This window comes from Sedimentibacter sp., from assembly GCF_032080165.1.
Classification (GTDB): domain Bacteria; phylum Bacillota; class Clostridia; order Tissierellales; family Sedimentibacteraceae; genus Sedimentibacter.
Window position 1 is genome coordinate 1 of the sequence record NZ_DAMASY010000003.1, and the last position, 57,671, is coordinate 57,671.

50 protein-coding genes and 1 other annotated feature (1 of these 51 running past the window's edge) are annotated in these 57,671 nt (G+C 34.3%); of the genes, 46 read left to right on the forward strand and 4 right to left on the reverse strand.

Annotated features, from left to right (window positions below):
• Positions 1-329: 329 nt before the first annotated feature.
• Positions 330-4,646 (reverse strand): acyl-CoA dehydratase activase-related protein, encoded by a 4,317-nt coding sequence (locus RT412_RS04695; protein WP_313345724.1) that lies wholly within the window; start codon positions 4,644-4,646, stop codon positions 330-332.
• 340 nt (positions 4,647-4,986) lie between these two features.
• Between RT412_RS04695 and RT412_RS04700 the strand changes: the two genes are divergently transcribed.
• The 31 genes from RT412_RS04700 (at position 4,987) to glyA (ending at position 35,702) form a co-directional block, all read left to right on the forward strand.
• Entirely contained in the window at positions 4,987-6,153 is a 1,167-nt protein-coding gene (locus tag RT412_RS04700) for an ABC transporter substrate-binding protein (RefSeq protein WP_313345726.1), read from the forward strand.
• 141 nt (positions 6,154-6,294) lie between these two features.
• A complete protein-coding gene (locus RT412_RS04705; RefSeq protein ID WP_313345729.1) occupies positions 6,295-7,179 on the forward strand; it encodes a branched-chain amino acid ABC transporter permease in 885 nt (294 codons plus the stop codon).
• 9 nt (positions 7,180-7,188) lie between these two features.
• The gene (locus tag RT412_RS04710; RefSeq protein WP_313345732.1) at positions 7,189-8,076 is read left to right on the forward strand and encodes a branched-chain amino acid ABC transporter permease; all 888 of its coding nucleotides are present in this window, start codon (positions 7,189-7,191) and stop codon (positions 8,074-8,076) included.
• Complete coding sequence (locus RT412_RS04715; RefSeq protein WP_313345735.1) at positions 8,073-8,855, forward strand: ABC transporter ATP-binding protein; 783 nt, start codon at positions 8,073-8,075, stop codon at positions 8,853-8,855. The genes RT412_RS04710 and RT412_RS04715 overlap by 4 nt, the downstream gene beginning before the upstream one ends.
• The gene (locus tag RT412_RS04720) at positions 8,842-9,555 is read left to right on the forward strand and encodes an ABC transporter ATP-binding protein (protein WP_313345738.1); all 714 of its coding nucleotides are present in this window, start codon (positions 8,842-8,844) and stop codon (positions 9,553-9,555) included. Before RT412_RS04715 ends, RT412_RS04720 begins: the two co-directional genes overlap by 14 nt.
• 202 nt (positions 9,556-9,757) lie before the next feature.
• Positions 9,758-10,435, forward strand: a complete 678-nt coding sequence (locus RT412_RS04725) for a metal-dependent hydrolase (RefSeq protein ID WP_313345740.1) — start codon at positions 9,758-9,760, stop codon at positions 10,433-10,435.
• Positions 10,436-10,624: 189 nt separating this feature from the next.
• Entirely contained in the window at positions 10,625-10,975 is a 351-nt protein-coding gene (locus RT412_RS04730) for a hypothetical protein (RefSeq protein ID WP_313345743.1), read from the forward strand.
• A gap of 247 nt (positions 10,976-11,222) precedes the next feature.
• Positions 11,223-11,456 carry a FeoA family protein gene (locus tag RT412_RS04735; RefSeq protein ID WP_313345946.1) on the forward strand — a complete coding sequence of 78 codons (234 nt, stop codon included), beginning with the start codon at positions 11,223-11,225 and terminating at the stop codon, positions 11,454-11,456.
• Positions 11,453-13,471, forward strand: coding sequence for a ferrous iron transport protein B (feoB, locus tag RT412_RS04740; protein WP_313345745.1), 2,019 nt, complete (start codon positions 11,453-11,455; stop codon positions 13,469-13,471). The genes RT412_RS04735 and feoB overlap by 4 nt, the downstream gene beginning before the upstream one ends.
• A 10-nt stretch (positions 13,472-13,481) precedes the next feature.
• Positions 13,482-13,637, forward strand: a complete 156-nt coding sequence (locus RT412_RS04745) for a FeoB-associated Cys-rich membrane protein (protein ID WP_313345748.1) — start codon at positions 13,482-13,484, stop codon at positions 13,635-13,637.
• A gap of 113 nt (positions 13,638-13,750) precedes the next feature.
• Positions 13,751-14,491 carry a 3-oxoacyl-ACP reductase FabG gene (gene fabG, locus RT412_RS04750; RefSeq protein ID WP_313345751.1) on the forward strand — a complete coding sequence of 247 codons (741 nt, stop codon included), beginning with the start codon at positions 13,751-13,753 and terminating at the stop codon, positions 14,489-14,491.
• Between the two features lie 115 nt (positions 14,492-14,606).
• The gene (locus RT412_RS04755; RefSeq protein ID WP_313345754.1) at positions 14,607-16,031 is read left to right on the forward strand and encodes a sigma 54-interacting transcriptional regulator; all 1,425 of its coding nucleotides are present in this window, start codon (positions 14,607-14,609) and stop codon (positions 16,029-16,031) included.
• Positions 16,032-16,233: 202 nt separating this feature from the next.
• Positions 16,234-16,899: a hypothetical protein gene (locus RT412_RS04760; protein WP_313345756.1), complete on the forward strand. Its 666-nt coding sequence runs from the start codon at positions 16,234-16,236 to the stop codon at positions 16,897-16,899.
• Positions 16,871-17,764 carry an alpha/beta hydrolase gene (locus RT412_RS04765; RefSeq protein WP_313345759.1) on the forward strand — a complete coding sequence of 298 codons (894 nt, stop codon included), beginning with the start codon at positions 16,871-16,873 and terminating at the stop codon, positions 17,762-17,764. The genes RT412_RS04760 and RT412_RS04765 overlap by 29 nt, the downstream gene beginning before the upstream one ends.
• A gap of 44 nt (positions 17,765-17,808) precedes the next feature.
• Positions 17,809-19,074, forward strand: a complete 1,266-nt coding sequence (locus tag RT412_RS04770; protein ID WP_313345761.1) for a substrate-binding domain-containing protein — start codon at positions 17,809-17,811, stop codon at positions 19,072-19,074.
• A 38-nt stretch (positions 19,075-19,112) separates the two neighbouring features.
• Positions 19,113-19,883: an ABC transporter ATP-binding protein gene (locus tag RT412_RS04775; RefSeq protein WP_313345764.1), complete on the forward strand. Its 771-nt coding sequence runs from the start codon at positions 19,113-19,115 to the stop codon at positions 19,881-19,883.
• Positions 19,867-20,571 carry an ABC transporter ATP-binding protein gene (locus RT412_RS04780; RefSeq protein WP_313345766.1) on the forward strand — a complete coding sequence of 235 codons (705 nt, stop codon included), beginning with the start codon at positions 19,867-19,869 and terminating at the stop codon, positions 20,569-20,571. Before RT412_RS04775 ends, RT412_RS04780 begins: the two co-directional genes overlap by 17 nt.
• Positions 20,572-20,582: 11 nt before the next feature.
• Positions 20,583-21,473 carry a branched-chain amino acid ABC transporter permease gene (locus RT412_RS04785; RefSeq protein ID WP_313345768.1) on the forward strand — a complete coding sequence of 297 codons (891 nt, stop codon included), beginning with the start codon at positions 20,583-20,585 and terminating at the stop codon, positions 21,471-21,473.
• Complete coding sequence (locus RT412_RS04790) at positions 21,470-22,504, forward strand: branched-chain amino acid ABC transporter permease (protein ID WP_313345771.1); 1,035 nt, start codon at positions 21,470-21,472, stop codon at positions 22,502-22,504. The genes RT412_RS04785 and RT412_RS04790 overlap by 4 nt, the downstream gene beginning before the upstream one ends.
• A 41-nt stretch (positions 22,505-22,545) precedes the next feature.
• Complete coding sequence (locus RT412_RS04795; RefSeq protein ID WP_313345774.1) at positions 22,546-23,577, forward strand: 3-oxoacyl-ACP synthase; 1,032 nt, start codon at positions 22,546-22,548, stop codon at positions 23,575-23,577.
• Positions 23,578-23,592: 15 nt separating this feature from the next.
• Positions 23,593-24,897, forward strand: a complete 1,305-nt coding sequence (locus RT412_RS04800) for an acetyl-CoA hydrolase/transferase C-terminal domain-containing protein (protein WP_313345777.1) — start codon at positions 23,593-23,595, stop codon at positions 24,895-24,897.
• A 10-nt stretch (positions 24,898-24,907) separates the two neighbouring features.
• Positions 24,908-25,726, forward strand: a complete 819-nt coding sequence (locus RT412_RS04805; protein ID WP_313345780.1) for an alpha/beta hydrolase — start codon at positions 24,908-24,910, stop codon at positions 25,724-25,726.
• A gap of 285 nt (positions 25,727-26,011) precedes the next feature.
• The gene (locus RT412_RS04810; RefSeq protein WP_313345783.1) at positions 26,012-26,689 is read left to right on the forward strand and encodes a GntR family transcriptional regulator; all 678 of its coding nucleotides are present in this window, start codon (positions 26,012-26,014) and stop codon (positions 26,687-26,689) included.
• 80 nt (positions 26,690-26,769) lie between these two features.
• Complete coding sequence (locus RT412_RS04815; protein ID WP_313345785.1) at positions 26,770-27,945, forward strand: M24 family metallopeptidase; 1,176 nt, start codon at positions 26,770-26,772, stop codon at positions 27,943-27,945.
• Between the two features lie 67 nt (positions 27,946-28,012).
• Positions 28,013-28,591 (forward strand): TRAP transporter small permease, encoded by a 579-nt coding sequence (locus tag RT412_RS04820; protein ID WP_313345787.1) that lies wholly within the window; start codon positions 28,013-28,015, stop codon positions 28,589-28,591.
• A gap of 1 nt (position 28,592) precedes the next feature.
• Complete coding sequence (locus tag RT412_RS04825) at positions 28,593-29,858, forward strand: TRAP transporter large permease (RefSeq protein ID WP_313345790.1); 1,266 nt, start codon at positions 28,593-28,595, stop codon at positions 29,856-29,858.
• Positions 29,859-29,872: 14 nt separating this feature from the next.
• Complete coding sequence (locus RT412_RS04830) at positions 29,873-31,051, forward strand: amidohydrolase (RefSeq protein WP_313345792.1); 1,179 nt, start codon at positions 29,873-29,875, stop codon at positions 31,049-31,051.
• Positions 31,052-31,070: 19 nt separating this feature from the next.
• Complete coding sequence (locus RT412_RS04835; RefSeq protein WP_313345794.1) at positions 31,071-32,117, forward strand: DctP family TRAP transporter solute-binding subunit; 1,047 nt, start codon at positions 31,071-31,073, stop codon at positions 32,115-32,117.
• Positions 32,118-32,345: 228 nt separating this feature from the next.
• The gene (locus RT412_RS04840) at positions 32,346-34,241 is read left to right on the forward strand and encodes an aldehyde ferredoxin oxidoreductase family protein (protein WP_313345796.1); all 1,896 of its coding nucleotides are present in this window, start codon (positions 32,346-32,348) and stop codon (positions 34,239-34,241) included.
• 14 nt (positions 34,242-34,255) lie between these two features.
• Positions 34,256-34,453: a sulfur carrier protein ThiS gene (thiS, locus tag RT412_RS04845; protein ID WP_313345798.1), complete on the forward strand. Its 198-nt coding sequence runs from the start codon at positions 34,256-34,258 to the stop codon at positions 34,451-34,453.
• 25 nt (positions 34,454-34,478) lie between these two features.
• A complete protein-coding gene (glyA, locus tag RT412_RS04850) occupies positions 34,479-35,702 on the forward strand; it encodes an aminotransferase class I/II-fold pyridoxal phosphate-dependent enzyme (RefSeq protein ID WP_313345800.1) in 1,224 nt (407 codons plus the stop codon).
• 104 nt (positions 35,703-35,806) lie between these two features.
• Here the strand turns inward: glyA and RT412_RS04855 are convergent, their stop codons facing one another.
• Positions 35,807-38,311, reverse strand: coding sequence for an FAD-dependent oxidoreductase (locus RT412_RS04855; protein ID WP_313345803.1), 2,505 nt, complete (start codon positions 38,309-38,311; stop codon positions 35,807-35,809).
• Positions 38,312-38,590: 279 nt separating this feature from the next.
• On the opposite strand from RT412_RS04855, the gene nhaC reads away from it, so the two are divergent.
• The 5 genes from nhaC to RT412_RS04880 all read left to right on the forward strand — a co-directional run bounded on the left by nhaC (position 38,591) and on the right by RT412_RS04880 (position 44,785).
• Complete coding sequence (gene nhaC / locus RT412_RS04860) at positions 38,591-40,018, forward strand: Na+/H+ antiporter NhaC (protein WP_313345805.1); 1,428 nt, start codon at positions 38,591-38,593, stop codon at positions 40,016-40,018.
• Between the two features lie 27 nt (positions 40,019-40,045).
• The gene (locus tag RT412_RS04865) at positions 40,046-41,236 is read left to right on the forward strand and encodes a M20/M25/M40 family metallo-hydrolase (RefSeq protein ID WP_313345808.1); all 1,191 of its coding nucleotides are present in this window, start codon (positions 40,046-40,048) and stop codon (positions 41,234-41,236) included.
• Between the two features lie 147 nt (positions 41,237-41,383).
• Positions 41,384-42,916, forward strand: a complete 1,533-nt coding sequence (locus RT412_RS04870) for an amidohydrolase (protein ID WP_313345810.1) — start codon at positions 41,384-41,386, stop codon at positions 42,914-42,916.
• A gap of 15 nt (positions 42,917-42,931) precedes the next feature.
• On the forward strand, positions 42,932-44,125 hold the full coding sequence (locus RT412_RS04875) for a BTAD domain-containing putative transcriptional regulator (RefSeq protein ID WP_313370514.1): 1,194 nt from the start codon (positions 42,932-42,934) through the stop codon (positions 44,123-44,125).
• Between the two features lie 90 nt (positions 44,126-44,215).
• Positions 44,216-44,785 (forward strand): xanthine phosphoribosyltransferase, encoded by a 570-nt coding sequence (locus RT412_RS04880; protein WP_313345816.1) that lies wholly within the window; start codon positions 44,216-44,218, stop codon positions 44,783-44,785.
• On the opposite strand, the gene RT412_RS04885 is transcribed toward RT412_RS04880, so the two are convergent.
• Positions 44,786-45,754 (reverse strand): GIY-YIG nuclease family protein, encoded by a 969-nt coding sequence (locus RT412_RS04885; protein WP_313345819.1) that lies wholly within the window; start codon positions 45,752-45,754, stop codon positions 44,786-44,788.
• Between the two features lie 135 nt (positions 45,755-45,889).
• Between RT412_RS04885 and RT412_RS04890 the strand changes: the two genes are divergently transcribed.
• The 4 genes from RT412_RS04890 to RT412_RS04905 all read left to right on the forward strand — a co-directional run bounded on the left by RT412_RS04890 (position 45,890) and on the right by RT412_RS04905 (position 49,148).
• Positions 45,890-46,450, forward strand: coding sequence for a uracil-DNA glycosylase (locus RT412_RS04890; RefSeq protein ID WP_313413109.1), 561 nt, complete (start codon positions 45,890-45,892; stop codon positions 46,448-46,450).
• A 28-nt stretch (positions 46,451-46,478) separates the two neighbouring features.
• A complete protein-coding gene (locus RT412_RS04895) occupies positions 46,479-47,828 on the forward strand; it encodes a copper amine oxidase N-terminal domain-containing protein (protein ID WP_313345825.1) in 1,350 nt (449 codons plus the stop codon).
• Between the two features lie 195 nt (positions 47,829-48,023).
• Positions 48,024-48,500 (forward strand): peptide-methionine (S)-S-oxide reductase MsrA, encoded by a 477-nt coding sequence (gene msrA, locus RT412_RS04900; protein ID WP_313345827.1) that lies wholly within the window; start codon positions 48,024-48,026, stop codon positions 48,498-48,500.
• A 15-nt stretch (positions 48,501-48,515) separates the two neighbouring features.
• Positions 48,516-49,148 carry a GyrI-like domain-containing protein gene (locus tag RT412_RS04905; RefSeq protein ID WP_313345830.1) on the forward strand — a complete coding sequence of 211 codons (633 nt, stop codon included), beginning with the start codon at positions 48,516-48,518 and terminating at the stop codon, positions 49,146-49,148.
• A 103-nt stretch (positions 49,149-49,251) separates the two neighbouring features.
• Here the strand turns inward: RT412_RS04905 and RT412_RS04910 are convergent, their stop codons facing one another.
• Positions 49,252-50,358, reverse strand: coding sequence for a M20/M25/M40 family metallo-hydrolase (locus RT412_RS04910; protein ID WP_313345833.1), 1,107 nt, complete (start codon positions 50,356-50,358; stop codon positions 49,252-49,254).
• A 136-nt stretch (positions 50,359-50,494) separates the two neighbouring features.
• Positions 50,495-50,691: a binding site (T-box leader), on the forward strand.
• 220 nt (positions 50,692-50,911) lie between these two features.
• Here RT412_RS04910 and RT412_RS04915 point away from each other — a divergent pair.
• The 6 genes from RT412_RS04915 to RT412_RS04940 all read left to right on the forward strand — a co-directional run.
• Positions 50,912-51,985 carry an alanine--glyoxylate aminotransferase family protein gene (locus RT412_RS04915; RefSeq protein ID WP_313345836.1) on the forward strand — a complete coding sequence of 358 codons (1,074 nt, stop codon included), beginning with the start codon at positions 50,912-50,914 and terminating at the stop codon, positions 51,983-51,985.
• A 27-nt stretch (positions 51,986-52,012) separates the two neighbouring features.
• The gene (locus RT412_RS04920; protein ID WP_313345839.1) at positions 52,013-52,936 is read left to right on the forward strand and encodes a D-2-hydroxyacid dehydrogenase; all 924 of its coding nucleotides are present in this window, start codon (positions 52,013-52,015) and stop codon (positions 52,934-52,936) included.
• A complete protein-coding gene (locus tag RT412_RS04925) occupies positions 52,933-54,180 on the forward strand; it encodes a DUF1015 family protein (RefSeq protein ID WP_313345842.1) in 1,248 nt (415 codons plus the stop codon). The genes RT412_RS04920 and RT412_RS04925 overlap by 4 nt, the downstream gene beginning before the upstream one ends.
• An 87-nt stretch (positions 54,181-54,267) precedes the next feature.
• Positions 54,268-54,981 (forward strand): uracil-DNA glycosylase, encoded by a 714-nt coding sequence (locus RT412_RS04930; RefSeq protein ID WP_313345845.1) that lies wholly within the window; start codon positions 54,268-54,270, stop codon positions 54,979-54,981.
• Positions 54,982-55,263: 282 nt separating this feature from the next.
• Positions 55,264-56,610 (forward strand): 2-isopropylmalate synthase, encoded by a 1,347-nt coding sequence (locus RT412_RS04935; RefSeq protein WP_313345848.1) that lies wholly within the window; start codon positions 55,264-55,266, stop codon positions 56,608-56,610.
• Between the two features lie 8 nt (positions 56,611-56,618).
• Positions 56,619-57,671 carry the 5' portion of an aconitate hydratase gene (locus RT412_RS04940; RefSeq protein WP_313345851.1) on the forward strand. It continues 882 nt past the right edge of the window, so 1,053 of the gene's 1,935 nt are visible here — the first part of the coding sequence; the start codon lies at positions 56,619-56,621; its stop codon lies off the right edge, out of view.

Here is a 57,671-nt window from a genome sequence, read left to right on the forward strand (position 1 = left end):
CTGAAAGAAAAGCTGTAATAACTTCATTGTATAAATCAATGGATGCTTTAAACGGCTTAACCGGTACGGTAATTCAAGAACTTTAATATTATAAATGATATCTGACAAAAAATAAAACATTCAATTTAGAATGTTCAGATTGATGACAAAGTCATCAAGATGATAGGATGTTGAAAAAGTTCATCCTGCAAGGCGCCGGAAGACGGGCAACCGCAGCGTATTCAGACATACGTGAGGATTGACCGGGTGAACGGCAACGAAGCAGGGGGACTTTTTCAGCAGCCTGAACATTCAATTTAGAATGTTTTATTTTTTGCACTTATATAATATTAAATTTCTTGTTCCTTCATGTTTAGCTCATATGAAACATTCTCTTCTATTTCATTTAAGCTTATGGATGAACTTTTTTCATTTTGATGCATATTTCTTACGGCATTTGTCAGCATCAGCTTAATCCTGTTAATTTGATTGACCTCGCTCATACCTGCGTCGTAGTCAATTGGGACTATGTTTGACATTGGATATGCATCCTTTAACTTTTTAATCATTCCCTTGCCTGTGATGTGGTTAGGTAAACAAGCAAATGGCTGTAAGCATAAAATGTTATTAACTCCGCTGTCTAACAGTTCAATCATCTCGGCTGTTAAGAACCATCCTTCTCCGGACTGATTTGACAATGACAAGAATTCTTGAGCTTTATGAGCAAGTTCTAAAATGTTTGAAGGTGTTGAAAATCTTGTGGAATTTTTAAAAGCTTCAACGCTGGGCTTTTTATATTTATCAATTATTTTTACTATTGTAGCACTGATAAATTTGTCTTTTTTGCTTCCGGTTAATAATTCATCATATTTTATAACACCATTAAGTGTAGTATATGAGAAGAAATCCAACAAATCCGGTACTACAACTTCCGCCCCCTCTTCTTCCAACAATGAAAATACGTCGTTGTTTGCATTAGGATGGAATTTAACAAGTATTTCACCCACTATACCAACCTTCGGTTTAATTATGTTATTATTTAACTCAATGTTATCAAAATCATTAACTATATTGTTTATTAGATTTTTAAATTTTTTATAGCCGCCTGATTCAATAACCTTATAACTTTCTTCAACCCACTTTTTATACATTTCATCTACTGAACCTTTTATCTTTTCATAAGGTCTTGTTCTGTAGGTTGCACGCATCAGGGTATCCCCTATAACCATGGATATGGCTAATCTGTGTAAAAAGGATGCTGTTAATTTAAAGCCCGAGTGTTTTTCAAGACCAACCAAGTTAAAGGATATAACAGGTATATGTCCATATCCCAAATCCTTTAATGCCTTTCTTATAAATCCGATATAATTGGTAGCACGGCAGCCTCCGCCGGTCTGAGAAATCATCAAGGATACGTTATTTAAATCGTATTTGCCTGATTCCAATGCGTTTATAAGCTGACCTATTACAATAATAGAAGGATAGCAGGCGTCGTTATTTACAACTCTTAACCCGGCATCCACTGCCTTTTTATCAACTGCAGATAATACCACCATGTTATATCCTGACAAATTAGCAGCCGTTTCTATAAATTGAAAATGGATTGGAGACATTTGAGGCACTAAAATTGTGTGCTTCTTCTTCATTTCCTTTGTAAATTCAATTTTTTCAAAGCTGCTTGGTCTTTTTATATGAACGATTCCGGTTCTGTCTCTTTCTTCTATGGAAGCAAGAAGTGAGCGTATACGTATCCTTATGGCTCCAAGGTTTGTTATTTCATCAATTTTAATTACGGTATATATTTTATTATTTTTTGTAAGTATTTCATTAACCTGGTCGGTAGTTACCGCATCAAGTCCGCAGCCAAAGGAATTAAGCTGAATAAGCTCAAGGTAATCAGTATTTGAAACATAAGTTGCAGCTGAATATAATCTTGTATGGTATGCCCATTGGTCGATTACTCTTAAAGGTCTTTCGATTTGTGCTTTTTCCAATGAATCCTCTGATAACACTACAATTCCGTAGCTCTCTATCATTTCAGGTATGCCATGATTAATTTCAGGGTCTACGTGATATGGTCTGCCTGTCAATACTATTCCCTTTTTATTGTTTTTCTTAATATATTCGATAGCTCTTAATCCTTCTTTTTTAACATCATCCTTATAAATTAACAATTCATCATATGCCTTATTGACTGCATTATTAATTTCTTCATATGTTAAATTTTCAGATGGTCCTATTTCCTTATAGAGTTTCTGCACTAACCTTTTCTTGTCATTTAAATTAAGGAAAGGTTTATAAAATTTAATGCTGCTTAAATCAATATTTGCTTCTATAGATTCGGGATAAGAAACAACAACAGGGCAATTATAGTGATTACCGGCATCTTCATCTTCCTTTATATTGTATGAAATACAAGGATAGAATATTTTCGGCACCTTCTTGTTTAACAAATCCACTATATGTCCGTGTGCTATCTTACCGGGATAACATACAGATTCTGAAGGTATCGTACCCATTCCGAGTTCGTATATTTTTTTGCTTGATACTCCTGATAAAACTACTCTGTAACCTAACTCATTAAAAAATGTAAACCAGAAAGGATAATCCTCATACATATTCAACACTCTCGGTATGCCGATTAAACCTCTTTTAGCTTCTTTTACGGAAAGCGGCTTATAGCCAAATACTCGGTGGTATTTATATTTATAAAGATTTGGTAAAGACTCTTTCTTTTCTACGTGAACATATTTTTCAGCACCGTGTTCGCATCTGTTTCCTGATACGAAATATCTTCCGTCTGAAAACTTATTGATGGTTAATAAGCAATTATTGGTGCAAAGTCCGCAGCGCTCCATGGAAGTATCAAAAGAAAAGTTCTCAAGCTGTTCAACATTAACAAACGAACTTTCTTTTTTTCCGTCATATTTGTTTTGTGCTATTATGGCTGCTCCGAATGCACCCATGATTCCGGCAATGTCAGGTCTTACCACCTCCCTGCCGGTTATCAGCTCGAAAGCTCTTAATACAGAATTGTTGTAGAAGGTACCGCCCTGAACAACAACCTTTGCTCCTAATGAATCAAGAGATTTTAATCTTATTACTTTAAACAAAGCATTTTTTATGACTGAATAGGATATACCTGCAGAAATATCGCTTAATGTCGCTCCTTCTCTTTGTGCCTGTTTAACCTTTGAATTCATAAATACCGTGCATCTGGTTCCTAAATCAACAGGATTTTTAGAAAAAATTGCTTCCTCTGCAAATTCCTGTACGGTCATTTCCAATGATTTAGCAAATGTTTCAATAAATGATCCGCAGCCCGATGAGCAAGCTTCATTGAGCATAATAGAATCTATTACTCCATCCTTTATAATCATGCTCTTCATGTCCTGTCCGCCAATATCTATTATGAAATCAACACCGTTTAAGAAAAAGTCAGCTGCCTTATAGTGGGCTATGGTCTCTATTTCACTTACATCAACGTTAAGTGCCGCCTTAATTAAGCGCTCTCCATAACCGGTTACGGCAGTATATGCAATTTTTATACCTTCATGTAATTGCGAATAAAGCAATTTAACTGCTCTTACGGCAGAATTTAAAGGATTTCCTTCATTACTAAAATAATATGAATATAATAATTCACCCTTATCAGTAATCAGGGCAAGTTTAGTAGTTGTAGAGCCGGCATCTATTCCTAAGAAAGCAAGACCTTTATAGTCTAATATGTCCTTTTTAATTGCATTATGTTGATTATGTCTTGAAAGAAATTTATTATATTCATCTTCTGATTCAAATAGCGGCTCTAAATTATTTTTTCTGTATTCAATATTTGAATTGTTAATTGTATTATTTATTCTATTATAAAAGTCGTTAAAGCTTATTTCCTCATTTTCTTCTGACATCAGAGCAGCACCTATAGCTACATAATAATTTGCATCTTCCGGACATATGGAGGTTTTTTCATCAAGCTCTAACGTCTCTTTAAATCTTTCTATGAGTTCTGACAAGAAAAACAAGGGACCTCCTAAAAAAGCAACATTACCTTTAATAGGTCTACCCTGAGCAAGTCCACTTATTGTTTGGTTTACAACTGCTTGAAATATAGAAGCTGCTATATCCTCTTGTCTTGCCCCTTCATTTAGCAGGGGTTGAATATCTGACTTTGCAAATACACCGCAACGTGATGCGATTGGATATATTGTTTTGTGCTTTTTAGATAATTCGTTCAGACCGGCAGCATCTGTCTTCATTAAAACAGCCATTTGATCTATAAAAGCTCCTGTACCTCCTGCGCAAGAACCATTCATACGCTGTTCTAAGCTTCCTGACAAATAGGTTATTTTAGCATCTTCACCGCCTAATTCAATAACAACATCTGTATCAGGAATATATTTTTCGATTGCTTTCGTTGATGCAGCCACCTCTTGGACAAATTTAATTCCTAAGTATTTTGACACATCAATAGCACCGGATCCGGTGATACTTACTTTTATTTGACTGTTCTTAAGCTTATCATATGAGTTTTTAATAATTTCTGCAACAGTATTTCTTATGTCTGAATAATGTCTTTCATATTGCTTATGCACTAAATTTCCGCAATCATTTATTACTGCAATTTTTACTGTTGTAGAACCTATGTCAAGCCCTATCAGGTATTTTTTCATAATTCCTCCAAAGCTATAAAAGCTTTAAAAAAATCTTCGACTTCCCTTATGAAAAGTCGAACACATATTTCTCATTTCATATATAACAAATATATGTAAGGAGCATTATTAATAATTTGGTAATTTAATATATTATATCATTTTTATATATAAAATCAACTTAAATAAATCTTAAAACGATTAAGTCAGATGGTTGAAATTTATCGTAATATAGTATATTTTGCATTATAAAATGTGTACAACTATAAAATATATGGCATTAAATTCAACAGAAGTTAATAGGTTATTATAACATAATGTTTATACAAAAAGCGGCAGATTTATTAATTAGGAGGATGCGATGAAAAAAAGGGTATTATGGATAGTCAGTGTATTATTGATTTTTGCGATGATGCTTACAGCTTGCGGCAATTCAGGAACTTCTGCAGCCGCAGGCAACACAATCAAAATAGGATGGATTGGTTCATTAACAGGTGATCAGGCAGTTTGGGGAACATGTGAAAGTAATACTATAAAAATGTTGATTGAGGAAGTAAATGCGAAGGGCGGAATATTAGGTAAACAGGTTGAAGGGATTTATTATGACACAAAGGGAGATGCAGCTGAGGCAGTAAATGCCGTAAAAAGATTAATTACTCAGGACGGTGTAGTTGCAATAATCGGACCGAATGCAAGCGGTCAGGCAATTTCAATTTCCGCAGTTCTTGAGCAATACAAAGTGCCTGATATAGCAACAGTTGCGACAAATCCTAAGGTTACTGTAGGAGATGACGGAAAGGTTAAACCATATAATTTCAGAGTTTGCTTTATTGACCCATATCAAGGCGCAGTTGCCGCGGGTTTTGCATATGACAGATTAGGACTGAAAAATGCTGCCGTACTGTATGATGTTGCAAGTGACTATTCACAAGGATTTACAGAATTCTTTGAAAAGACATTTACGGAAAAAGGCGGTAAAATAGTGACAAAAGAGGGCTTCAAAGAAGGAGACGTTGATTTCAGACCTCAGCTTAGTAAAATTAAAGATGCAAAGCCTGATTTAATATTGATGCCTTATTATTACAAAGAAGTTGCATTAAGTGCTAATCAGGCACGAGACCTTGGAATCAATGCAACTCTTATAGGCGGTGACGGATGGCCGTCAGAACAGCTGATGGAAATGGCTGCTAAATCAATAGAAGGCAGCTATGTTGTAAACCACTTAGATTTTAATGACCCTGAAGTTAAGCCGTTACAGGAAGCATATAAGGCAAAATACAACCTTCCGATGGAATTAAACGGATACATGGCACATGATGCATTCAAGCTGTTAGAAGCTGCCGTCATTGATGCAAACTCTGCAGATCCTGAGAAAATAACCGAATCATTGACAAAGGTTACTGTAGAAGGTGTAACCGGAACTATAAAATTAAGTGAAGAAGACCATAATCCTGTTGGAAAGCAAGCTGCAATAGTTAGAATTGAAAATGCTGATTACATATTCCAAGAAAAATATGGCTTGCAGTAAGCAGATGACCCAAATTTTTAAGCAGACGATCCAAATCTCTGATTTGGTATTGATCGCTTATACTGCAAGTGTAGTAATTTAAGGTGGGTTTAACCCACCTTCAGGTTGCATAAAAAACCCTGCAATTATAGGAGGAAATTAATGAGTGAATTGTTTTTACAACAGGTTATAAACGGATTATCCATAGGAAGTGTTTATGCTTTGATGGCAGTAGGATACTCCCTTGTATACAGCATAATGAACTTTTCAAACTTTGCCCATGGCGGAGTAATCATGATAGGAGCTTATATAGGGTATTTTAGCTTAACCTTTCTAAAAGTACCGTTTTTCATAGCGTTTTTATTATCTGCATTTGGTTCAGGTATTCTTGCTGTAGTAATGGAGAAAATTGTATACAGACCTTTAAGAAAAAGGAATGCTCCCTTTCTTTATTTCATTATATCTGCGATGGGAGCTTCAATATTTTTAGAGAATGTGGTTATTGCATCACCTATAGGACCAACCTTCAGATCATATCCGGCCGTTTTTTCGTCTGAGCCGATTATGCTTGGAAATGTTGCATTAGGCAGGATTGATTTATTAATGTTTGTAATATCCGCAATAAGCTTAATGGCATTGGTGTATATTGTTGAGAAAACTAAAATAGGGCTTTCAATAAGAGCTACATCCTACAGCATAAAAGGAAGTACATTGATGGGAGCAAATGTAGACAAGGTTATTTTTATTATTTTTGCCTTGGGGGGATTATTGGCAGGACTTGCAGGGATGCTTTTCGGAATGAGGTACACAGTTTATCCGCAGATAGGAAATATAACCACAAAATCATTTATTGCTGCTGTTTTCGGTGGATTAGGAAGTTTGCCGGGAGCAGTAATAGGTTCTGTTCTCTTAGGACTTATCGAAACAATGGTATCCGGATATTTTTCATCACAATACAGGGATTTAATTGCTTTTGCACTTTTAATATTAGTTCTTGTAGTAAAACCTACAGGGTTGATGGGTAAGACAACAGAAGATAAGGCATAGGAGGTTATTATGAGTTGGGATTATGTATCAGGTATATTAATATTGTCAGGTATAAACTTAATGACTGTTCTTGGCCTGTCTTTGTTAACGGGATTTACAGGATTATTTTCATTTGGTCATGCAGGTTTCATGGCGATTGGAGCATACATGGCTGCTTCAATGACAATGAAATACGGAATGCCGTTTTTTATTGCACTGTTAATAGGCGGTGTATCAGCCATGCTCGTCAGCTTGGTTATCGGTAAGCTGACATTGAATTTAAAAGGAGATTATTTCTGTATTGCCACTTTAGGATTTGGTGAGGCAACGAGATTGATACTGGATAATGTTCAGTATTTTGGGGGAGCAAGAGGTCTTTCAAGTATTCCTACACAAGGAACCACAACATTATTTAATGTTATTATTATAAATATCGCTGCTGTATTTATTCTGATATCAATTATTAAATCGAGGCACGGAAGAAATATGGTTGCAATAAGGGAAGAGGAACTTGCCGCACAGGCAATTGGAATAGATATATTTAAATATAAAATGATGGCACTTGCCATAAGCGCTCTTTATGCAGGAATATCCGGAGGTTTGCTGGCACATTACCTTGGCTACATTCAACCTGTAATGTTTAAGATGGTGAAATCGACAGAGCTTACTATTATAGTAATATTTGGCGGCTTAGGCAGCGTATCAGGCAGTGTAATAGGTACAATACTTTTAACATTCTTACCGGAAATTTTAAGAAGTTTCTATAACTGGAGGCTGGTAATTTACGGTGCAGCAGTTATATTGATTATGATAACAAGACCACAGGGCTTAATGGGCGGAAAAGAATTCAGTATAAAACCTATTATAAAATTAGCTAAAAGAATTATAAAAAACAAAAAAGAGGAGGTAAAATCATGAGTGTGCTTTCTCTTAATAACGTAACAAAAAAATTCGGAGGGCTTACTGCTGTTGATAATGTAAGCTTTCATGTTGAACAAGGAGAAATTTTCGGGCTGATTGGTCCTAATGGTGCCGGAAAAACAACTATTTTTAATTTAATTACAGCTATATATACTAAAACTCAAGGAGAAATATATTTTTACGGAAAAAGACTTTATAAAATCAAACCTTTTGAAGTAGCCAATATGGGAATAACAAGGACATTTCAAAATATAAGATTGTTTAAAAAGCTTACGGCATATGAAAATGTATTGACAGCATGTCATAAATCCGCTGATTATAATTTATTCAGTTCAATTATCAGAATAGGTAAATTTAAATATCAAGAAAAGGATTTAAAACAGAAAACAGATGAACTGTTAAAATTGATGGGACTTTGGGATTATAGGGACATAGTAGCTTCAAATTTACCGTACGGTCTTCAAAGGAAGCTGGAAATAGCAAGGGCTCTTGCTTTAAATCCCAAATTATTGCTCCTTGATGAGCCCGCAGCAGGTATGAATCCTGAAGAAACCATACAGCTTATGGAATCAATAAAGGAAATAAGAGATAAATTTAATTTAACAGTATTGATTATAGAACATCATATGGATTTAATAATGGGTGTCTGTGATAGAATTTTTGTACTTAATTTTGGTATTCCTCTTGCTTTCGGAACACCAAAGGAAATTCAGGAAGATAAAAATGTAATAGAGGCCTATTTGGGTAAAGAGGAGAAAAAATATGCTGAAGGTTAATAATTTAAATGTATTTTACGGAGGCATCCATGCTTTAAAAGGAGTATCCCTAAATGTTGAACAAGGGCAGATAGTTTCTATAATCGGTTCAAACGGAGCAGGCAAATCCACATTGATAAATTCTATAAGCGGTATAGTTAAATACAAAGAAGGAGAAATATTTTACAGAGGAGAAAAACTTCCGAAACAGGCACATAAAATAGTAAAGTCCGGCATATGTCAGGTCCCTGAAGGAAGAATAATATTTGCCAATCTGACTGTTATGGAAAACCTTCGGATGGGGTCTTTTTTAAGAAACGATAAGAATGAAATTGATAAGGATTTAAACAGAATTTTTATTCTTTTCCCTATATTAAAGGAAAGAGAAAGGCAAATAGCGGGAACACTTTCAGGCGGAGAACAGCAAATGCTTGCAATGGGAAGGGGCCTGATGTCTAATCCTGATTTAATATTGCTTGATGAGCCGTCTCTTGGTCTTGCTCCTTTATTAATAAATACAATATTTGATATAATTCTTGAAATAAAAAATATGGGTAAAACAATATTATTGGTTGAACAAAATGCTTTTAAGGCATTATCCATAGCCGATTATGCCTATGTGCTGGAGCAAGGTGTCATGACTATGGAGGGTGATGCTAAAGAACTTATAAAGAATGAAAAAATAGAGGAAGCATACTTAGGCAAGAAAAAAGAAATATAAAAATGACGAACTTTTTCAACAACCTATCATCTTGATGACTTTGTCATCAATCTTAGAAATCTCCAATGAGGTTTCTTTTTTGCACTTACAGTATAAGCGACTGACACCAAATCAAAGATTTGGGCCATCTGCTTAAAAAACATTGATTTTATTTCTATATAAAGTTATTATATAGTTAAAATTTGAAAGGACGGTGGCTAAAATGAAACTCACTTATTTAGGACACGCGGCTGTAATAATTGAAGAAGGAAAATTCAAGGGTATTATAGATCCGTTCATATCAGGTAATCCGTCAGCAAAAGTAAATGTGAACGAATTATCGGATGTTACTCATATTTTTGTAACACATGGACATGGCGATCATATTGGAGATACTGTTGATATAGCTAAACAAAGCGGAGCTTTAGTTATAGCTAATGCTGAGATATCTGCATACCTTAGTAAATTTAACGTAAGAACACATGCGATGCATATCGGAGGACGAACGAAATTTGATTTTGGTATCGTAAAAATGACCAATGCATTGCATGGCTCAGGTATATCAGATAACGGCAATATGATTTATGGCGGAAACCCCGGAGGATTTATAATACATATAAATGGTAATAAGGTATATCATGCAGGTGATACAGGGCTGACAATGGACATGAAATTATTGGAGGATGAAAACATAGATGTAGCTTTTCTGCCTATAGGCGGGAATTATACTATGGATATTGAAGATGCAGTTAAAGCGGTAGATTTTATTAAACCAAAAATAGTTATTCCGTTTCACTATAATACATTTGACGTAATCAGAGCAAATCCGGAGGAATTTAAAGATAAAGTAAAATCATCCAATGTGGAAATATTAAATACAAATGAAAGTGTTTTCATTTAGAAATTATTGATTGCATGTATTGAATTGAAAAATTCCTTATGATATAATACATATATCATACCATCGCCTCGGCAATGCAAGCGAGCTTGCGCTGCACTCGGCTCAGATATGATATAATGAATGTGATTAATAGTACAAAGATAAAATCAGAAAACTCAGGACTAAATAATGGGGAGGTTTTATGCTTTAATGTTTGCTTTAGTTTTAATTTTAAACGACATATTCAAATTAGATAATATACATGAAGTTTTCTATCAAGAGGAGATAGGCGCCACAACAATTGACAGTCAAGGTATGGGTAAGGTGCTTTTGGACCACAATATTAACATACCCATGCTTGATAATGTAAGAAAGCTTATAGACGGCAGAAAACCATACAGCAAAATGATAATAAGCATTATTAAAGAGAGAGAAAGGCTTGATGATGTAGTGGAAAAAATCAAGGAAGAGTTGGATTATTTTGATGAACCCGGTGTGGGATTTATGTTTGTTATGCCTGTGTTAGAAGTGTACGGCTCAAATACAGATGATTTAAAATAGTAATATAATAAAGGTATGATTATAAATTTTAATCATACCTTTATTATTCGCCAATCCCATTTGTACAAGCGACAGCGAGCAAACAAATTTGATGTATTACCCTGCGATGTCTTAACGTAAGTTTATTTTATTAAATATTATTAATTTTTACTTAATATTCTTATTGACAATGATTATCCATAGGAATATAATGAAATCAGCTAATGATAATGATTATCAATATCGTGCGTGATTGGAGGAAGAAGATATGACATTAGATAACATTAAACCAGGTCAAGGCGGTATTATTTCAACAATTGGTGGACAGGGAATACTGAGAAGAAGGTTGTTAGACATGGGTTTGACGCCTAATACAAAGGTTAAGGTTAGAAAAGTAGCCCCTATGGGTGATCCAATTGAATTATCTTTAAGAAATTATGTATTAACAATAAGAAAAGAAGAAGCCTCTAAAATTGAATTGAAAGAGGTATTTAGCATATGAAATATATTTTTGCTCTTGCAGGAAACCAAAATGCCGGCAAAACGACCCTTTACAACGCATTGACAGGCAGCAATCAACATGTCGGAAATTTTCCCGGAGTAACTATAGAAAAAAAAGAAGGGCAAATAAAAAAACACAAGGATGCTTCTTTGGTAGACTTACCCGGTATTTATTCATTATCTCCATATTCTATGGAAGAGGTTGTAACGAGAGATTTTCTTTTAAAAGAAAATCCGGATTTAATAATAAACATAATCGACGCAACAAATATCGAACGAAACCTTTATTTAACGCTTCAATTGATGGAGCTTTCTATACCAATGGTCATTGCTTTAAATATGATGGATGAAGTAAGAGCCAGCGGTAACTCAATTGATGTAAAAAAACTTTCTGATCATTTGGGTATTCCTGTAGTACCTATTTCAGCAAGTAAGGGTGAAGGAATATCAGAGCTTATAGATGTGGTTATGAAGACAGCGCAGTCAAATGACAAAAGTTGTAATAGAAAGCTTGATTTTTGTACCGGAGAAGTACATAAAGCAATCCATTCTATTTCACATTTAATAGAGGATCAGGCAAAGGCAGCAGGATATCCTCTTCGCTTTGCAGCCACAAAGTTAGTGGAAGGTGATGAACCCACATTTAAAGAATTAAATATATCAGAAAACCAACTCCATATTATCAACCATGTGGCAGAAGATATGGAAATGAAATTAGGAACAGACAGAGAAGCTGCTTTAGCAGATATGAGATATGTTTATATTGAAAAAATTTGTGAAGATACAGTAATTAAAAAACAAGAAACAAATGAACAAATACGTTCAGAAAAAATAGATAAAATATTAACTCACAAATATTTCGGGATACCGATTTTTATAGGAATAATGTTCTTTATTTTCTGGCTGACATTTGGATTAATAGGAGCTCCGCTTCAGGGTTATTTAGAAGAAATAATAGGAATAGTTACAGAATATACATCGGAAGTAATGATTAACTTTGAAGTAAGTGATTGGCTATATTCTTTGGTTATAGACGGTATATTTGCAGGCGTTGGGAGCGTATTGTCATTTCTGCCGCTTATAGTTGTTTTATTTTTCTTCCTATCATTTTTGGAAGACAGCGGATATATGGCAAGAGTTGCGTTTTTAATGGACAAATTGTTAAGGAAAATTGGCTTGTCGGGACGTTCATTCGTTCCGATGCTTATCGGCTTTGGCTGCAGTGTTCCTGCCATTATGGCAACAAGAACATTATCAAGCGAAAGAGACAGGAAGATGACAATAATTCTGACTCCCTTTATGTCATGTAGCGCCAAGCTTCCTATTTATGGTATGATAACTATGGCATTTTTCCCGGAAAATGCTGCTACAGTTATGATTGCACTTTATATAATGGGAATTGCTGTTGCAATATTATCAGGACTGTTGTTAAAAGGCACAATTTTTAAAGGAGAGCCAGTACCTTTTGTTATGGAGCTTCCTGCATATAGAATTCCTTCAAGAAGAAGCATAATATTGAATATGTGGGATAAAGGAAAGGATTTTGTAGAGAGAGCATTTACAGTTATTTTCTTAGGAACGATAATTATATGGTTCTTACAAAGCTTTAATTGGTCTCTCAATATGGTTGAAGACAGTTCATACAGTATACTTGCTTCAATAGGGTCTGTAATTGCACCGGTGTTTATACCGTTAGGATTTAATGATTGGAGAGCATCAACAGCAATAATTACAGGTCTTACCGCAAAAGAAGCAGTTGTAAGCACATTGTCGGTATTAACCGGAGCTTCTTCAGACTTACAGCTTACAACCGCAATAAGCACAATTTTTACACCTCTCAGTTCTTTTGCATTTTTAACGTTCACATTGTTATATATGCCTTGTATTGCAGCTTTTGCAGCTACAAAAAGAGAGCTTGGATCCTTCAAGTATGCAGTAATGACTGCTGTTTATCAGACATTAACGGCCTTTGTTGTGGGAATGTTGGTATATCAGATTGGAAACTTGATTTTATAGGAGGTTTATTATGAATTTTTCAGATGTTATTGTAATTGCAGTAATTGCAGTAATTATAACAGGTGTTGTAATATTTATGAAAAAACAGAAAAAGAACGGCTCGGGCTGCCATTCCGGATGTGCCGGCTGCAGCAAAGCTAAGGATTGTTCTTCTATTAATAAATAGCTGTCTCGTAAGAGGCAGTTTTTTATTAATATTTTCTTATATAATAATAAAATGGTATGCTTCTTGCATGAATTTATAAATAGATATATTAATTAAATCAGGAGGAAGTATATATGAGATTATTAAACAAAGTAGCAATTGTTACCGGTGGAGGCAGAGGAATTGGTGAGGCTACTGCAAAGAAATTTGCCAAGGAAGGTGCTAAGGTAGTTGTAGCGGATATCAATGATGAAGATGTTAAGAAAACAGTGAATGAAATTATTGAAAATGGTGGAACGGCAGCAGGTATTAATGTTGATGTAACAAATACTGAAAACGTAAATAAAATGGTCGGATTTACAATGGAGAAGTTCGGAAGATTAGATATTTTAGTAAATAATGCGGGTATAACTATGGATTCAACTTTACTTAAAATGACAGAAGAACAATGGGATAAGGTTATAGATGTAAACTTAAAGGGAGTATATATCTGTGGTCAAGCAGCTGCAAAGGTAATGGTAGAGCAAGGCAGTGGAGTTATATTAAATGCCTCATCAGTTGTAGGTTTATATGGAAATTTTGGTCAAACAAATTACGCAGCTACAAAATGGGGAGTAATAGGGATGACAAAGACATGGGCAAAAGAATTAGGGAAAAAAGGAGTTCGTTCAAACGCAGTAGCACCAGGATTTATAGCAACACCTATGGTTAAAAAAATGCCTGAAAAGGTAATAGATATGATGAAGCTTAAAGCTTCATTAGGAACATTAGGAGAGCCTGAAGACATTGCAAATGCTTATGCTTTTTTGGCATCAGATGAAGCTAAGTTCATTACAGGAGCAGTATTGGAGGTTACAGGTGGAGTTGTATTATAAGATTAAAGCCATTACCATTTAAGGTGATGGCTTGAAAAAAATTTACATTATTGTATGTTGTATGGTAAAATAAAGTCATTAGTTTGTTTAGCGAGCAATCTTAGGAGGTGATTTTATGAATGCCAGTGCACACAAGCATGAAAACGTTGTTAAAGCAGATGAAGATACCTTGTTAACTGAATATTTTGTTTCCATGATGCATAAAATATTCGACCCCATTCCTGTACCTTTGATCATGATAGATAAAGAAAGTAAGATTAGAATGATAAATAAGGTATTTGCAGATTTTCTTGGATTGGCAAAAGAAGAAATCATAGGTAAACCAGTATTAGAAGTAGATAAGTACTCTAGGTTTCCTTACGTACTTAAAACAAAGGAAGCAGAAATAGCTTGGAAGCATACCTTTGAAAATGGACATACTGCAATAGTTCATAGGATACCAGTATTAGACGATAAAGAAGAGGTTAAATACGGTGTTGGAATGGTATTGTTTGCAGATATAGAAAACTTTAAAGATATTATCGAAAAAAATAAATTATTAGAAAATGAGATTAATTTATATAAAAGCCAACTTAAAGAAATGCATGGAGCCAAATATTCATGGGATAATATAATAGGAAATAGTGAAAAAATGGCTCAAGCAAAATTTATAGGCAAAAGGGCATCTAATTCAATTTCTAATGTTTTAATACTGGGGGAAAGCGGGACAGGCAAGGAACTGTTTGCCCATGCCATACACAAAGATAGTGCAAGATCTCATTCGCCTTTTGTAAAGGTAAATAGTGCCGCCATACCATCTGAACTTTTAGAGTCTGAGCTATTTGGTTATGAAGAAGGCGCGTTTACGGGTGCTAAAAAGGGAGGGAAGATAGGTAAATTTGAATTAGCTAATGGAGGTAGTATTTTTTTAGATGAAATTGGAGACATGCCTCTTAAAATGCAGGCAAAACTGCTGAGAGTACTACAAGAAAAGGAGTTTGAAAGAGTTGGTGGAAATAAGATAATAAAAACAGATACAAGAGTAATAGCAGCCACAAATAAGGATTTAAAAAAACAAATTCAAGAAGGCAGCTTTAGAGAAGATCTATACTATAGACTCAATGTAATGACTATAGAAATACCACCCTTAAGAGAACGAAGTGGAGATATTGAATCTCTTATACAGATACTATTAAAGAAACTTTCAAATCAATTAGGAAAATATGTAGTAAAAATATCAGACAATGCTATGAAAATCTTGATGAGTCACAATTGGCCGGGAAATGTTAGGGAATTGGAGAATGTATTAGAAAGAGCAATCAACCTTGCAGACTCAGATACTATCCTGCCAGTACATTTGCCTGTATATTTAAATCATAGCTCAAGAATAAATATAGATGGACCTGTAAGACCATTAAAGTATTTAATAGAAGATACAGAAAAAGAGGCTATACTGAGGTGCCTGGAATATACTGAAGGTAACAAGTTAAAAACAGCAGAACTATTAGACATTAGCCGTTCGTCCTTATACAATAAAATGGAAAGATATAGGATAACTTAAAAACTACCTTTAAACAAGGTAGTTTTTTATGTAAATGTACAATAGTGTCTGTACAAAATATGAACATGTCCAAAATATATACAAAAAAACAATATAAAAAGAGAGAAGAATCAGCAATATAACTAAGAATTAATAGCATGCTATTTTGGCATGTTAGTTGCATTGTATATTAAAGACAAATATAAAATGAAGGGAGAAAAGCATGGGTGATATACTTAGTTCCTTTGTGGAAGTGGCCCCTTATATAAATAAACTTACTAATACTGACTTTACTGTATCAGTTTGTGATCTTGAAAAGTGCCTTATATATGTACCAAGTGAAAGGCAGGATCACAAGATTAGGGCAGGAGGTTCTCATGTAAAAGGGTCTGTCAACTATGAAAGCGTTACTACAGGAAAGAAAGTTGTTAAACGAGTAGGTCCTGAAGTGTTTGGATTCCCATATATTGCAATAGCAATACCGTTAAGGGATAAAGATGACAAGATTATAGGGTCTGTATCTTTTACTGAAGCAGTAGATAGACAAGATTTGTTGTTAGCTTTAGCTGATAACTTGCATGATACTGTGCAGCAATTAGAATCTATGACAGAAGTTATTTCCGGCAATTCTAAAAAGCTTAAGGATGTAGGAAGAGATTTAAATGAATATGTAAGAAATGCTGATAAGATTCTTGATGAACTTATATCATCAACTGACAAAATTTCTGAAAAAATTGATGAGCTCTTAAATATTTCATCACAGCAAATTGAAATCAATAGTTTTATCAATAAGTTAACTATAGACTTAAAAGATAGAGCAGAAAAGTTAAAAGAAAATGCAAGGTTATTAAGTGAGGAGGATGAAAGTGATTATGTTAAACGCAATTGAATTAAAAAATGGAGAAACAATAGGCTACAGAAAAACAGGAGAAGGAAGCAAAGTCTTGGTGTTGATTCATGGAAACATGTCCACATCTAAGCACTGGGATACAGTAATGGAGAGTATGCCAGAGGAATATACAACATATGCCATAGATATGAGAGGTTTTGGTATATCTACATACAATACACCTGTAAATTCACTGAGGGATTTTTCAGAAGATATTAAGCTATTTGCAGACGCAATGGAATTAAAAAAATTTAGCCTGGCAGGTTGGTCAACAGGTGGTGGGGTGGTTATGTATTTTGCCATAGATTATCCCGAATATGTGGAGAAATTAATTTTAGTCGAATCTGTTGGGATAAAGGGATATTCAATGCTTAAAAAGGATGAAACAGGTCAACCAATTATTGGTCATTATTTAAAAACTAAGGAAGAAATAGCAGCTGACCCAATACAGGTGGTACCTATTTTAAATGCCTATAAGGAAAGAAACAAAGAATTTATAAAATTAGTGTGGGATGCGTCAATATATACATTTAACAAACCTTCAGAAAAAAGATACGATGAATACATAGATGAAATATTGACCCAGAGAAACTTGGTGGATATTGATTATTCATTGGTACACTTTAACATATCTCATGAACACAACGGAGTTATAGAAGGTTCAGGAGAAGTAGATAAGATCCAAGCATCTACATTGATTATACAAGGTAAAGATGACTTAGTTGTACCTGAGGAAATGGGAGTAGGAATATTTGAAGGTATAGGCGAAAATGCCAAGTTAGAATTATTAGATAATGGTGGTCACGCGCCTATGACAGATGATTTAGATAGATTTATGAATATTGTATTATCTTTCATGGGATAAGTGGCTATTAATTAATAAACGAAACATTAAGGGAGGTATTAATTTTGAAAAAAACATTAAGTTTATTATTAGTGTTAATGCTTGTAATTAGTATATTTCTAACTGGTTGTGCAAGCGAAGGAAATGATAGCACAGGTACAAATAGTCCTGCGACGAGTGGTGGGGAACAAAATGCAGGCGATGACAGTTCAGAACCAATAGTAATAGGAGCACTCACTTCATTAAGTGGTGCATTACAAGACTATGGTGAACAAAATCAAAGAGGATTTATGTTAGGATTAGAATATCTTACTGATGGTACTATGAAAGTAGCAGGAAGACCTATTAAAGTAATATGGGAAGACACAACAAATGTGCCGGATGTTGCCAGGGAAAGAGCTATAAAACTTCTTGATGTGGATAAGGTTGATATTTTAGTAGGTGCAGCTTCTTCATCAGATGCAGCAGCGGTATTAGATATTGCTGAAGAATTTAAAACTGTATATGTAATTGAACCTGCAGCAGCAGATTTCTTAACAGGTGACAGCTGGAACAAATACATATTCCGTACAGGAAGAAATTCTGCGCAGGATGCAGCTGCAATGGCAGATGTTATTATAAATAGTAAGGCAGGAGCAAAAGTTGCCACATTAGCACCGGACAGTTCATTTGGTACTTCAATGGTACAACCTATAGTTAATGAACTAATTGAACGTGGAGGGGAATTGGTTCACCAAGAATTCCCGCCAACTGATACTACTGACTTTTCACCGTACATAATGAGAATTAGAGAGGCAAGACCTGATTATTTGTATGTAATTTGGGCAGGAGCCAACAATCCTTGGGGACAATTAATGGAATATGATTTAGAAAGTTATGGTATCAAAATAACAACTGGTGCTCCAGAAATTGCAGCATTAAAATCCATGACACCAATGATAGGAATGCAGGGATTTAGCGTATATCATCATACATTGCCTCAAAACAACCCTATGAATGATTGGCTAAAAGAAAAACACTTAGAAAAATATAATGAAGTTCCAGATTTGTTTACACCGGGTGGTATGGCAGCAGCATCTGCAATTATTACTGCATTGGAAAAAACAAGCGGTAACACAGATGCAGAGGCTCTTATAGAAGCAATGGAAGGAATGGAATATGAAAGTCCAACAGGAACAAGATACTTCCGTAAAGAAGACCATCAATCAATACAGCCGCTTTATGAAATAATACTTAGAGAAGTTGATGGTATAGATTACCCTGTACCTGAGTTTGTTCGTGAAATACCAGCTGAAGATATTGCTCCACCAATAACAGCACCAGGACGTTAAAAAAATATTTACAAAAAGAAATAGAAAGGATGTATGTGATGGGTGAAGTGTTAATAAAAACTGAAAGTTTAGGCATAAGTTTTGGAGCTCATAAAGCAGTAAGCAATATGAGTCTTGAAATAGAAGAAAACGTATTTACTACCATCCTTGGTCCAAACGGAGCTGGAAAGACAACTTTATTTAACTTAATTAGTGGTCTTTTAAAATCAACAGAAGGAAAAATAAATTTCAAAGGGACGGACATTACAAGTCTGTCCCCTGTTGACCGAATAAAGATGGGAATGGGCAGATCTTTTCAACTAACTAATGTTTTCCCTAATCTTACAGTTTATGAGAATGTAAGACTTGCTGTACAATCAAAGGAAAATATAGGATACAAAATCTTTGTGGACCATAGAAATTATGAAAATGTTAATGAACAGACTGAAGAGCTACTACAAAAAGTACTTTTATCTGATAAGAAAAATTTTATTGCCAGCAATTTAAGTCATACAGAACAAAGAAAATTGGAACTTGGTATGGTTTTAGCACTTGAACCAGAGGTATTGTTATTAGATGAACCAACAGCAGGTATGGCAATAGAAGAAGTTCCAACAATGATAGAGATTCTTGCAAATATTAAAAAAACTAATACTACAATTATATTGATAGAGCATAAAATGGACATGGTTAAGACTTTATCAGATAAGCTGATTATTATAGTAAATGGAATGAAGCTTATAGAGGGAGATCCGGAAACTGTTTCTAAACACCCTGAAGTTCTTAAGGCATATTTGGGAGGAGGGGTTATAGATGGCATCAATACTTAAAGTAGAAAATTTGAATTCCTATATAGGGCAGTATACCATATTGCAAGGGGTTGATATTGAAGTAAAAAAAGGTGAGGCTATAGCGATATTAGGTAGGAATGGTGCAGGTAAAAGCACATTGCTAAAATCAATTATGGGTTTAGTTAATACAAGAAGTGGCTCCATTCTTTTGGGAGATGAATCAATTGTGGGAATTCCTACGTACAATATTGCAAATAAGGGAATCGGATATGTTCCTGAAGATTACGGTGTATTTGATTATTTAACTATTGAAGAAAATTTGAAATTAGCAATAAGAAAAAATACAAAAGATGGAGATGACAGGATAGCTAAAGTATATGACCTTTTTCCGGATTTAAAGAATGCATCTAATAGGATGGCTAGGACTCTTAGCGGTGGTCAGCGTCAGATGTTGTCAATATCAAGAGCATTAGTTAATGATAATAAGATAATTCTAATAGATGAACCCAGCAAGGGATTAGCTCCAGTCGTTATAGAGACTTTAGCCATAGCCCTTAAGGAAATAAGTAAAGAAAGTACCATATTGTTGGTAGAACAAAACTTTTCTTTAGCGTGTGCAATAACATATAGATACTATATCATTAATGAAGGCAGAACAGTGATAGATGGTAAAATAGAAGATTTAATTCATGATACTCAGCTGCAAGCTACACATCTTGGAATATAGAGGAGGAGACTATGGATATTTTCTTAACACTTTTTATTAATGGGTTATCCGAAGGTGCATTAATATTTTTAGTTTCTTCAGGATTAGCCATTATATTGGGATTAATGGGAGTTGTAAACTTTGCACATGGAGCTTTGTTTGTCTGGGGTGGATATGCATATGTATGGATATATCAGTTAACAAGCAGTTTTATGTTAGGAATATTATCGGCGATGTTTATTGTCTTTGTTCTTGGTATAATATTTGAAAAGTTTTTTGTTAGTCGATTATATGGAAATGCACCTGCACAAATTTTAATCACCCTGGGACTTAATATTGTTTTTATTGAAATAATTCGTTTAATATGGGGAAATACACCTATTGCAATAAAGAGACCTGACTTTATTGCAGGGACAACTATAATTAACGGAGTGACAATAAGCCACTACAGAGTATTATTAATAATTATCGGAATTGTAGTTCTTATTTCTGTAAATCAGATTTTAAAAAATAGTAAGGCAGGTATGGTAATAAGGGCAGGAGTACAAAGATCAGATATGGTTCAGGCGTTAGGTATAAATATTAGATTTTATTTTACAATAGTATTTGCTGCAGGTGCAGCATTAGCAGGATTAGGAGGGGCTTTATATGCTCCATTAGCAGGTAATGTAATATCTACATCTGGAGCTAGTAATCAGATATTGGCTTTCATAGCTATAGTCATAGGCGGCCTTGGGAACTTTTCAGGAACTGCAAAGGCAAGCTTTTTATTGGGCTTAATGAATGCATTTGTAGCATGGTTTATTCCGACATTCGCGGTAGTAACAAATGTATTAATAATGGCAATTGTATTAGCATTTAAGCCAGAAGGATTATTTAGTGAAAATAAAAAAAGTAGAATTAGATTGGTGGTGAAGGAATGAAATCACTAAGAGAAAACATTCAAAGAGATTTTAGTAAAAATATTATAATAGCTTTGACAGTATTACTAATAGTCTTATTAGTTTTTCCAAAGTTCTCTTCATATACAATGTTAAATCTACTTACAAGAATATTTATAATATCAGTATTTGCTATGAGTTATGATATATTAAGGGGATATATGGGGTTTATAAATTTAGGTCATGCTATTTTCTTCGGCGGTGGGGCATATATTGCAGGGATACTCTACAATAAACTTGGAGCTACAATTCCTATATTCATTTTATCAATTTTAGTAGTTGTAATGTACTCAGTAATTTGTGCTTTAGTAATGGGAAAATTATCATTTAAAAAAGGCACTTCTGTATTTGCAGCTGCTATGCTGACATTAGCTTTAGCAGAAGTTGTAAGGAATATCGCTGAAAGCTGGAGAGAAATAACTAATGGAACTGATGGGCTTATATTTAAAGTACCTGGCATATTGTCAAACAGAATTTTCTTCTACTATTTTTCACTGATATTTTTAATTGTTATGTTTATAATTTTAAGAAAATTCATTTTATCACCTACAGGGCGAGTAATAATAGCTATTCGAGAAAATGAGCAAAGAACAGAATTTTTAGGTTATAAAATAGAAAATTATAAGCTGATTGCAATTTTAGTTTCAGGTATTTCTGCCGGTCTTGCCGGATTAGTATTTGGAACATTTAATAGATTTGCTAATACTGAGCTTTTAAGCATAACATATTCCACGAACGCGCTCCTATATACATTAATAGGTGGTACTGGAACATTATACGGAGGTATCGTTGGAAGTATAGTAGTAAATGTATTTCAAAATATGCTGTTAAATCTTCGAAGTATTCACCCAATATTTGAAAGATGGTTAATTTTTTTAGGAATTTTATACATAGCAGTAATATTGTTTATGCCAAAAGGTATCGTAGGTACTTTGCGACATTTTATATCAAATAGAAAAGAAAGTGTTGATAACAAAGAATTATCAAATGCTGAAAGGGTATCTGGAGAATAGGTATTACTATGTATTTGAAGGCTTAGTTTAGGAGGGATACAATGACTAATGTTAATGTAGGTATTGTAGGAACAGGTATATATATTCCGGAAGGAAGAATGACTGCTAAGGAAATATCTGATGCTACCAATGGATATTGGACAGAGGAAGCTGTTATACAAAAACTTGGTATAGTCGAAAAATCTATACCGGGAAAAGATGATGGAACTCAGGAAATGGGTGTAAGAGCAGGATTAGATGCAATTAGAAGAACAGAAATAGATCCAAAAGAAATAGATTTAATCTTATGTATGGGTGAAGAGTGGAAGGAATATCCTCTGACCACATCAGGAATTTATATCCAGGAAAAGATAGGAGCTACAAATGCCTGGGCAATAGATTTACAGCAAAGATGTTGTTCCACAGTGGCAGCAATGAAAATAGCAAAGGATATGATGATAGCAGATGATGAAATAAATACTGTTATGGTTGTGGGGGGATATAGGAACGGAGATTTTGTTGATTATACTGACAGTGATATGTCTATGATGTATAATCTGTCATCTGGCGGAGGGGCTATAGTTCTTAAGAAAAATTACAATACAAACCTACTTTTAGGAACTTATATTATGACAGATGGTTCTATGGCAAGAGATGCAGGTGTAGAAATCGGAGGAATTGTAAATCCTATTACATACCAAAACCTGCATGAGGCATATAAATCTTTGCGGTTAATGAATCCTAAACATATGAAGGACAGATTGAATGAAGTTTCAATGAAAAATTGGTTATATTGCATTGATAAAGCATTTGAGAAGTCTAATATTTCAAAAAAAGAACTTAGATATCTTAGTGTTCTTCATTTTAAGCGATCTCAGCACTTAAATATGCTTAAGTTGTTGGGCTTAACTGAGGAACAATCTATATATCTTGAAAATTATGGACATATGGGACAGATAGACCAAATTATATCATTGCAGTTAGCTTTAGAAACAGGGAAGTTAAAGGATGGTACAGTAATGTCTATGATATCTGCGGGCATAGGTTATGCTTGGGCAGCTAATGTAATAAAATGGGGCAATGCAGAATGTTAACAATGGAGGCAACTTATGGGATATAGAGATAAAATAATTTCAATAGAACAAGCACTTAGCTTGGTTAAAAGTAATGATATGGTGGTAACCGGATTGGGAGCAGCAGAGGCTCAGCTTTTTATGAACAACCTTCACACTATAGCTGGACGAGTAACAAATGTTACTATTACCAATTGTCTTCCAACTTCAAATGGTGAATTTTTGAAGCCTGAGTATAAAAACTCATTTAATGTTGATGGCTGGTTTTTTTCGCCTCCTCTAAGAAAGGCACATTTGAACGGGAATATTTCATACATTCCCAATCATTTGCACCTGGCTGGATATAAGAGGTTGTTTTATGTAAAACCAAATATATATGTTGGTGCAGCAACTCCTCCAGATAAGCATGGATTTATGTCGCTATCAGTAAGCAATACTTATGAAAGACAAATGATTGATGCTGCAGATATAGTAATATTAGAAATTAACTCAAACTATCCAAGAACATTTGGTGATGTGGAAATACATTATACAGAAGTTGATTATTTAGTAGAGGGTGATTATCTTGTACCTACCATTCCGGATGTTGTCTCAGGTGAAAAGGACATGGTTATTGGAAAATATATTTCTAATATGATTAACGATGGAGATTGCATTCAGTTGGGCATAGGCGGAATTCCTAATGCTGTTGCCAATTATTTAAAATACAAGAAGGATTTAGGTGTTCATACTGAGATGTTAACATCCAAGATGGTGGATTTAGTGAACTTGGGAGTTATAAATGGACGTAAAAAGACTTTACACAAGGGTAAATTAGTATGTGCATTTGCTCTTGGTAATAAAGCACTATATGATTTCATTGACAACAATCCTTCCGTTATAATGATGGCAGGAAAATATGTAAATGATCCATATGTTATCGGTCAAGAAGATAATATGGTTTCTATTAACACAACTATTGAGGTAGATTTAGCAGGACAGTGTGCATCTGAATCCATAGGACACGTTCAGTTCAGCGGTGCAGGAGGTCAGGCAGATACCGCAATAGGTGCTCAAAATTCAAAGAATGGACGTTCAATTATAGCTCTTTATTCTACGGCATTTGTTAAAAACCCTCAAACTGGTGAAAAGGAAGAGATTTCTAAGATTGTTCCAACACTAAAGCCAGGAGCTATTGTTAGTTTGTCCAGAATGGATGTAGATTATGTAGTAACTGAATATGGTATAGCTTCCTTAAGAGGTACTAACATGAAAGAAAGAACAAAGAGATTAATAAATATAGCTCATCCTAAGTTCAGAGAAGAAATAACAAGACAGGCACATGAATTAATGTTTATATAGAGGTGATAATATGTCTTATTTTAACTATAAGGGAAAACAAATATATTATGAAGTTCATGGTACAGGCAAGACGATTGTTATATTAAACGGAATTATGATGTCAACAATCAGCTGGATTCCTTTCATTGATGCATTTTCTGCAAATAATCAGCTGATTCTAATAGATATGCTTGATCAGGGACGCTCAGACAAAATGGAAGGGATTTCATATACTTCTTTAGAACAAGTAGAGGTTTTAAAGACATTAGCTGATGAGCTTGGTTTTGACAAACTAAATATAGTTGGTATTTCATATGGCGGTGAAGTAGCACTTCAATTTGCCGTGAAATATAGCGATATGATTGAAAGACTTGTACTTTTTAATACAACCGGAAAAACTTCAAGTTGGCTAAGAGATATTGGAGAGGCATGGAATAGAAGTATAAATGATCCTATGGATTATTACTGCACAACCATACCTTACATTTATTCGCCTCGTTTTTATGAAGAAAAACATGAATGGATGGAAAAAAGAAAAGCATTGCTGACAAATGGTGTATTTTATGATAAGACATTTATGGATTCCATGGTAAGACTAACAAAAAGTGCTGATTTTTATGATGTTATAAAAGAGCTTCATAAAATTAAAAACCCTACACTTATTGTGAGTAGTGGCAATGATTTTGTAACTCCATTAGATGAACAAAAAGTGCTAAATCAGCTTATTACATCATCGGAGCATATTATTCTACCAAATACCGGTCATGCTTCAATGTATGAAAGGCCGACATTGTTTTCTGCTCTTGCTTTAGGATTCATCAACCTAAAACAGACAGAATTTAATATTTAATTGATGTTTAGTTCACTTGTTATCGTTGAACGGCGAGCAAGCCCTTATTGAATTCTTGACTTACGCGGAGCGTTTTAAATACTCCGCGTTATTATATTATTTACAAAAAATTGAAATTGTTATTAGTATTATTTGCAATAAGGTGACGGATGGTAGGGTATTCTTAAAATGACATAAATATGAAAACTTGTAAAAATAATTGTTGATTGTCGACAATTAGTGTGGTATAATTATTTAAATGTATAATAATGATCATTATATTGTACGTTTTAATCGGAGGTAATGATGTTAGCTGATGTACAGGCATATTTAAGCAGGAGAGAAAATCTGAATAGTGTAGTTGTTGATTATATTAAAGAAGAAATACTAAGCGGTGAATATAAAGTTGGCGACCATATAAATGAAAGTGAAGTAGCTAATAAATTAGGTATAAGCAGAGCACCGGTCAGAGAAGCAATAAGAGAACTTGAAAACGATGGCATACTTACTACTTTACCTCGAAAAGGCACATATGTAACTGAATACAGCTTAGATGATATCAAAGAGGTATTTGATATAAGGTTATTGCTTGAAAATAATATTAATAAAATTTTAATTTATGAAGACAAACTTACCGAAGATGATTTTAATCATTTAGAACAAATTGTTAAGGATATGGTAAACATTGCAGAATCATCAATGGATAATAATAAAAAGTCTTTATTAATTAATAAAAAGGATATGGATTTTCATAGGTTTATATGGCAGAAATCCGGTAGTCAGAGAAGAGTCAAAATATTAGAAAGTATGTTTTTTCAGCTAAGAATTGCGATGTTGTATGATATGTTAAAGACCGGGGATTTGATTATGTCAGCAACAGATCATTATGAAATCATTGAAAGTTTACGTAGTAAGGACATAGATAGATGTAAAAAGGCATTGAGAGAACACATCATTTCTTATAAACACGGTATATTTAAATAATTTCTATATAATAGGTATTAAAAGAATTGAGTTTGTCGACAAACGACAATCTGATATTATAATAAAGGGAGGTTGCGTTAATGAAATCGTTGTATTTTGATGTTGCGGAGTACAAACAAAGGATTAAAAACACAAAGCTACGTATGGAGGAGAAGGGTATTGAAGTCTTAATTGTGACAGATCCGGCAAATATGAATTATCTTTCCGGATTTGACGGATGGTCATTTTATGTACATCAATGCTTAATTGTAATGATTGACCAAGAGGAACCAATATGGGTTGGAAGAGGACAAGATGGTAATGCAGCAAGATTAACATCTTGGCTTTCAGAAGAAAATATCCGATCATATACAGATGACTATGTTCATTCATTAATAAAACATCCAATGGATTTTGTGTCTGACATTTTAAAAGAAAAGGGATACGATAGTAAGGTTATAGCTACAGAAATGGATGCTTATTACTTTACAGCTAAATGTCAGGAAACTTTAATCAAGGATTTACCTAATGCAAGATTTGTGGATGGAAATAACATAGTAAATTGGGTGAAAATAATAAAATCTGATAAAGAAATCGAGTATATTAAAAAAGCTGCTGTAATAGTTGAAAAAACAATGCAAGTTGCTTTTGAGTCTATTAATGTAGGAGTAAGACAAAATGAAGCAGCCGCAAACGTTTATCACGCACAGATATATGGTACTGAAGAGTATGGCGGCGATTATGCATCTATAGTTCCATTGATGCCCAGTGGAATAAGAACTTCAACTCCTCATTTAAGCTGGACGGACGAGCCATATAGGGACGGAGATACAGTATTGATAGAAATTGCAGGAAACTACAGAAGATATCATTGCCCATTATCAAGAACAATAATATTAGGAAATGCTCCGCAAAGAGTTATAGATTTAGCAGAAGTTGTTGTTGAAGGCATAAAAGCCACACTTGAAATTATTAAACCGGGTATAACATGTGAGGATATTGAAAGAACATGGGCTAAAAGTATAGCAAAGAGCGGTTTTATAAAGGATTCACGCGTTGGCTATTCATTTGGTCTTAATTATCCTCCGGATTGGGGTGAGCATACTGTCAGCTTAAGACCCGGTGATAAAACTATTTTAAAACCAAATATGACTCTTCATTTTATGCCCGGTATATGGCTTGATGATTGTGGTGTGGATATAAGCGAACCAATTAGGATTACAGAAAAAGGAGTTGAATTGTTGACAAATTATCCAAGAAAGTTATTGGTTAAATAATAATTAGCGTAACGTATCAAAGCTTATGCTTTGATACGTATAAACTATTATAGAAAGAGGAAAATTTATGAATAAGTTTTTTACTAAGACATTATCACGATTTGAAGAATTTGTTCTAAGCTACTCTGTAATATTAATGGCAATTCTATTAATAGCAGGTGTTTTTATGAGAAATGTTATGAACAGAAGCTTAACATTTTCCGAAGAGGTTGCATCAGCATTATTGGTATTAGTGTCATTTTTCGGTCTTGGTTATTGTGCAAGAAAAGGCAGACATATTACTATGTCAATAGTATTTGATATGGTAAGCAATAAATATAAGAAGTTATTTATGATTGTAATTTCTTTCGTTTCTGCTATAGCTACCGCTTTTATAACATTTTTGGCTGCAAGATATGTAATCAGTGTTCAAAACCTTGGCAGAGTTACACCGGCATTACAAATTCCAATCTATATGATTTATTCAGTTGTTCCTTTAGGTTTTTTATTAGCAACGATAGAATATATCAGATCATTTATTTTTAATATTAAGGATAAAGACAATTTTTACATAACAAGTGATATAAAAGTTCCTTTGAACCTTGAAGTAAAAACGGATTTATCTAATCTAATCGACAAATTGGAAGAAGAAAAGGAGGAATCATAATATGGTATGGATGCTTATGCTGATAATGGTTGTATTGTTTATTTTAAACTTTCCTATGTACATAGCAATGATAGTAGCGCCTTTAGCTGTAATTTTAACATATTTTCCAAATATTAATCCTCTTTTAGCAACTCAACAATTGATAGCCGGAGTTCAGCCCATTGTTTTATTGTCTGTTCCAATGTTTATATTTGCGGCAGATATTATGTGTGCAGGGCAGACATCAAACAGGTTATTAGACTTTGTTGATACCTTTGTCGGACACATACATGGAGGTATGGCTATTACGACTGCAGCAACCTGTACAATATTTGGAGCCATATCGGGTTCAACACAAGCAACGGTTGTAGCAATTGGGAAACCTATGAGAAACAGATTGATAAGCAGCGGATATGAAGATGAAGACACTACTGCTCTCATAATTTGTTCGTCTATTATTGCTTTACTAATCCCACCAAGTATATCAATGATTATGTATTGTGTAGTTACCGGAGCATCTGTAGGGGATCTCTTCAAAGCGGGAATAATTCCGGGATTAATAATACTATTTTTCTTCTCTTTACATAATTTCTTCAGAGCGAAGAAAAAAGGCATTCAAAGAACTAAAAAAATTGATTTGAATGGAAAGATAGCTGCATTAAAAAAAGCAATTGGACCATTAGGTTTTCCTATAATTATTTTTGCGGGTATATATTCAGGCAAATTCAGTCCTACAGAAGCAGCTGCAATGGGAGTTTTATATGCAACTTTATTAGAAGTATTCTTGTTTAAATCAATTAAGTTGAAAGATTTTAAGAATATCGCTTTATCAACAGCTGTTGTAACAACCGCGGTATTTATATTAGTGGCAGCGGGAAGCTTGTTTTCTTGGGCTATATCCTATGCAAGAATACCTCAAATGATAACACAGGCAGTTCTTGGAGTAAATCCTACTGCACTTAAGATATTAATAACAGTTACAGTATTTTTCTATATAGCAGGTATGTTTGTGGACTCGATTGTAGCTATTGTAATATTAACCCCCATATTTTTCCCATTGGCGGTACAGGCGGGAATACATCCGATACATCTTGGAATTATTGTTACATTACAGGCTGCAATTGCATCTGTAAGTCCACCGTTTGGATGCAATATTTTCACAGCATGTGCAATTTTTGACAGACCATTTTTAATGGTGGTCAAAAGATTACCTGTATATTTGATTATGCTCATAATTATATCTGCGATTATTGTATTTGTGCCACAAGTATCTTTGATTTTAATATAGAGAGGATATGAGCTATGAATGATATAAAAAAAGATGTTTTTGAATTGGAAGAGGAACTGATAACCCTCAGAAGAGATTTTCATATGCATCCTGAATTGGGATATGAAGAATACAGAACATCACAAATTGTATACGACTATCTGAATTCGCTTGGGTTAGAGGTGAAAAAGGTTGCTAAGACAGGAGTAGTAGGTTTATTAAGAGGAAAACAATCAGGGAAGACTGTAATGCTAAGAGCCGACATTGATGCATTGCCTCAAAATGAAGAAGCAGGAGTTCCTTTTAAATCTGTAAATAAAGGTGTTATGCACGCCTGCGGTCACGACGGACATACTGCCATGCTATTAATAGCAGCAAAAATTTTGTGTAAATACAAGGATAACATAAGTGGAAATGTAAAATTTGTATTTCAACCGAATGAAGAGGAAGCCGGAGCATTGGATATGATTAATGAAGGTGTTTTAGGAGATCCAAAAGTCGATGCAGCTTTCGGCATACATCTTTGGACTCCGCTAAAGAGCGGAGCGGTTGGATTATCAGAGGGACCGGTTATGGCAGCATTAGAAGAGTTTGATTTAGAGATATACGGGAAACCCGGTCATACCGGCTCACCTCACACTGCTTTAGATCCGATAATAGCGTCATCTAATATTATTCAAACTATACAATCTATACAAACAAGAGAAATAGATCCATTAAATCCTATAACAATAATGATAGGTAAAATAAATGGCGGCACAGGAAGAAATATAATTGCTCAAAAGGTGGAAATCGGAGGCACTATAAGATTTCTATTTAAAAATGAAGAAGTTGAAAAGAAAGCATTATTAGAAAAATTTGAGAGGGTGATAAATGGTATATGTGAAGCAATGAATGTTAAGTATGATTTGAAGTTTATTCCAAGCAATCCATCATTACAAAACAATGCAAGAATGGTTTCATATATAAGAAATGCAGTAACAGAGACATATGGAACTGATGAAAACATTGCAGAGTACAGATGTATGGCAGGAGAAGATTTTGCTGAATTCTCACAAAGGGTTCCAAGTGCATTTTACTTTATAGGAAATGGTAATGAATTAAAAGAAACCATGTATCCTCATCACCATCCGAGGTTTGCCTTAGATGAAGATACTCTGAAATATGGTGTAGAGATGCATGTAAGGTCAACATTAAATTATTTAAATGATTAATATGAGGAGGATTTAAAAGATGAAAAAATCTATATTATTAGTAGTATCTGTATTATTAGTAATAACACTATTTGTAGGATGTGGTCAACAATCAGCTTCGCCGGCTTCTGACGCGGGAGAAACATATAACTGGAGATTTGCTCATGAAGAAAATAACGGAAGCATACAGGATGTATATGTAAAAGAGTTTGTAAGAATACTTGAAGAAAAATCCGGCGGAAAAATTAATATTGATATATATCCGGTAGGGCAAATTGGTGACGCAACTCAACAATGTGAATTATTACAAAACGGAGGACTGGAATTTGCTATGGTATCCCCCGGAAATACAGGAACCATAGTACCTGAAAATCAACTATTCTCTTTGCACTTCTTATTCTCAGAAGATATGGAAAAAAACAAAGAAATATTTAAAACCAGTAAAGCATTAAATGAAGATTTAACAGCAATTTATGCAGATAAAAATATAAAAGTCTTATCGTACTGGACAGAAGGAACAATGGAATGGACAACATCTAAGCCGGTAAACAGACCCGAATTGTGGAAGGGACTAAAGATGAGAACTATGCCATCTCCAATGATAGTTGCATCCTATGAAGCATATGGAGCAAACCCGACTCCAATGCCATATATGGAAGTTTACAGCGGACTTCAACTAAATATGATAGAGGGGCAGGAAAACCCATTGTCAGCTATAGAAGAAATGAAATTCTATGAAGTTCAGAATTATTTAACATTAGGAAGTTCAAGTCTTTATGTAACAACTACCGCAGTAAATCCTAAGTTCTTTGACAGTCTACCTTCAGATATACAAAAAATGATTTTAGAAACTGTTGAAGAAACAAGAGATTTCTCATTCCAAGCTCAAGCAGATTTGAATGGAGGAGCATTAGATAAAATAAAAGCAGCAAGCGATATAGAAATTGCAACATTAACTCAAGAAGAAAGAGAATTGTTTAAAGAGGCCAGCAAGTCAGCATATGATGTATATAAAAATATGGTAGGAGCTAAGGGCGCTGCTATATTAGATAAATTGATGGCTGAAATAGCTGAGATTGAAAAATAAGAAAATATGAATAAGAGGGGAATAATATTCCCCTCAGGCCGCTGAAAAAGTCCCCCTGCTTCGTTGCCGCTGCGCCGGTCAATCCTCACGTATGTTTGAATACGCTGCGGTTGCCCGTCTTCCGGCGCCTTGCAGGATGAACTTTTTCAACAGCCTACCATCTTGATGACTTTGTCATCAATCTGAGGGGAATAATATTCCCCTCAAATTTTAAAAGGAGGCATATGAATGTATAATCAATTTCCTGATGCTAAAATATTAAAGGTCGACCTTACAAAAGGAGAAGCAAAAATAGATGTAATTTCCGGTGAAATCTATAGATTATATCCGGGCGGCTCAAGTTTGGGTTTATACTTAGCATTAAATGAAATGAAATCAGGTATTGATCCATTGTCCCCTGAAAATGCTTTGGTTTTCTCCGTTTCAGCTTTAACCGGTCTTCCTATAAGCGGTATCAGCAGATTAAATGTAACTGCAAAAAGCCCATTAACAGGAACTATAGGAGACAGTCAAGCAGGAGGATTTTTCCCGGTTCATCTTAAAGCTAATGGATATGATGCAATAGTTTTTAATGGAAAATCAGATAAACCTGTTTATTTATTTATAGATGGAGACAAGTTTGAGTTAAGAAGTGCTGAAAATGTCTGGGGAAAGGTTACAGGTGAAGCTGAAGATATAATACGTAAAGAGTTGAACAGGGATGATGTGGAAATAGCCCAAATAGGTCCTGGCGGAGAGAATGTCGTTAAATATGCATGTATAATCAATATGTGCAATAGGGCTAACGGCAGAAATGGTATGGGAGCCGTAATGGGTTCAAAGAATTTAAAGGCGGTTGTAGTAGCTAAGGGGAAGCCAATTAAACCATATAATAATGAAAAGTTTATGGAGCTTTCCAAGAGTGTTGCCAAAAGGTTAAAAGAAAACGGCGCCGTAGCCGGATTGGGTCAATATGGAACGGATGGAGATTTAGAAGGATTTAGCGATGAAGGGTTCTTAGTCACCAGAAATTGGACATCAGGATACTTTCCTGAGGGAGCAGAAAAATTAACCGGAACCACAATGTATGATACTATACTAAAGGAACGGGATACATGTTTTGCATGTGCAGTAAGGTGCAAAAGAGTTGTTGAGGTACCCGGATTGGTTGATCCATTATATGGGGGGCCTGAATATGAAACAGTTGGAACCTTTGGTTCTTATTGTGGAGTTACAGACCTTGAATATGTATCATTAGCTAATCAACTTTGTAATATGTATGGAGTTGATACTATTTCATGTGGTGCAACTATTGCATTTGCAATGGAATGCTATGAAAAAGGGTTATTAAATGAAGAAATATGTGATGGAATAAAATTGAATTTCGGCAATGAAAAAGCATTGCCTATACTTATTGAGAAAATTGCCAAGAGAGAAGGAATCGGTGATCTATTAGCTGAAGGCAGTTATAGAGCAGCAGAAAAAATAGGTAAGGGAGCTGTTTGTCTTACCGTAACAGTAAAAAAACAGGAATTACCTGCTCATATGCCTCAATTTAAACCTGCGGTAGGATTAATATATGCTGTCAATCCTTTTGGTGCAGACCATCAATCAAGTGAGCATGATCCTTTTCTTGTAATGCCGCCGGACAGCAGAGAAAGAAAGAGATTGGCAAAAATAGGTGTACATAAGGGTTACGAAGATAATTTTACAATGGATGATGATAAAGTTCGTTTTGCTTTAGACACACAAAAATACTTCTCAATATTAGATACATTGTGCTTGTGTCAATTTGTATGGGGTCCTTCCTGGGAGCTTTATGGACCGGATGAAATGGTTGAACTTTGTAAGTATGGTTTAGGATGGGATACTTCAATATACGAACTGATGCAAGTAGGAGAAAGACGTATTAATATGATGCGTTATTTTAATTCAAGAGAAGGATTTACAAAAGATGATGACCAGCTGCCTGAAAAAGTATTTATACCTTTAAAAGGAGGACCAACCGACGGTGTAGTATTAGATAAGGAAGCTCATGAAAAAGCTAAGGAGTTATATTATGAATTAGCCGGATGGCATTCTGAAAATGGTAATCCTACAGTATCAACAATGAGAAAATTATCTTTACAGTGGTTGATTAACTAATAGGCGGTGATTGTGTGGAAGTAATTGTTAACAATAAAGAAATAACAGTTCCTCATAATTATACTGTGTCGAATTTAATAAAACATTTAAACTATATTGAATCTGTAGCGGTATTTATAAACGGCAAACAAATTTTAATGTCTCAATATGAGAAATATCAATTGAGCCAAAATGATAATGTTAGAATTATAAAACCGTTAGGAGGCGGTTAGTAATTTTTAATTAGGGAGGACGAACATGATTACATCAACAAGGGACATAGATAATCTGTTAAATAAACATTTAACTTATAGACAAAGCTGTTTAAATTTAATAGCTTCTGAGAATTATTCAAGTGAAAAGGTAAGAAGCTATTTAGGATGCGATTTTGGAAACAGATATGGATGCTATTCAACACTAAATCCAAAAGATCGAGAATATACAGGAAACAAGTATATTTACGAATTTGAAATGGAAACACAAGAGTTGGTAAAAGATATTTTCAAGGCAAAGTATGCTGACTTAAGACCGATTGGAGGTCACATGGCAGGAATGTCGGTGGTGTTAGCAATACTTGAGCCGGGAGATTTAGTAATTGAAGTAAATTTAAAGGATTGGGGACATGGATTAGTCGGACCAATGTGTCAGGTTAAGCAATTCGATGAGACAATTAATGTGGAGTATATGAAATTCACAGAAGATGGTGCTGTTGACGCTGAAGCATTAAAAAATCAGGTTAGAGAGTTAAAACCTAAATTAGTCATATTCGGTGGTTCGGGAACATTGTTTCAGGAACCGATTAGAGAGTTAAGACCATTGGCTGATGAACTTGGTTTTTATATTGCATATGACGCTGCTCATGTTACGGGCCTAATTGCTTCTGGCGTATTTAAGAATCCGCTGGAAGAGGGCGCAGACATAATGTTTGGAAGTACCCATAAGTCTTTTCCCGGTCCTCAAGGTGGATTTGTAGTTTCTAATAATAAGGAGCTAATAATAAAAGTAGGAAATACACTTTCGCCATCATTGGTAACAAGTCATCATCTAAATAGATTACCGGCACTTGCAGCATCTATTTTGGAGATGAAGGAATTCGGAAAAGAATATGGTAAACAGATTGTTAAAAATTCTAAAGCATTGGCAGTTGCATTAGATAACTATGGGTTTAATGTGATAGGTAAAAATAAGGGTTTTACTGAATCGCACTTACTATTAGTGAATTTGGGAGATAAAATAGATACAGCTCCTGCAAAATATTTGGAAAAGGCCAATATCTTAGTGTCTGATGATTTTTCCGGTACTTCTCCAGTAATAAGAGTTGGAACTCCTGAAGTAACCAGAAAAGGTCTGAAAGAAAAAGACATGGAACAAATAGCATTATTTATAAAAAGGTTGTTAATTGATAAGGAAACAATAGAGAATGTTACTAAAGACGTTGAAGAGTTTTCTAAAAGCTTTACAAATTTAGAATATTCTTTTTAGGCTTGTGATACCCTTCTATATAATAAAGCTGTCTGCATAGACAGCTTTATTATTGCACTTACAGTATAAGTGACCGACACAAATCAGAGATTTGGGTCGTCTGCTTAAATAAACAGATTTACGTTGGATTCTTCCGCATCACCTAAGTATGTGCCCACACCGGCGAATTCCACACCGTCAATCAGTTCTTCTTCAGTGATTCCCATTACATCCATTGACATGGTGCAGGCAATCATTTTAACACCGTTATCCATTGCTTTTTTAACTAAATCCTCAAGAGAATCTATATTTTTATCCTTCATTACCTTTCGCATCATAGCTGTTCCCATTCCGCCCATATTCATTTTGGACAGCTTTAATTTGCTTACGCCCTGCGGCATCATTTTACCGAACATGGCATCTATGAACGGCTTTTTAATATTTTGTTTTTCTGTTCTTCTCAAAACATTTAACCCCCAGAATGTAAAGAACATTGTAACCGGTCTTCCCATTGCCGCAGCACCGTTGGCAATAACAAATGAAGCTAAAACCTTATCCAGATCACCGCTGAATACAATAATTGTTTTGCCGTCATTTGCAGATGTTAACATCGCAGAGTTTTGTAAAAGATTATCCGACTTTTTTTCAGATGTACCCTTTTGTAAATATACAATATTATTTTTTCCTTCCTTCTCTGCCTTTAAAAAGGTGTTCCCCGTTCTTCTGCACCAAGCTTCAACGTCTCGCGCAAATCCTGAATCGGTTGCGGAAACTTTTATTATGTCACCATCATTGATTTTATTTATGGCTTCATAAACTTTCATAATAGGACCGGGACATTGAAGTCCGCTGCAGTCAACCTGTATGGATGCTTTTATTTCATTAGTTTTTTTTTCTTCCGAAATGTTCTTTATATTTTCTTTATTCATTATTGAGTCATTTTTTTCGTTTATATTATTGTAATAATCATAATAAACACTCTTATAGAAGTTTGTTCCCGCAGGATAAACATATACATTATTAAATCCGTTTTCTGTCAAAGCTCTTGCAGCATTGTAAGAACGAACACCAACAGCACAAAAGATGATTATTTTATCATTCTTGTTCAATTCGTTAATTCTGCTTCTCAACTCTCCTAAAGGGATATTAACAGCACCCGGTATTTCAAAAACCATCAGCTCTGCTTCCTCTCTGATATCAAGTAATATATAATCGCTTGGCTTTGACGGCTCTATGTCGTTCCATTTATTAAACGTTATTTTACCTTCAATTATATTTTCCGCAACGAAACCTAACATGTTTACAGGATCTTTAGCGGATGAATATGGTGGTGCATAGGCAAGCTCAAGTTCCTTTAAGTCATAAATGCTTCCTCCTAAACGAATTGTAGTTGCAAGTGTATCTATTCGTTTGTCAGCTCCGTCCTCACCAACAATCTGCGCACCATATATCTTTTTGCCGTCAACAGAAAAAACCATCTTGAGTATTAATTCAGAGCTCTCAGGGTAATATCCCGCATGTGATTTTTGTGATATTGTTGCAGTGTAATAATCCTTTCCTTCAACCATACCCATTCTGTTAAGAGTTTTTTCATTTGCTCCTGTGGAAGCAACCGTCAAGTCAAATACCTTTGCAACAGAAGTACCCATGGTTCCCTTGTATTCTTCATTGGCTCCGTAAATGTTGTTTGCGCATATTCTTCCTTGCTTGTTAGCAGGACCGGCTAACGCAATCATTGCTTTACCCTTGTTTATGAATTCTTCTACTTCTATCACATCACCAAGAGCATAAATATCAGGGTCAGATGTTTTTAAATATTTATCAACTACAATTCCGCCTCTTTGGTTCAGCTCAAGCCCTGCTTCTTTAGCTAATTGGCTGTTAGGTCTGACTCCTATTGATAAAATTACCATGTCTGCAGTTAAGGTTCTTCCGCTTGCCAAGGTAATTGTGACCATGCCGTTTTCACTGCTGAACTTTGATACTCCATCACCTAAAATCAGATTAACTCCGTTTAATACCATGTTGTCCTGCACTAATCTTGCCATTTCATAATCTATGGGAGCCATAACCTGATCCATCGCTTCTGCAACAGTAACATCTATGCCTGCGAGATGCAGGTTTTCGGCAACCTCAAGACCTATGAATCCTCCTCCGATTACAACGGCGTTTTTTGGGTTTTTCTCACTTATAAAGCTTTTGACTTCATCAGTGTCGGGAACGGTCCAAAGCGTAAAAATATTGGGTGAATTTATTCCCTCAATCGGTGGCTTCAAAGGAGTTGAGCCGGTTGATATTACCAATACATCATAGCTTTCTTTGTATGTTTCTCCTGTTTTAACCTTTTTAACTTCAACATTTTTGTTTTCTCTGTCAATTTTAATAACTTCAGAATCTACTCTGACGTCCATATTATATTTTTTTGACATTGCTTCAGGTGTTTGCAGCAGCAACGAGGATCTTTCCTTTATCACATCGCCTATATGGTATGGTAAACCGCAGTTTGCATATGAAATGTAGGAACCTCTTTCAAACATTATGATTTCTGATGTTTCATCCAATCTTCTCAATCTTGCCGCTGTACTTGCACCGCCGGCAACGCCGCCTATAATAACTATTTTTTTGTTCATAATAGCCCCCTAAATACTTTGTTAATATTATTATATTTATATATTAGCATATTAGAATATTAAGTGCAAGATATATTTTTAAATCTACATAATAAAATTAAGATATCACTTGATTTTATAGACAGTGGGTTATACATAAGTTTATAAAATGTTTAAAAAGTGTTTAAAAAGTGTTTGATAATATTTTAACAATTACCCCAAAAAGTTGTCCTGATTTGGAATTATACATCACAAAAACAACGCTAATAATATATACTTAAAAAAAAGGAGGATGATGTTATGGAAAAAAAATCAAGTAAACCATCATTTGCTATTTCACTATTGATAGTGGCATTCTTATTTATAATTATTATTGCACAATTAATTGTCGCAGGAAGTCCTGATATTCACATGACACTTGTATTCTCGATAACTTTTGCAGTAATATTGTTAATGGCAACAGGGACTACTTGGCAAACAATTTTAGATGGAGTTATGCATGGATGTAAGATTGCAACTGTTCCAATGTTGATACTTATGTTTATAGGTATGTTGATTCCCGCGCTTATTGCTTCAGGAACGATACCTTCACTCATTTATTATGGATTAAAAATTATCAATCCATCAATTTTTTTAGTGACAGCGGCTTTAGTATGCGGTATTGCGTCTGTATGTACCGGAAGCAGTTATACAACCGGCGGAACATTTGGTGTGGCCTTCATGGGTATTAGTATAGGTCTTGGTATACCACCTGCTTTAACAGCGGGAGCTGTAATTTCAGGAGCGGTTATCGGGGATAAAATATCACCAATGTCAGATTCAACAAATTTAGCTGCCGGTGTTACAGAAACAAATCTTTTTGCACATATTAAGAGCATGCTATATACAACAGTACCTGCTTTTATAATTTCTTTAATTATATACTTTATACTCGGCATGAGTTATGATGTTACTTCTATTGATACAACAGCAGTTGATACTATACTTGCCGGCATTTCTGAAAACGTTAATGTTACACCTTTTTATTCATTAATAAGTTTAATACCACTTATAGCAATTGTTGTTATGGCTGCTAAGAAAGTCAGTGCACTTGCCGCAATGATTATCGCATCTATTATTGCTATGTTTATAGCCATGTTTGTACAAGGGTACGGAATATTGGAAATGATGTCATTTATGAATTATGGTTTTTCAATTGACACAGGAATAGAAGCAGTTAACAGATTGCTAAACAGAGGTGGTATTCAATCAATGATGTGGACTGTTTCATTGGGATACTTAGGGTTATCTTATGGCGGTATACTTGAAAAATCATTTGCATTAGAGGCCATATTAAATAAAATTTCTTCTGTTGTTAAAAGTGCAAGAAACCTTATCATCACTCATGTTTTATCATCAATATTTGTTAATCTTATTTCTGCAAGCCAGTATGTTGCAATAATTATTCCCGGCAGAATGTTCCTGCCTGCATACAGAAAATTAGGAATTAGAAGTGATGTTGCTTCAAGAACATGTGAAGATTCAGGTACTGTAACATCACCATTGGTTCCTTGGGGTTTGTGCGGAGTATTTTTTGCTGGAACTTTAGGAGTAGGTACATTGGAATACCTGCCTTACGCATTTTTATGTACTTTAACTCCTTTAGTAGCAATACTATATGCAATTACAGGTAAATTCATATGGAAGGAAGAATCATCAGAAGGTAACGTAAAAGAAGCTGCAGACTAAAAGAATAGCAAAAGGCAAGGTATTTATATGTATAAAATAAAGAAAGAACATGTCACTGATTTATTGATGGATTTAGTATCTATTGAGAGCCCATACTTTAAAGAAGACAAAATAATGGATTATGTTTATAATTGGTTTCATGAAAATAACATAGAAGCATATATACACGAATATCATGAAGCAAAAGTCACCGGTTTTAAAGGAAAGAACATTGTCGTGAACCTGCAAGGAGATAAATTAGGTCCGGTTATATGTTTAAATGGGCATTTAGACACTGTAAAGCTGTGTAACGGATGGACAGCCAATTATAGAGGGGAAATAATAGGTGATAAACTTTATGGAGTCGGCGCATTAGACATGAAATCAGGATGTGTTGCTACAATGCTGGCACTTAAGAAATTTGCGGATAATTATAAAAGCTTCAAAGGCAAAATTATTTCCACATATGTTTCAGTTGAAGAAGGGCCTTATGGAATAGGAACGAATTCACTTATAGAAGAAGGTATAATAAGTGATGTGGATATATCTATAATAACAGAGCCAAGTGCAGGCTTTACAGGCAATAAATTTCCTAATGTTTGTTTAGGTGCAAGAGGAGGATATGGTCTCGAAATCGAATTTTTTGGAAAATCATCACATGCAGCAACACCTGAATACGGTATAAGTGCTGCAGAGGATGCAGCTAGAGTTATTTTCGAGTTAAAAGATATAGACTATATAGATGACCCTCATCTTGGCAGGGGTTCTGCCTGTGTAGTAGCAGTAGAATGTGACGGAGGTGCTTGCAGTGTCCCTGATTATGCGAAAGTTCGTTTGTTTTGGCATATAGTTGTAGGTGAAAATGAAACAACTATAACAAAAGAAATTGAAAAGGCAATCAAAAGAGCTGAAATCAAATGTGATTATAAAATTAATTTCAGGGAAGCACCATCAGAAGGTTCTAAGGGTTTTCTTCCATATTCTATTACAGGAGAAGAACCGCTTGCTAAAGAGTTTATTGATACGGTTAAGGAAGTATGCAATACAACTCCAAGCTTTTCATATTTCCAAAGCATAGGTGATTTTAATTATTTAGGATCAAGATTAGGTGCACCTGCAATCATCTTTGGAGCAGCAGGAGGTAATTTTCACGGAAGTGATGAATATGTGGAAATTGAATCTATAGTAAAAACAGCAGAAGTAATATATGCATTTTTAGAAAAGATTTTATGTAATTAATTGATAAGGGGGAGCATATGTCTCCCTTTATTCATATATAAACATAATTTTAAATAAACAAAAAGCAATATTTGTGATATAATTAAAATAGTATTATATTATAAAAATTGATTATATTCTATTCTATGCATTTTCGGAGGAATTTTGATGTATGCAGATATATTAATAAAAAATGCCAAATGTATGACTATGGAAAATAGAGAAGTCGTAGATTGGATAGCGATACAAAAAAACAGAATAATGGAAACGGGATATGGTACAGAATATGAATCAATAATCGGAAATGATACAATAATTTTAGATGCAAAGGGTAAGACCGTTTTACCCGGGTTTATTGACAGTCATTTTCATGTAGTTCAAACTGCTTTAAATTCCATGAGTTTAGACTTAAGTGATGTAAACTCACATGAAGAGTTAGGAGAACGAATTAAGGAAGCATCTACATCTTTTTCCGGAAACTATATTCGAGGTATACGTATAGATGAAAACCAATTTAAAGAAAAGAAATTTCCTAACAGAGTCCTTTTAGATAAGTATTGCAGTGATATTCCCGTTATGATAAATTCATATGAATATCAAGTAAGTATTCTTAATACCTGTGCAATGTTATATTTCAAAATACCTTTTACTGCTGAAGGAATAGAAATGGACAGTAAACAGATGCCTACCGGTATATTCAGAAAACAGGCAAATGCGATATTACGAACAAACATATTAAAAAATATATCGGTTAATATGAGAAAAGAAGCTATTTCAGGAATTATGGCTACACTTATTATGAACGGAATTACCACTGTAAATGCTATGGAAGGCGGATTTATGTACAGTGATAAGGATGCAGACTTTTTATACGAATACGGAAAGGATTTCCCTATTGATATAGTTCTTTTCTATCAGACAATGGATATTGAAAAAATCAAATCTATGGGATTAAACAGGGTCGGCGGATGCCTTTACATAGACGGAACTCTTGGCGCAAGAACAGCGGCTTTATCATTTGAATATGCAGATTGCCCGGGTACCATGGGAAGCTTAAGGCTGACACAGCAGGAAATAAGCGATTTTGTACTGCAATGCTATAAAAATAATTTACAATTAGCTTTGTATACAATTGGGGACAGGGCAATAGAAATGGCCTTAAATGCTCATGAAAACGCTCTTTATCAAACCGGGAACAAAGGGTTAAGACACAGACTGGAGCATGTTGAGTTAGTTAATGAAAAACAGATAGCGCGGGCTAAGGAGTTAGGAATTGTCTTTTCAATGCAGCCCACATATGAGATTTATTGGGGCGGACGCGGCAAAATGTATGAACAAAGATTAGGAGATAAATATGTACGCACAAATCCGTTTAAAAAAATCACTGATAATGAAGTTGTAATATGCGGAGGCTCTGACAGTGATATAACAGAACCCAGACCGCTTTTGGGAGTTTATTCGGCCGTAAATCACCCTGTTAAAGAACACAGAATAGATATTAATGAAGCTTTAAAAATGTTTACATTTAATGGTGCATATGCAATATTTGAAGAAAACGAAAAGGGTTCATTAAAAAAGGGGAAATTAGCTGATATTGTAATACTTGATCAAGATATTTTATCAGTACCGCTGAACCAAATAGACAAAATTAAAGTTTGCACAACAATAAAATCCGGTGAAATTCTTTATAATAATCTATAGGAATTGGAAAAAAGTATGTTGAATATTTGTTTTTTGGGAAAATCAAAAATAGAATATAACGGCGAATCACTTCAGGACAAGTTAGGAAGTAAGGCTATTGCTTTAATTTGTCTTCTTGCCTTAAAAGAAAACGGTTATTTAAGCAGAGAGAAAATAGTGGGCTATCTATGGCCGGATAGCAACATAGAAGCGGCAAGATATAATTTGCGATATAATTTATGGCTGATAAAGAAAAATATTGGTTCTGATGAATATGGCAATTCATTTCTGAATGTTGATAATGAGTTTTGTTGTATAAATAAGAAATATGATTTTAAATGCGATATTCTTGAAGTTATGAAATTTAAACCAAGTGATAATGATTCTGTAGAAGGTTTATTAAAATTAAAAAGATTGTTTAGAGGAGATTTGCTTGAAGGATGTTTTTTTAAAAAATGTGAAGAATTTAATGATGTAATCCTTTTTGAAAGAATAAATTTCGAGAGATATAAGGTAAAAATACTAAAACGTTTAATAGATTTATATGAAAATGAAGATTTATTTGACTCTGTCATTGAAGTAATTAAGGAAATACTTGAAATAGAACCTTATGATGAAGAAATGGTTTTAAAATTGATGGACACTTATGTTAAGTGTGGAAAAAGGGTTGCGGCAATAACTTATTATAATAATTACAGCAACGGATTAGCAGGAAGTTTAGGTATTTCACCTTCAAATGAACTCAAAAAAAAGTACAATGAAATTAAAGCTTTAGCAAACAAAGATTTATGTTATGATAGAATAGACGAATATAAAAACATAAGCGGTTCTGATAAAAAAGTTGACAGAATGGGTTTCGTAATATATTCTGACTGTTTAAAATATATTGAGTATTTTTGGATAGCAGATGTATTGGACAAATTAGTGAAATTAGATAAAGAGGAAATTTTTAGCTGTTTAAATAATAAGGAACTGTGGGATTTAGGTTATATACAATTTAGCGTATTAAAGTTCTGCAGTGAACAACCGGATATAATACAAGGATATAGAAGAGAAGTAATAGATGTTTGCATTGTAAATGCATTTATTAAGCTTTTAAAACATATATGTGAAAGACAAAACTTAACAATAATAATTAAAAACAGTTCAAATTTAGATAATATTTCAGCTAATGTTTTAGCCTATCTTAAAAGGCTACAAATAAATGAATTAAAATTAATGGAAGAATAAATTCGTTTCTTGCATTTCGCTGCTACATTTGATATTATAACTGATTATAAAGTTTAATTTAATTAGTTTATTAATCGCTAAAGGAAAATCATGGAAAAATTAAAGAAAATCATAGTTGAACGTGGAGAAATTAAAGAGGGAAATGTACTTAAGGTTGATAGCTTTTTGAATCATCAGCTTGATGTTGAGTTTCTTAATGAAATAGGAGAAGAAATTTACAACCTTTTTAAAAGCAAGAATATAACAAAAATTCTTACTATTGAGGTTAGCGGAATAGCAATTGCAACAATGTCTGCGTTATATTTTAAAGTGCCGGTTGTATTTGCCAAGAAATCAGAAAGCTTAAATTTAGACAAGGACGTTTATAAAGGCAAGGTTATTTCTTACACTAAAAACAAAGAATATAACATAATGATAAGCAAGAAATACATAAATGAAAATGATAAGCTGCTGATTATAGATGATTTTTTAGCAGAAGGAAATGCCATGAAAGCTTTAATAGAATTAGCGGAGCAAGCAGGTGCTTCAGTTGAGGGTATCGGCATAGTAATAGAAAAGGGCTTTCAGAACGGCGGAAATTACCTGAGAAGTATGGGATATAATTTAAAGTGTCTTACAACTATAGAAGAAATGAAGGATGGCAAAATTACTTTCAAATAATTATGTATTAATTTTTAAAACCGAATTTTCAGGTAATGATAAAATCTCTGAGTATATAATGTCCCTAAAATCAATTAGGGATTTTTCATTTATATCAATACTATAGTCAACAGTTGAATTTTTTGCGGCATCACAAAATAAATCAATATCTGTCTGTGATATGCTTTTAAACCTTTCTTTTCTTACGATATTAGCATCAGAAATATAAAAAAACTTATATCCTTCATCTAAGGGGATGGCCACGAGTAAATCGCTGTTCATAAGATTTTCATATTTATAGATGGTGTAGTTAATATAATTTATATTATCAATAAAATCCTTGTAAACGGAAGCCATTTCAAAATTATTGCAGGATGCTTCCTTTTTCATTTTAATTTTTAATTCCTCTATAAAAGATTCAGCATTTACTTTGTCTGTCAGTATATCTTTCAAGCATTCTTTGTTTTCATTAAATTCATTTATGTTTAAAGTAACAGGAAACAGATGATATTCAAAAGAATATGAACCGTTGATGTTTTTAATAGGATAAATATTTTTTAAGGAATTAATGATTTCATTCAGATAAAATTTACTTCTGAAGGGTCCGTAAGTACCTTCTTCTCTTTCATCAACCACAGATAATGCATTGTATTGATTATAATTTTTAAGCTTTAAAAAAACATAACCTCTGTCATGCTTCATCTGAGAATTAAAAATCGGCTTTATTTGCTTGATTAATCGGCATTCTAACAGCCTTGCTTCTAAATGAGTATCCGTAACGGTGTACTCAATGTCATCTATTAAACGTACCATTTTGGTTATCTTTTCCCATTTGGGATTATCTGAAAAATATGTCCTTACTCTTTTGCTTAAGCATTTACTTTTGCCCACATAAATAACATTGCCCTTTGAATCAATCATTTTATAAATTCCGGGTTTCGTTGGTATTTGTCTTAATTTTTCTTTTAATTTATCCGAAATGTTAATCATGATACCATCCTTTTGAAAGCTAAATATATTGTATATTAAGCTATAAAGAAATTCAATAAAGAGTAATACTGTTATTGTATAAATCTCAAAATATGATATAATATTAAAAAAATTTTTAAACTTATAGGGACGCTTATGTATACAATGGATGAACTTAGGAAGTTTTGCTATAACTGCCATAAATGCAGATTGTCTGAAACAAGGACAAAAGTAGTGTTTGGAGAAGGAAATGAGCATGCTGAAATTATGTTTGTGGGAGAAGGTCCCGGATACAACGAGGATGTTCAGGGAAGACCCTTTGTCGGCAAAGCAGGGCAGCTTCTTGATAAGATGATTGAAGCGATATACCTTAAACGAAGCGACGTCTACATAGCCAATGTGGTGAAGTGCAGACCTCCTGAAAACAGGAACCCCTTTGAAGATGAAAGCGGCGCATGTCTGGATTATTTACGGTGGCAGGTTAAGTTGGTTAAACCCAAGATTATTGTGTGCCTTGGAGCGGTATCTGCTAAAAATCTTATAAATCCCGATCTAAGTATTAGCAAACAAAGAGGGCAGTTTGTAAAAAAAGGTGATATTTACTTCATGCCAACATACCATCCGTCCTACTTGCTAAGAAATGAATTTGCCAAGAAGGATGCATGGAAAGATTTTAAAAGTATTGCTGCCAAGCTTAAGGAAATCAAAGAAATATAAACTCAAAATTTGTCATGGAGGAATTGAAATGAAAAAAAGATTTCTATTTGTTTTTTTAGTGCTGTCTTTGTTCATGTTGTCGATCACGGCATGCTCCGCATTAAAAAATGGTGCAGGGTCAGGAACTTTAACCGCAGTCTATTTAGGCGTTGTGGATTACGGAACTGTGCAAGCCGGTGATAAGGACAGCTTTCGGTATCGCTTCAGCATAGAGGGGGAAGAAGTCATTTACGGAGTTTCTAATGCAAACGATTACAAAATCAATAATATATTGGCTGAAGGATATGTATTTAACCTTACTGTCGAAGATGATGCAGTCATAGATATCAGCATTCCTGAGCCTTATGCGGTTGGAACCGTTCAATCGGTTTCACCGGACATCATAACAGTGGACGGAGATAATATCAGAATTACTTCTAACACAAAATTTCATGAAATTATTTGTGAGGCAGGAGGAGCAAGGCTTGAGGATGTATCTATAAAAACAGGCAAGTCCGTAAAGGTGTACGGTAATCCGGCAGATGTCATATATATGACATTCGTGGCAGAGCCATATCAGGCACCGATCAGAGGGACTGCCGGTCAGCGTACTCTGAAAAATTTCCTTGCTACTGCAATGGAGCCTGTGGGAACAGCTTTGTACGTTTGCGGAGGAAGCTGGGATTGGCAGGATGCAGGTTCAAGCAATCAGGCGACAACAATCGGACTGTCTCAGACATGGTTGGATTTCTTTCAGTCACAGGACGATACTTACTCATATATGAATAACAACAATTTTTCGGAGAGTTATTACCCCCATAACGGTTATAACGAATATTACTATGCAGGCATAGACTGTTCAGGTTATATCGGCTGGACAGTCTACAATGTGATGAATACTGAAAGCGGAAAAGATGGCTATGTGGGAGTCTCTACAAATATTGCCAAGACATTAGATCAGGAATATAACTATGGAACATGGACACGGGACTTTAACAGCTCCAGCTTAAAGGCTGGGGATGTATTCAGCTTGTTAGGACATGTATGGATCTGTTTGGGAGTATGTGAGGACGACAGTTTGGTGATTGTGCACTCTGTACCGTCAGACAGCAAAAGCGGCAGCACCGGAGGCGGTGTGCAGCTGAGCGGTGTAGGTAAAAGTGAAGATTGTAAGGCATACGAGCTTGCAAAAGAGTATATGGAACGTTATTACCCGGAATGGAACGACAGATATCCGGTAATATTCAGGACTTACAGCAGCTATACTTCTACCGCAAATGCCAATGCAGGCAAATTCTCATGGAATCTTGACGAGACAGGTTTGCTGGATCCGGAAGGATATACGGATATGTCGGCCGAAGAGATTTTAAGAGACTTGTTTGGGCAAAATTCCAATTGATGATGAACTGAATAATACAGTGAATACGGATTTGATTGATTACCCCTTAAATTATAACGGCCTCTGAATGACGTGCTAAACCCTTATTGAATATATTTTATTATAAATTTACATTAATACAATTAACAATATTGTGATTAATTTAAAATATGGGTATAATAAATATAATGAAATCAGATGTAGGAGTTGATAAAAATGAAGGAAATTTATTTGGCGGGCGGATGTTTTTGGGGAATGCAGGCATACTTTGATTTACGTAAAGGAGTTAAGGAAACGGTTGTAGGATATGCAAACGGAAATACAAAAAATCCGACCTACGAACAGGTATGTAACAATTCAACCGGTTTTGCAGAAGCTGTTTATATTAAATATGATGAAAATGAAATAACTTTAAACAAGATATTGGAAGATTTTTGGAGGGTTATTGATCCTACTTTGTTGAACAGACAGGGTGGAGATATTGGAACACAATACAGGACAGGGATTTATTATGTGAATGAAGGAGATTTAAAAGTAATAAATGAATCCTTTAATAATGAAGCTTTAAAACACGATAAGAAAATAGTTACTGAAGTAATGCCTATTAAAAACTTTTATGCTGCGGAAGAATATCATCAAAAATATTTAGAAAAGAACCCGAACGGCTACTGTCACATTGATTTAAGCCTGTAATGCATGGAGGAGTATATGAAATATGAATGGAAGAAGCAAGAAAAGGAACTTTATTTGCCAAAAAACAAACCTGAGTTAGTTACAATTCCAAAATTTAAATTTTTTACGTTAAGCGGACAAGGAAATCCCAATAATAATGAAGAATTTTCAGAAGCAATAGAAGCATTATATTCGCTGTCTTACACCATAAGAATGCTTCCAAAGAAAGGTATTGTACCTGAAGGTTATTTTGAATACACTGTCTATCCCTTAGAAGGTGTGTGGGATTTAGCTGAAGAAGCAAGAGGTAAGGACAAATTAGATAAAGACAGTTTAATATATAAAATAATGATTAGACAGCCGGAGTTCGTTACAGAGGAATTAGCTGAAAATATTATTGAGCAGGTTAAGGTGAAAAAATCTAATGAGTTATTGAATAAGGTAAAATTTGAAAGTATAGAAGAGGGACTTTGTGTTCAAATGATGCATTTTGGTTCATACGATGATGAGAAGGAATCATTTGATAAAATGCAAGATTATTGTAATAAAAATAATTTAACAAGATTATCGATGATACATAAGGAGATATATATTTCGGATCCAAGAAAAACAGAAAAAGAAAAATTGAAAACGGTGCTGCGGTTTAATGTAGCAGAATTAAGCAGATGACCCAAATCTCCGATCTGGTGTCAGTCGCTTATGCTGTAAGTGCAAAATAAACGCTGAGAAAATTCAGCGTTTATTTTAATCCGTACATAACAACCTCTACAGTTTAAATTGTCATTAACTCAAAAACAAACTTTGAGGCGTTTATAAAATCATTTATGTTAAGCTGTTCGTCGGTTGTGTGTGCAAGCTCCATTCCGGCTCCTACATTTACTGCTTTTATACCGTTTAGATTAAATACGTTAGCATCGCTTCCTCCACCGGAAGGAATTTTTTCAACTTCAAGTCCTAATTTTTCACATACACTTTCAATTTGTTTTATGTGTTCATCTTCTGTATCTAAAACATAGGAGAAATAACAATATTCAATATTATATTCTAATTTAGCACCATATTTGTCGCATGCGTCCTGCAGGCATTTTATCATGTGATCAGTCTGTGATTTAAGCTTTTCTGTAGAGCGGCTTCTTGCTTCTGCAACAATTTCAACTAATGGTGAAACAATATTTGTAGCACCTATTGCCTTAAACGTACCAATATTTGCAGTAGTTTCACTGTCAATACGAAGCAGATTCATATTTGTTACCGCCTCTGCTGCCACCATTATAGCACTGACTCCTTTTTCAGGGCTTGCGCCTGCATGAGAGGGCTTTCCTATAATGTCAGCAAAAATTCTTGTTTGTCCGGGAGCTTCAATAATAATTTGACTTGGACTTCCGCCACTGTCTAATACGATTCCCTTTTTAGCAGTTAACTTAGAAAATTCAACTTCCTTAACACCATTTACTCCGCCTTCTTCGCAAATTGTAAAAACAATTTCAATTGGTCTGTGAGGCAAGTTATTTTCCTTTATAGTTCTAAGTGCTTCTATAATTGCCGTTATTCCTGCCTTGTCGTCTCCCCCAAGAATTGTATCTCCCTTGCTCTTTATATAATCACCATCTATGTATGGAACTATACCATTGCCGGGTGTCACAGTATCCATATGAGCACTGAATAGCATTGCCTCAGATTGATTAGTTCCCGGAATAAAACAATAAACATTATTTCCGTTGGAATTTAGCTTTTTACCTGATTCATCAGTATAAGGTTCATACCCTAAATTTTTCAAGTCATTAATTATTCTTTCTGAAATTGCTTTTTCATTTTTTGTTTCACTGTCGATTTTTACATATTCCATAAAGGTATTAATAAGTCGTTCTTTGTTTATCATGGCACACCTCATTTTTATTTTATATTTTAAGTATAATACATTTTATCAAAAATTTCCATTAAATTAATGGTTAGAAAACTTTTCAAAAAAAGTGTTGCTTTTTGATAAGCAGCTCAATATAATAGAACAAAATAAATAAAAACTGTTGATAGGGAATAGTAGGCATGCTTAATGTTAAGAGAGCCGGCGGTAGGTGCGAGCCGGTCTGATGTTTGTTGAATCCACCCTTGAGGGTTTGCGATGAGTAAAACGGAGGCAGCCGTTATCTGCATAGAGTGGATCATTGTATCAATTTGGGTGGTAACGCGGAAATTTTAGTCTTTCGTCCCTTTCCTGGGATGGAGGACTTTTTTAATTCGTATAATGCATAAGAGACTGACACAAAATTTAAAGTTTGGGTCATCTGTTACCTTTATTTTGTTATACACAAATATTGTTATACCCTAAAAAAGTTATGATCAATTTGGGTGGCAACACGGAAGTAAACCTTTCGTCCCTTTGTGGATGAAAGGTTTTTTTGTATAAATTTTCAAATATAATAAGGAGGATTAAAATGAACAAAAAACTATTCATACCCGGACCAATTGATGTAAAAGAGGATGTGTTGGAGCAAATGACGAAACCTATGGTAGGACATAGGTCAAAGGAGGCATCAACAATACAAAGAAGTATTAGTGAGAAATTAAACAAGGTATTTCATACGAAAGAGCAGATTCTTCTTTCTACATCTTCAGGTTCAGGTCTTATGGAAGGAGCTATCAGATCTTGTACCAGAAAAAAAGCCGCTGTTTTTTCTGTAGGTTCTTTCGGAGAACGATGGTATAAAATGGCGATTTCAAACAATGTTTTAGCGGATAAATTCAGCGTTGAAGCAGGAAAAGCAACTATGCCTGAAATGGTTGATGAAGCATTGGCTACCGGCCAATATGATTTAATTACCATAACTCATAATGAAACATCTACCGGGGTCATGAATCCCATTAATGAGATTTCAAAAGTTATGAAAAAGTATCAAGATGTAATATGGTGCTTGGATACTGTAAGTTCTATGGGAGGAACAAGGATAGATGTGGATGAACTTGGTGTAGATATTTGTATTACATCTACACAGAAGGCATTGGGATTACCTCCTGGAATGGCCATAGCTTCTATGTCAAGAAAAGCTGTTGAGGCAGCAAAACAGGTTAAGTATCGAGGATTATATTTGGATTTGTTAGAACTTTATGATTATATTCAAAAAAAGGACTATCAATATCCATCTACTCCTGCATTGTCTTTAATGTATGCTATGGATTATCAGCTGAATAAAATTCTTGAGGAAGGACTTGACAACAGATATGAAAGACATTTATCAATGGCTGAGTATGTAAGGGGATGGGCCAAGAAAAACTTTGAACTATTTCCAGAAGAAAAGTATGCGTCAATCACACTAACGACTATAAAAAATATAAAAGGAATAAATGTGGCAGAATTAAATAAAGAACTTGGCAAAAGAGGATATGCCATATCAAACGGTTATGGTGATTTAAAGGAAAAAACTTTCAGGATAGCACATATGGGTGATTATACCCTTAATGATGTGAAAGAATTATTAGAAAATATAGATGAAATTATAAATAAAAACTAAATATGAGGATTTAAGGGAGGAGATAATATGTTAAGAGTTTTAATTTCTGACGGAATGGAAAAAGACGCTGTAAAAAAGCTTAAAGACATGGATTTAGAAGTAGTAGAAAAACACTATGAGACAGATGAGCTTATAAATGAAATTCAGAATTTTGATATTTTAATTGTTCGTTCAAACACTAAGGTTAAGAGAGAAATAATAGATGCTGCATGTATTACAGGAAGACTTAAGTTAATAATACGTGGTGGTGTTGGACTTGATAATATTGATGTTGTTTATGCAAAAACAAATGGAATACAAGTAAAAAATACTCCAAATGCAAGCAGTGCCTCAGTAGCAGAATTGGTAATCGGACACATGTTTAACTTGGCAAGGTTTATTCATAACTCAAATGTAACTATGAGACAAGGACAGTGGAACAAAAAAGTATATGAGGGAATTGAAATATTTAATAAGACACTGGGTGTTATTGGTTTTGGCAGGATAGGAAGAGAAACTGCCAACAAAGCGGCAGCATTAGGAATGAATGTGGTTTATACGGATGTTATTGGTGAAGTAAAGGATTGCAAGTATAAATATTTGCCAATGAATGATCTGCTTAAAATTTCAGACTTTATATCAATTCATGTTCCATTTAGCGGTGAAAGAGCAGTTATAGGAAAAGAAGAGATAGAAATTATGAAAGATGGTGCTTTTATTATTAACTGTGCAAGAGGAGGAGTTGTAGATGAAGGTGCACTTCTTGAAGCACTTGACAATAATAAACTTGGAGGAGCAGCCATAGATGTGTTTGCCGAAGAGCCTGCAAAAAACAGTCCGCTATGCAGGCATGACAAGGTATCCTGCACACCCCATATAGGCGCTTCAACTAAAGAAGCTCAGGGTAGAATTGGTGATGAGATAGTAGAAATTATTTTTAATTATATGAATGAAGGAGTGTGCTTAGCATGACTATTATAAAAGCTTTTAATGGTATAAGACCGGTTCCTGAATTGGCGGACAAAATAGCGGCATTGCCATACGATGTTATGAACAGTCAAGAAGCAAGGGTTATAGTAGGAGATAATCCTTACTCCTTTCTGCATGTGGATAAGGCGGAAATAGATCTCGAGTCTTCAGTAAGCATATACGATTATAAGGTATATGAAAAAGCACGCGATAACCTTGAATACATGATTAAAAAAGGTTGGTTAACGCAGGATAAAAATAAATGTTTTTATATTTACAAGCAAATTATGGGAGAACACGAACAGACAGGGCTTGTGTGCTGTTTATCTGTTGATGATTATCTCAATGACAGGATAAAAAAACATGAACATACCAGAAAGGATAAGGAACAAGACAGAATAAATCATGTTAAATACTGCAATGCGAATACAGGACCGATTTTTCTTATGTATGCAGCAAATAACCAAGTAGATAAAATAAAAAATGAATATATGAAAAATAACCTTCCTGTTTATGACTTTGTTTCTGAAGATAATATAAGACATATAGTCTGGGTTATTGATAATAATGAAACAATAGAAATGCTTATTAATTTATTTAAGGAAATTGATAATCTCTATATAGCAGATGGTCACCACAGGGCAGCGTCTGCAGTCAAGGTAGCAGAAGAAAAAAGAGAAAAAAACGCTGACTATACAGGCAATGAAGAGTTTAATTTCTTTTTGGGGGTATTGTTTCCTCATAATGAGCTTAAAATTATGGATTACAATAGAGTTATCAAGGATTTAAACGGGCTTGCAGCAGAAGAATTCATAAACTGTGTTAAGGAAAAATTTATAGTAGAAGAATATAAAGGAAAAGAACAATACCTGCCTGACAGAAAACATAAAATAGGTATGTTCCTTCAAAACAAATGGTATATACTTACTCCAATGAAGGATACCTATGGCGAAAATGATACAGAAAAAAACCTTGACGTTTCAATATTGCAGAACAATTTATTATCTCCTGTATTAGGTATAAAAGATGTGAGAACGGATGATAGAATAGATTTTGTCGGTGGAATCAGAGGATTAAAGGAGTTGGAAAGAAGAGTCAACAATACAACGGCTGTTGCATTCTCATTATATCCGACAGATGTTAATGATTTAATGGATATCGCAAATCAGGGAAAAGTAATGCCTCCTAAATCCACTTGGTTCGAACCAAAGCTAAGAAGCGGATTGTTTATACACAGTTTAGAATAATAAAATATAATTTGTAATATATTACATTGATTTAGGCAGGCATGATGAAATATAATGTAGGTATAAAAATAATTTAAGGGTGAAAGCATGAGTTTAATACCTAAGGATGCACATGGTTCATGGAGTAAGCTATTGACTGATGAAGTTAAGGAAGAATTAAATATTATAGAAGAAAAAATCGGAGATAATACTAATCCTCATCATGATAATGTGCTGAGATTTATGAAATGCAATCTATATGATATAAAGGCAGCTGTCTTAGGACAAGATCCGTATCCGGAAAAAGGAAAAGCTACCGGCCGCGCTTTTGAGGTGGGAGATTTAAAGTCATGGAATCAAAAGTTCAGACAGATTTCTCTTAAAAATATAATAAGATTGATTCATAAGAATTATAATAATATAGAAAAATACGATGACATTATGAAATTTTCAGAAATTCAAAGAGAAATTGAAACGGGATGCTTTAATATTTTACCTCCCGATCAATTATTCAAATCATGGGAAAAACAAGGCGTTTTATTGCTGAATACCTATTTATCGGTGGAGCCGGGCAAGTCGGGCAGTCATATTTCCATTTGGGAACCGTTCAGTATAAAGCTTTTGAATTATATCTCTGAGGAAAACAAAAATATAAGCTACTTTTTGTGGGGTAAATTTGCAGAAGAGAAAAGGCAGTATATAAAGCACGGAAAATTTTATATAAGCAGGCATCCGATGATGTGCTCCGAAAAATACGATGATGATTTTTTAAGGAATGATTGTTTTAAGGAAACAATGGGAATTATTAATTGGCTAGGCTAACCTACCATTTTGATGACTTTATTATCAATCTGTGAAGCTCTTTTGAGCTTCTTTTTTTATTGAAGCCAGCTCATATCTAATTTGCAAAATTTGCAACTTAAAAAATAATAATTGCATATAAATTATAAAATAATCACATGGCAAATAATACATATAAATTATATGCATTTATGCTTGACTAAAAATCACAATCATATTATAATGTGCATTAATAATCAATGATATGTTTAATTACATATTTGCAATTAATAAATTAAATCTTTCAAAATCCGGAGGTGCAGCATGAAATTTAACCCTGTAGAAGTAATTAAACCAAAATTATATAAGAATGTTTTCCCATATGATGAAATTCCTAAAATAAAATTTAACAACATTCAATTACCTATGGATATTCCTGAAAACATATGGATTACAGACACAACATTCAGAGATGGACAACAATCAATGACAAATATGAACAGTGAACAAATGGTAAAGCTATATGAGTATCTTCATTTGCTTGATAATGGTTCAGGTGTAATAAAGCAAACTGAATTTTTTCTATATTCACAAAAAGATAGAAGTGCAGTAGAAGCCTGTATGGATAAGGGTTATGAATTCCCGCAAATAACCTCATGGATAAGAGCCAATAAGGAAGATTTCAAGTTTGTTAAGGAAATAGGTATAAAGGAAACGGGAATTTTAATGTCGTGCTCTGATTACCATATTTTCAATAAGCTTAATAAAACAAGACCTGAAGCTATGAAAATGTATTTGGATATTGCCTATGCAGCCTTGGAAAACGGTATCGTTCCGAGATGTCATTTTGAAGATATAACGAGAGCAGATTTTTATGGTTTTGTTGTGCCTTTGGCAAAAAATCTTATGGATTTGATGAATGAAAGCAATATAAATGTAAAAATAAGAGCTTGTGATACTTTGGGGTTAGGAGTTTCTCATGTGGGTGTTGAACTTCCAAGATCGGTACCTGCAATAATACATGGTTTAAAATACTATGCAGGTGTTCCCTCGTCTTCAATTGAATGGCATGGTCACAATGATTATTATGGAGCAGTTACAAATTCAACTACAACATGGCTGTATGGCGGAGCATCTGTGAATGCTACATTATTTGGTATTGGTGAAAGAGTAGGCAATACACCTTTAGAGGCAATGATAGTCGAATATGCGCAAATAAAGGGAAATTTAAAGAATATAAACTTAGAGATTATAAAAGAAATAGAAGAGTATTTTGAAAAAGAGCTAAGGTATGATATTCCACCTAAGACACCTTTTGTAGGCAAAGAATTTAATGTGACTAAGGCAGGTATCCACGCTGATGGTTTGTTAAAGGACGAAGAAATATATAACAGCTTTGATACAGGAAAAGTATTGGGTAAGCCACCTTTGGTAGCAATTAATTCTTATTCCGGCATATCAAGTATTGCATATTGGATAAACAGTTATTTCGGACTTAAGGGTAAAAAGAAAATACAAAAATCTGATGAAAGATTAATAACTATTAAAAATAAAATAGATGAAGAATATGAAAAGGGCAGAACATCCAATATTTCCACTCAAGAAATGGAAGAGATGGGCAATATGTATGTTTTAAATGATAAATATAAATACAATGATAAGGCAATATAGGAGGCAGTATGAGTTTAACGTTAACTGAAAAAATAATAAAAAATCATTTGATTTCAGGTCATATGAAAACAGGAAGTGAAATCGGAATAAAAATAGATCAAACATTGACACAGGATTCTACAGGAACAATGGCATATTTGCAATTTGAAGCTATGGGAATAGATAAAGTCAAAACAAAACGATCTGTGGCATATATAGACCACAACATGCTTCAAACAGGTCCTGAAAATGCAGATGACCACTTGTATATACAAACTGTAGCAAAAAAACACGGCATTTATTTTTCAAAGCCAGGAAACGGAATTTGTCACCAAGTACATTTGGAAAGATTTTCCGTTCCCGGGGATACACTCCTTGGCTCTGACAGCCATACCCCTACCTGCGGAGGATTGGGTATGCTTGCTATAGGTGCCGGTGGGTTGGATGTGGCAGTTGCAATGGCAGGAGGAGAATATAGAATTTTGATGCCTGCTGTTGTGAATGTTGAATTAGTAGGAAAGTTAAATAAATTTTCAACTGCAAAAGATATAATACTTGAGGTTTTAAAGCATTTTACCGTTAAAGGCGGTGTAAATAGGGTGTTTGAATATACAGGAGAAGGAGTTAAATCTTTATCTGTACCTGAAAGGGGAACAATTACAAACATGGGAGCAGAGCTTGGAGCAACCACTTCAATATTCCCTTCCGATAAAAGAACCTTAGAATTTTTAAGAGCACAGGGAAGAGAAGAAGATTTTACAGAGCTTAAAGCCGATGGGGATGCGGTATATTCTGAAAAAATAATAATAGATTTAAATGCATTGCAGCCCAATGTAGCACTTCCTCATTCACCTGATGCAGTGGTACCGGTAAAACGGGTTAAAGGCATTAAGGTAAATCAGGTTGCAATAGGCAGCTGCACAAATTCATCATATGTGGATATGATGAAGGTTGCAAAAATATTAGATGGATATACTGTGCACGAAAATGTATCATTAGTAATTTCTCCCGGCTCTAAGCAAGTACTTACTATGCTTGCTTCAAATGGAGCCTTATCAAAGATGATAGCTGCCGGTGCAAGA

Bases quoted from the DNA above. Each gene is read 5' to 3' on its own strand.
- RT412_RS04695 (WP_313345724.1), bottom strand. From the start codon at position 4,646: ATGAAAAAATACCTGATAGGGCTTGACATAGGTTCTACAACAGTAAAA.
- RT412_RS04700 (WP_313345726.1), top strand. From the start codon at position 4,987: ATGAAAAAAAGGGTATTATGGATAGTCAGTGTATTATTGATTTTTGCG.
- RT412_RS04705 (WP_313345729.1), top strand. From the start codon at position 6,295: ATGAGTGAATTGTTTTTACAACAGGTTATAAACGGATTATCCATAGGA.
- RT412_RS04710 (WP_313345732.1), top strand. From the start codon at position 7,189: ATGAGTTGGGATTATGTATCAGGTATATTAATATTGTCAGGTATAAAC.
- RT412_RS04715 (WP_313345735.1), top strand. From the start codon at position 8,073: ATGAGTGTGCTTTCTCTTAATAACGTAACAAAAAAATTCGGAGGGCTT.
- RT412_RS04720 (WP_313345738.1), top strand. From the start codon at position 8,842: ATGCTGAAGGTTAATAATTTAAATGTATTTTACGGAGGCATCCATGCT.
- RT412_RS04725 (WP_313345740.1), top strand. From the start codon at position 9,758: ATGAAACTCACTTATTTAGGACACGCGGCTGTAATAATTGAAGAAGGA.
- RT412_RS04730 (WP_313345743.1), top strand. From the start codon at position 10,625: ATGTTTGCTTTAGTTTTAATTTTAAACGACATATTCAAATTAGATAAT.
- RT412_RS04735 (WP_313345946.1), top strand. From the start codon at position 11,223: ATGACATTAGATAACATTAAACCAGGTCAAGGCGGTATTATTTCAACA.
- feoB (WP_313345745.1), top strand. From the start codon at position 11,453: ATGAAATATATTTTTGCTCTTGCAGGAAACCAAAATGCCGGCAAAACG.
- RT412_RS04745 (WP_313345748.1), top strand. From the start codon at position 13,482: ATGAATTTTTCAGATGTTATTGTAATTGCAGTAATTGCAGTAATTATA.
- fabG (WP_313345751.1), top strand. From the start codon at position 13,751: ATGAGATTATTAAACAAAGTAGCAATTGTTACCGGTGGAGGCAGAGGA.
- RT412_RS04755 (WP_313345754.1), top strand. From the start codon at position 14,607: ATGAATGCCAGTGCACACAAGCATGAAAACGTTGTTAAAGCAGATGAA.
- RT412_RS04760 (WP_313345756.1), top strand. From the start codon at position 16,234: ATGGGTGATATACTTAGTTCCTTTGTGGAAGTGGCCCCTTATATAAAT.
- RT412_RS04765 (WP_313345759.1), top strand. From the start codon at position 16,871: ATGAAAGTGATTATGTTAAACGCAATTGAATTAAAAAATGGAGAAACA.
- RT412_RS04775 (WP_313345764.1), top strand. From the start codon at position 19,113: ATGGGTGAAGTGTTAATAAAAACTGAAAGTTTAGGCATAAGTTTTGGA.
- RT412_RS04780 (WP_313345766.1), top strand. From the start codon at position 19,867: ATGGCATCAATACTTAAAGTAGAAAATTTGAATTCCTATATAGGGCAG.
- RT412_RS04785 (WP_313345768.1), top strand. From the start codon at position 20,583: ATGGATATTTTCTTAACACTTTTTATTAATGGGTTATCCGAAGGTGCA.
- RT412_RS04790 (WP_313345771.1), top strand. From the start codon at position 21,470: ATGAAATCACTAAGAGAAAACATTCAAAGAGATTTTAGTAAAAATATT.
- RT412_RS04795 (WP_313345774.1), top strand. From the start codon at position 22,546: ATGACTAATGTTAATGTAGGTATTGTAGGAACAGGTATATATATTCCG.
- RT412_RS04800 (WP_313345777.1), top strand. From the start codon at position 23,593: ATGGGATATAGAGATAAAATAATTTCAATAGAACAAGCACTTAGCTTG.
- RT412_RS04805 (WP_313345780.1), top strand. From the start codon at position 24,908: ATGTCTTATTTTAACTATAAGGGAAAACAAATATATTATGAAGTTCAT.
- RT412_RS04810 (WP_313345783.1), top strand. From the start codon at position 26,012: ATGTTAGCTGATGTACAGGCATATTTAAGCAGGAGAGAAAATCTGAAT.
- RT412_RS04815 (WP_313345785.1), top strand. From the start codon at position 26,770: ATGAAATCGTTGTATTTTGATGTTGCGGAGTACAAACAAAGGATTAAA.
- RT412_RS04820 (WP_313345787.1), top strand. From the start codon at position 28,013: ATGAATAAGTTTTTTACTAAGACATTATCACGATTTGAAGAATTTGTT.
- RT412_RS04825 (WP_313345790.1), top strand. From the start codon at position 28,593: ATGGTATGGATGCTTATGCTGATAATGGTTGTATTGTTTATTTTAAAC.
- RT412_RS04830 (WP_313345792.1), top strand. From the start codon at position 29,873: ATGAATGATATAAAAAAAGATGTTTTTGAATTGGAAGAGGAACTGATA.
- RT412_RS04835 (WP_313345794.1), top strand. From the start codon at position 31,071: ATGAAAAAATCTATATTATTAGTAGTATCTGTATTATTAGTAATAACA.
- RT412_RS04840 (WP_313345796.1), top strand. From the start codon at position 32,346: ATGTATAATCAATTTCCTGATGCTAAAATATTAAAGGTCGACCTTACA.
- glyA (WP_313345800.1), top strand. From the start codon at position 34,479: ATGATTACATCAACAAGGGACATAGATAATCTGTTAAATAAACATTTA.
- RT412_RS04855 (WP_313345803.1), bottom strand. From the start codon at position 38,311: ATGAACAAAAAAATAGTTATTATAGGCGGCGTTGCCGGCGGTGCAAGT.
- nhaC (WP_313345805.1), top strand. From the start codon at position 38,591: ATGGAAAAAAAATCAAGTAAACCATCATTTGCTATTTCACTATTGATA.
- RT412_RS04865 (WP_313345808.1), top strand. From the start codon at position 40,046: ATGTATAAAATAAAGAAAGAACATGTCACTGATTTATTGATGGATTTA.
- RT412_RS04870 (WP_313345810.1), top strand. From the start codon at position 41,384: ATGTATGCAGATATATTAATAAAAAATGCCAAATGTATGACTATGGAA.
- RT412_RS04875 (WP_313370514.1), top strand. From the start codon at position 42,932: ATGTTGAATATTTGTTTTTTGGGAAAATCAAAAATAGAATATAACGGC.
- RT412_RS04880 (WP_313345816.1), top strand. From the start codon at position 44,216: ATGGAAAAATTAAAGAAAATCATAGTTGAACGTGGAGAAATTAAAGAG.
- RT412_RS04885 (WP_313345819.1), bottom strand. From the start codon at position 45,754: ATGATTAACATTTCGGATAAATTAAAAGAAAAATTAAGACAAATACCA.
- RT412_RS04890 (WP_313413109.1), top strand. From the start codon at position 45,890: ATGTATACAATGGATGAACTTAGGAAGTTTTGCTATAACTGCCATAAA.
- RT412_RS04895 (WP_313345825.1), top strand. From the start codon at position 46,479: ATGAAAAAAAGATTTCTATTTGTTTTTTTAGTGCTGTCTTTGTTCATG.
- msrA (WP_313345827.1), top strand. From the start codon at position 48,024: ATGAAGGAAATTTATTTGGCGGGCGGATGTTTTTGGGGAATGCAGGCA.
- RT412_RS04905 (WP_313345830.1), top strand. From the start codon at position 48,516: ATGAAATATGAATGGAAGAAGCAAGAAAAGGAACTTTATTTGCCAAAA.
- RT412_RS04910 (WP_313345833.1), bottom strand. From the start codon at position 50,358: ATGATAAACAAAGAACGACTTATTAATACCTTTATGGAATATGTAAAA.
- RT412_RS04915 (WP_313345836.1), top strand. From the start codon at position 50,912: ATGAACAAAAAACTATTCATACCCGGACCAATTGATGTAAAAGAGGAT.
- RT412_RS04920 (WP_313345839.1), top strand. From the start codon at position 52,013: ATGTTAAGAGTTTTAATTTCTGACGGAATGGAAAAAGACGCTGTAAAA.
- RT412_RS04925 (WP_313345842.1), top strand. From the start codon at position 52,933: ATGACTATTATAAAAGCTTTTAATGGTATAAGACCGGTTCCTGAATTG.
- RT412_RS04930 (WP_313345845.1), top strand. From the start codon at position 54,268: ATGAGTTTAATACCTAAGGATGCACATGGTTCATGGAGTAAGCTATTG.
- RT412_RS04935 (WP_313345848.1), top strand. From the start codon at position 55,264: ATGAAATTTAACCCTGTAGAAGTAATTAAACCAAAATTATATAAGAAT.